Here is a 57,671-nt window from a genome sequence, read left to right as displayed (position 1 = left end):
TCCCTGGAAATGCCTTGGACGTGCCGTGGGTCCTCGTCTGCGAGAACCCAGTAAATCCCCCTGCCAAACCTTGCGCCGCTAGTTTCTCGCGACTACTTTCAAGAAAACTCCCGGCGCTAGTTTCCGCAACCCCGAGGTGTGCCCGATGGACCTGTCCCTCACCGACGAACACGAGGCGATCCGCGCCCTGGCCGCCGACTTCACCGACCGCGAGCTCATCCCGCACGCCGCCGCCTGGGACCGGGTCGAGTCGGTCGACCGCTCCATCGTGAAACGCCTCGGCGACCTGGGCTTCCTCGGCATGACCATCCCCGAGGAGTACGGCGGCTCCGGCGGCGACCACCTCTCCTACTGCCTGGTCATGGAGGAGCTCGGCCGGGGCGACACCGCCGTCCGCGGCATCGTCTCCGTCTCGCTCGGCCTGGTCACCAAGCCCCTGCTCGCCTACGGCACCGAGGACCAGAAGCGCCGCTGGATCCCCCGCCTCACCGCCGGCGACGCCCTCGGCTGCTTCGGCCTCACCGAGCCCGGCAACGGCTCCGATGCCGGCCACCTCAAGACCAGGGCCGTCCGCGACGAGAAGACCGGCGACTGGCTCCTCACCGGCTCGAAGATCTTCATCACCAACGGCACCTGGGCCGACGTCGCCCTCATCTTCGCCCGCACCGGCAACAAAGACGGCCTCCCCGACGACGGCCCCCGCGGCATCACCGCCTTCCTCGTGCCCACCGACACCCCCGGTTTCCAGGCCCGCGAGATCAAGGGCAAGCTCGGCCTGCGCGGCCAGGCCACCGCCGAGCTGGTCCTGGAAGACGTCCGCGTCCCGGACGCGGCCAGGCTCGGCGACATCGGCCAGGGCTTCAAGATCGCCATGTCCACCCTCGACAAGGGCCGCATGTCCGTCGCCGCCGGCTGCGTCGGACTGATCCAGGCCTGCCTCAACGCCTCCGTCGAGTACGCCACCCAGCGCGACCAGTTCGGCAAGCCCATCGCGCACTACCAGCTGGTCCAGGAGATGCTCGCCGACATCTCCGTCGACCTGGACGCCGGCCGCCTGCTGGTCTGGCGCGTCGCCGACCTCATCGAACGCGGCCTGCCCTACGCCACCGCCGCCTCGACCGCGAAGCTCTTCTGCTCCGAGGCCGCCGTCCGCGCCGCCAACAACGCCATCCAGGTCTTCGGCGGCTACGGCTACATCGACGAGTACCCGGTCGGCAAATACCTGCGCGACGCCAGGGTCCTGACCCTTTACGAAGGCACCTCCCAGATCCAGAAGCTGCTGCTGGGCCGCGCCCTGACCGGCGTCAGCGCCTTCTGAGATCATGAGGAATCGGGGTACCCCGAGAAACCCAGCGCCCACCGCACTGACCACACCCACCGCACCTCGGCAGGAAGCGAGCGCCCAGCCATGACCTCCCTATCGCTGGCCAGCATCCTCGCCGAACCGGCCTGGCGCCGCCCCGACACCACCGCGCTCATCGAGGGCGACCGCCGCTACACCTTCGCCGAACTCTGGCAGCAGGTCCTCCAGCAGGCCGGCGCCCTCGTCGAACAAGGCGTGCGGCCCGGCGACAAGGTCGCCCTGATGTGCCCCAACACCGCCGAGTTCCCGCGCGCCTACTACGCGATCCTCGCCGCGGGCGGCGTCGTGGTGCCCGTGCACCTGCTCCTCACCGCCGACGAAGCCGAGACCGTGCTCCGCGACAGCGGCGCCACCGTCGTCATTGCCCACGCGATGTGCGCCGAGACCGCATCGAAGGCCGTGTCGAAGGCCGCCAAGCAGACCGGCGCGAAGCTCCTCACCGTGGGCCCCGGCGGACGTCTGGAGGAGCTGACCGAGCAGGCCACGCCGCTGCCCACGTTCGCCACCCGCAAGCCCGAAGACCCGGCCGTCATCTTCTACACGTCCGGCACCACCGGCACGCCCAAGGGTGCCGTCCTGTCGCACCTCAACCTGGTGATGAACGCGACCACCGACGCCTACGACGCCCGCGACGAGATCCGCCGCGACGACATCGTCCTGGCCTCCCTGCCGCTGTTCCACACCTTCGGCCAGACCGTCAGCATGAACGCCTCCTGGCGTCTCGGGCACACCGTCGTCCTGCTGCCGCGCTTCGACCCCGACGCCGCCATCGCGCTCATGGTCAAGGAACACGTCACCACCTTCCACGGCGTCCCGACGATGTACGTGACCCTCGTCGAGGCGGCGGCGCGCGCCGAGCGGATGCCGACGCTGCGCCGCTGCGTCTCCGGCGGCGCCTCGCTCCCGGTGCCGGTGCTGGAGCGCTTCGAGGCGGCGTTCGGCGCGAAGGTGCTCGAAGGCTACGGTCTGTCGGAGACCTCGCCGGTGGCCTCGGTGAACCAGCTCTCGATCGGCACGCGGGCCGGCACCGTCGGCCATCCGCTGTGGGGCGTGGACGTGGAGATCGCGGACCCCGACGTCCCCGACGTGATCGCGCTGCTGCCGCGCGGGGAGCTCGGCGAGATCGTGATCCGCGGCCACAACGTCTTCACCGGCTACCTCGGACGCCCGGAGGCCACCGCGGCGGCGGTCGTCGACGGCTGGTTCCGGACCGGCGACCTGGGGCGGCGGGACGCGGACGGGTTCATCTCGATCGTCGACCGCACCAAGGACCTGATCATCCGCGGCGGCTTCAACGTCTACCCCCGCGAGGTCGAGGACGCGCTGCTGCGGATGCCGGGGCTGACCGAGGTCGCGGTCATCGGCGTGCCCGATGACGTGCACGGGGAGGAGATCGTGGCGGTCGTCGTGGCGGGGGAGGGGGTTCCGACGGCTGAGGAGATTCTGGCGTACGGGAACGAGCACCTCGGGCGTCACAAGTATCCGCGGCGCGTGGAGTTCGTCGACGCGCTTCCGTTGGGGCCGAGCCACAAGGTGCTCAAGCGGGAGCTGCGCGAGCTGTTCGGCAAGCCTAGGGACTGACCGCGAGGATCAGGTATCCGGCGCACAGGACGAGGTGCGCGCCGCCCTGGACCAGGGTCGCGCGGCCGCGGACGAACGTCAGGGTGCCGACGGCCACGGTCATCGCCAGCAGCACCATGTGGCTGGCGTCCAGGCCGAGGATCAGCGGGGTCGAGAGCCAGACCGTGGACACGGCGATGGCCGGGATCGTCAGCCCGATGCTGGCCATCGCGGAGCCCAGCGCCAGGTTCAGGCTGGTCTGGACCTCGTCCCGGTACGCCGAGCGGACCGCCGAGATCGACTCCGGCAGCAGCACCATCAGCGCGATGACGACGCCGACCACCGAGGCCGGCAGCCCGGCCCGGTCGACGCCGCGCTCGATCGTCGGGGAGACGCCCTTGCCCAGGCCGACGACGGCGACCAGGGCGCAGAGCAGGAGGGCCAGGCTGATCAGGGCTTGGCGGTCGGTCGGGGGCTCGCCCTGGTAGCCGTGTTCGTCGAGGGTGAAGTCGGCGTCCTGGTCGCGCACCCCGGCCTCGCTCCCGGTGTCCACCGGCAGGTAGTCGGGCCGGTGCCGCACCGTGAGCGCGCTGATGAAGAGCCCGTAGACCGCGATCGACGCCAGCGCGGCGAAGGTGAGCTGGGTGTCGTTGAACTCCGGGCCGGGCTGCGAGGTGGTGAAGGTCGGCAGCACCAGGGTCAGGCCGGCGAGCGTGATGATGGCCCCGAAGACGGTCGAGGTCCCGTCCGCGTTGAACAGCGCCAGGCCCCGCTTCAGCGCCCCGAGCAGCAGGCACAGTCCCGCGATGCCGTTGCAGGTGATCATGACCGCCGCGAACACCGTGTCCCGGGCGAGCCCGGCCCCCTTCGCCCCCTTCGCGGTCATCATGGTGATGATCAGCGCCACCTCGATGACCGTCACCGCGACCGCCAGCACCAGCGACCCGAACGGCTCCCCGACCCGGTGCGCGACCACCTCGGCGTGATGCACGGCGGCCAGCACCGCCCCGAACAGGAAGACCGCGACGACGGCCACCACCCACGCCGGCAGATCGCGCCCCCACGTGAACGCCAGCAGCACGATCGCCAGCACCGGGACGACATTGGACCACCCGGCCCACGCGGGCAGGCGTCGCTCGGCTGAGGTGCTCATCGCAGGCCACGATCAGGCAGGGGTGCGGGCGGGGCCAAGTCGGTGGGGCCGAATGGGGGAACGGGGCGGGACCGCAAAATCACGGCCAGCATCGGCGCCCGCCGCCGGCCCGGTCAAGATCCAGCCCGGGACTCGCCGATGAAATTGCGCCGAACGTGGGTGTGGCGGCGGCAAAACTCGCCGCCGCCGCCACGAACCCAGCAACTACCTAAGAAGCCCGCACCCCGTGCAAAGCCGCATAAGCCCCGCCGCGAGCCACCAACTCCTCATGCGTCCCGGTCTCCACCACCCGGCCGCCCTCCATCACCACGATCCGGTCGGCATTGCGCACCGTCGACAGCCGGTGCGCCACGACGAACGTCGTCCGCCCGCTCACCAGCCGCCCCAGTGCCTCCTGGATCAGCCGCTCGGACTGTGTGTCCAGCGCCGATGTGGCCTCGTCCAGAATCAGTACCCTGGGATCCCGCACCAGCGCCCGGGCGATCGCCAGCCGCTGCTTCTGTCCTCCGGACAGCCGCGCGCCCTTCTCTCCGACGCGTGTGTCCAGCCCCTCCGGCAGCCGCTCCACGAACTCCAACGCGTTCGCGTCGCGCAGCGCCGCGCGCAGTTCCTCGTCGTCGACGCCGCCGAGGCCGTACAGCACGTTGTCGCGGATCGTGCCGTCGAACAGTGTCGTCTCCTGCGGCACGATCGACAGGTGCTTGCGGTACGTGCGCAGGTCCAGGCCGGCCATGTCGCGGCCGTCCAGCAGGATGCGGCCCGCGGTGGGCCGGATGAAGCCGATGACCAGGTTCAGTACCGTCGACTTGCCCGCGCCGGACGCGCCGACGAAGGCGACCGTTTCGCCTGGCCTCACCACCAGGTCGAAGTCCGCCACCGACGGGCGGTCGGCGTCCGGGTACTCGAAGCCCATGGCCTCGAAGCGGAACTCGCCGCGGACTGACTCCACGACCTCGCGGCCTTCGTTCTCCTCGATGTCCGGGGCTTGCAGGACTTCGCCGACCGAGCGCACCGAGGCCAGGCCGCGGGTGATGACCGGGGCCAGGTTCATCAGTGCCGTGACCGAGCCCACCAGTGTGGTGAAGAAGGCGCTCAGCATCACCACGTCGCCCGGTGACGTGCCGAGCGCGCCGGTGTACGCCGCGTACGCCGCGCCGGTGAGGCACGCCACGCCCATGAAGTTCAGCGCGATCCAGGCCATCGCGCCGAAGGTGCCGTTGATCAGGTCCAGCCGGAGGCCGGCGGCCAGGACGCGGCGCAGGGTGCCGTCGACGCGGCGGTAGGCGTCGCGCTCGAGTCCGTGGGCCCGCGTGATGGGGATGAGGTGGGTCATCTCCACCACGCGCGACGACAGTTGTTCCACTTCCTCCCGGAAGGACTCGTTGTCCTGTTTCATCGGCTTGCGCAGCGCCATCGCCAGCAGCACCGTCACCGGTACCAGGGCGGCGAACACCGGCAGCCAGATCGGGTCGCGGAAGGCGATGATGACCGTCGCGCCGACCATCGTCACCAGCGCGCCGATGCCGTTGTCCGAGGTCTGCTGCGCGGCCTGCTCGATGGCCTCGACGTCGCGGATCACCTTGGCCTGCAGCACGCCGGCGCTGACGCGTGCGTGATAGCCGATGGTGAGGTGCTGGAGCCGCCACACCAGTGCCGAGCGCAGCCGGACGCCCATGCGCCGGATCGAATGGCTGAAACAGCGGATATACAACAGATGCCCTGGAAGGTTGAACAGGAGCAGTACGAGGAGAATGCCCGAATCGATCCAGAGGCCGGATATCGGTCGGTGCTTCACCACGATGTCGATGACGTCAGCGGTCACCAACGGGAGTAGGAAAGTGGGGCTGTGCTTGACGAAATACGCCAAAACACCCAGGGCCAGGCGGCCCCGGTCCTCCTGGAAGAGGTAGGCGAGCGTGCGGATCGGGTGCTCGCCCCGGTAGTGGTGGTCGAGGGGATCGGCGGATGGCAAAGCCATGAACGCACTCCGCGAATACTTGCGGTCGGACGGGATATACGGATCAAGTCTTTCAGAGCGCGTCGAGCCTTGTCAGCCGTGTATCAGAGCGCGGTCGCCTCGCTCGGCGGTGTCTCATGCCCGCTGACTTTGCCGGGACTTTCTGGTCTGCCTTCCCCCTAGGGGGCTATGGTGGGGCGAACCTTACGGTGAAGCGGAGGCTACAAACATGGTGACGTCGCCCAAGGAAGCGGCCCATCGCGCGCCCAAGAAGTACGTTCCGGTATCCCGGACCGCGATGACGGTGACGCTGGCGACGGCGGCCGCGGGCTCGGTGGCTCTGCTGCCGACCGCTGAGGCCGACCCGAATGCGAACGTCAATGACGTGAAGGCGCAGGTGGACAAGCTCCACCAGCAGGCCGAGCAGGCCGCGGAGGCCTACAACGAGGCCAACATCAGCCTCAGCGACCTGCAGCACAAGGTGGACCAGCTGCAGGCCCGCATCACCGCCGAGCAGGGTTCCCTGGACTCCGCGCGCAGCTCGCTGGGCGGCCTGGCCGCCGCGCAGTACGTCAGCGGCGGCGTGGACAGCACGCTGCAGCTGATGCTCCAGCAGTCGCCGGACAACTACCTGCAGCAGGCCACCATGATGGCCCAGGTGACCGACGGCAAGATGGCCACCATGCGCAGCGCCGCGGAGATCCAGCGGCAGCTGAACCAGGACAAGGCCAGCGCCAGCGACGAGCTCGCGATGCTGGCCAAGACCCGGAACCTGATGGCGCAGCAGAAGTCTGACATCGACGCCAAGGAGCAGCAGGCGACGAACCTGCTGAACCAGCTCACCGCCGCCCAGCGCGTGCAGTACAACCGGCTGGTCAACACCACCTCGGGCAACGTGCCCAAGTCCACCATCAGCAACCTGCCGATCCCCAGCGACGCCCGCGCGGCGATAGCGGTGGCCTTCGCCAAGGCGCAGGTGGGCAAGCCCTACATCTGGGCCGCCGCCGGCCCCAACGCCTACGACTGCTCCGGGCTGACGATGGCCGCCTGGGGCAAGGCCGGCGTGATGATGGACCACGGTTCGCGCGACCAGTACGCCGCGTTCCCGAAGGTCTCCGAGTCCAACATCCAGCCCGGCGACCTGGTGCTGTACTACTCCGACATGCACCACGTGGGCATATACGTCGGCAACGGCACCATCATCCACGCCGCCAACCCCAGCGCCGGCGTGCAGTACGCGCCGATCGGCGAGATGCCGATCGCGGGGATCGTGCGTCCGTAGGGACGCGGGCGGGGCGCGAGTCCCCGCGAGTAAGGACTTTGCGAAACCACGGGCCGGCCTCCATCGGAAGCCGGCCCGTGTCGTCGTCTTCGAGCCCTGATTTCGGGCTCTGACTCGGGCCCTGACTCCGCGAAGCGAACCGCCCCTACTTCTCCGCCTCCCGATGCGCGATCCACTCGTCCCGCAGGATCCCCCAGAGCTGCATGTCGTGCCGCTTCCCGCGGCGCACATGGCTGGACCGGAACGTGCCCTCGGCCGTCATCCCCATCCGCTTGGCCACCGCCCAACTGCGCTCGTTCTCCGGATCGCAGTGCCACTCGGCGCGCGCCATCCCGCGTTCGATCAGCGCGTGGTCCAGCAGGTGCCCGACCGCCGCGGTGATCAGGCCGTGGCCCTGGCCGGCCGGCTCGGTCCAGACGCCGATCTCGCAGGTGCCGCTCTGGTCGTCGAAGTGCGGGAACATGCAGCCGCCGACCAGCGTGCCCCGGTACCAGATGCCGAAGATCCGGCCGGAGTCGGCCGCCTGCCGGTCCGCGTAGCGCTGCAGCATGGCGCGGGCCGATGCCAGGTCGGGGCAGGCGTCCGCGAAGCCGATCCAGCGGTTCAGGTGCTCGCGGGCCCGTTCGATGTGGATGAAGAACTCCGCGGCCTGCCATACCTCCAGCGGGCGCAGTTCGGCGTCTTCGGTGAGCGGTATCGCGAACACGGCACTCCTGGAGGCTGCGGCGGCGGGCGTCCGGCCGGCGGGCCGGCCTCGTAAGGAGCGTACTGGCCTGCCTCCCCTTATGTCCGGCGGGCCGGTCCCCGGCCGATCAAGATTTGGTGACGGTCACCACGTCCCCGGTCGAGGACGCGGAGACGACCGAGATCGTCACCCCGGCGGCGTCGTCGTGGAACGACTGGCCGGGCTGGTACGCGCCCCAGTCCACGGGCTCGTCGCAGGCGGTCGTGGTCGGCGCCTCCGGCGAGGAGTCCTGCACCCGGATCGGCCCGTCGCCGCTGATGGTCGAGGAGTCCACCTGGTAGATGACGACGCCGCTCTTGCACAGCGCCTTGTCCACGCCGTAGGGCCGGCGCGATTCGGCGACGTCCGCCGTCGTCGGCCCGGTCCGCACCACGGCGATCTTCGTCCCGCCGAGCGACTCCACCTCGTCCAGCCGCACCGAGAACTTCCCGGGCGCGTCCAGACACGCCACCTGCGAGTCGGCCAGCCACCCGATCTTCCAGTCCTCCCACCCGAAGTGGTGCGGCGCGTCGCCGTTGATGTTCCCCATGACGTCGAAGCCGCCGACCCAGTGGTGCACGTCGGCGTCGGTGAACGAGTACAGGTCGGGCAGCCCGAAGGTGTGGCTGGTCTCATGCACGAGCACCTTCGGGCCCCAGAAGTACATGTCCTGCCCGAGGGTGACGCCCCACTTCATCTCTTTGCCGTTCACGATCAGGTTCGGCTGCTTCGGGTCGAAGACGTAGGCGGGGGAGAAGGTGATGGCCGTGGCGTTCTTCGGCGGCACGATGTAGATCATGTCGAACTTCGACAGGTCCACGTACTGCGCCGCCAACTCCCCGGCCTGCTTCACGTACAGCGCCTGCTGCGGCCAGCTGATCCCGCGCACGAAGCCGTACGAGGACGAGTCCTGCGGCATGTGCAGCCAGTGGTTGACCGGCGTGATGCTCAGGTCCACGGCACCGGCGGAGAACTGCGTCATCAGGTCGTGCGCCGGGGCCAGGAACTTGTAGTACGCGTCGGTGGGCTCCGTGGCCGGCGCGTCCGGGAAGTCGACGAACAGCATCGCCGCCGTCCTCGTCCCCTGCGGCCGCTGGAACTGGTTGTAGTCGGTGGTCTCGCCCTCGCCGGTCCAGCCGCTGGGGTTGGGCAGCACGCACTGCGCGCTGGTGTCGCGCCGGTCGGCCCGGACCGGTCCGGCGCCGACCAGCGGCACCAACGCGGTCAGCAGCGCCACCGCGCAGGCCAGGCCGGCCAGGCGGGCCGCTCGTCGGGAACCGGGCGGGCGGGGGAGCGTGCGCATTCGGTTCCTTCCGTCTGGCGCCCGTGGCGGGTGTGACAGCTGGTGACGCGCAGCAGAACTGCCCGCAGGGGACGGATGCACACCTCGGTTCCTCCTCCTGCCGAGTGGCGATCCACCAAAGGAGGGAACCTTGGTGCAAGGAAATGCCTCGGCGGCCGGCGGAGGCGAAGCCGCGACGGGGCCCGGCAGGTAAGGGATAGCCTGCCCGCATGCTCAATACGCACCGCCTGCGCATCCTGGCCGAGGTCCACCGGTCCGGGAGCATCGCGGGAGCGGCGCGCGAGCTGAAGCTGTCCCCGTCGGCGGTGTCGCATCAGCTCTCGCAGCTGGAGAAGGAGGCCGGCGTCAGCCTGGTCGAGCGCGGGGCGCAGAGCCTGCGCCTGACCGCCGCCGGCCGCCGCCTCTCGCTGCGCGGCCAGGAGATCCTGGCCCTGCTCGACGCCGCCGAGAAGGACCTGATGGCGCACTCCCGCGCCGACACCGGGCACCTGTGCATCGGGTACTTCGCCTCGGCGGGGCGCCGCCTGGTGCCGCAGGCGCTGTCGCGCTTCGCGCACCGGTACCCGGCGGTGGAGCTGGACCTGGTCGAGGGGCAGCCGCACGAGCTGGCCCCGGCCGTCCAGCAGGGCGAGATCGACGTGCTGGTGATGTTCGAGCACGCGCTGGACCCGTGGTCGCCGCCGGAGGGCGTGGAGGTCCGCGAGCTGTTCAACGACCCGCAGCTCCTGGTGGTCCCGACCGGGCACCCCGCCGGCCGCCGGGGCCGGGTCCGGCTGGACGAGCTGGCCGGCGAGCAGTGGATCACCAGCTTCGGGACCGGCTCCCCGGTGCTGTCGGTGCTGGAGCGGGCGTGCGCGCTGGAGGGCTTCGTCCCCAACATCCGCTGCCGCAGCGACCACTACGAGGTCATCACCGGCCTGGTCCGCGCCGGTCTCGGCATCGCGCTGATCCCCAGCCTGGGCATCAGCGACACCAGCGGCGTGGAGACCACGCGGATCTCCGGCCCGCGGCTGTACCGCAAGATCGGCGTGGCCTCGCGGCCGACGAATCCGAACCCGGTGCTGGCCTCGTTCCTGGCGTATCTGGCCTCCACGGCGGCGAACCTGCGCGCCGCGCACTGAATTCTCCGCGGCCCGTGCAACCTCCGCCCCGCTCCCGCACTTGAGACAGTGACGGCTGATCGGACGACGGGAGCGGAACCAGGGTGGGCCACGACACAACGGAACGTCTCCGAAGCTTCGAGGAATTCGTCGCCGTACGCTCGCAATCCCTGATGCGGACGGCCTACCTGCTGGTCGGCACCCGGGAGTCCGCCGAGGACCTGGTGCAGTCGGCGCTGGAGAAGACCTTTCCGCGCTGGTCGCGGGTCCGGCGGATGGACAGCCCGGAGGCGTACGTCCGGCGGATCGTCGTGAACAACGCGCACGCCGCCTGGCGCTCGGCCCGGCAGCTGCCGACGGTCGCGCTGCCGACCGGGCCCGACGGCGCGGCGGCGTCGGTGCCCGGCTCCGGGGACCACGCCGAGGACGTGACGCTGCGCGACAGCCTGCTGCGCGCGCTCGACGAGCTGCCGCACGGGATGCGGACGATCGTGGTGCTGCGGTACTGGGAGGAGCTGAGCGTGCGGGAGGTCGCCGACGTGCAGCGGTGCTCGGTCGGCAACGTCAAGTCCCAGGCCGCGCGAGGTTTGGAGCGTCTTCGAGAACTGATGGCTTCGGACGTGAGGAGTGAATGATGAGTGAGGGTTTCGCCGGAGGGGGAGCGGGAGCGGGTGGGGACGGGGACCAGGACGCCGATCAGCTCCACGACGTGATGGCGCTGGCCACGGCGCACCTCGGCGCGGTCGTGGTGGACCGCGGGCGGCTGCGGCGCGCGCAGCGTCGGCATCGGCTGGCCGAAGGCGGGGTCGCGGCGGGGGTGCTGTCGGTCGCGCTCGTCGCCGCGATGGTCGCGATGCAGGGAGGAGGCGGCGCGGCCAAGGCGCCGGTGCCGGTGGGCGGTCCCGGCCAGACGAAGGTCTCGCAGAACCCGACGACGGTGGAGTCTTCGGCGGCGAAAGGCATCACGCCGGTGGCGGTGTCCGTCTACGACTCCGGTGACGGGCTTGAAGGCAGCGACGCGGTGAAGGGGTTGCTGAGCGGGACCGGGGCGTGGGAGACCTACCAGTACTGCCAGGATCGCGCGACGTACCAGGGCGTTCCCAAGAGCACAGGCGTGGTCTTCGACCTCGGTGCCGCCACCAGCATCGGCGAGGTGACGGTGAACGTCGGGGTTCCGGGGGCCAGCCTGGAGATGTGGACGGCGGACGGCTCGGACACGGCTGTGCCCGGGATCCGCCCGAACCAGCCGCCGGCCGGGTTCACGAAGGTCGCGGGGGTCGCCGAGGCCGGGACGACGGTGGTTCTCAGCCCTGCTCATCCGGTGACGACGCGGTACGTGCTGGTGTGGTTCACGGGTGCGCTGCCTGTGGTGCCGAACCCGAACCCTGCCATCGCCTGCGCGCACGATGACGGCCGCCGTTACGGCGACTCCATCACTGCGGTGCGGTTCGCCCGGGGGTAGTGGCTGCGGGAGCCGCCAGCCGCGCCACCGCGGCCCCGATGGTTCGCATCCCCTGCACCATCGCGAACTCGTCTCCTGCGGAGCAGCGGGACAGCACGGCGTAGCAAACCTGCCGTGCGCCGCGTACCACCCCGACGTCGCACCGCGTCCCCGCATCGGTGCCGGTCTTGTTCGCGACCCAGAGCCTGCTGAGCGGGAGTTCGCGGACGGTCGCGTCCTCCGGATCGTGAGGAACCGCGGCGGCCACCATGCTCCGGTCCAGGCAGCCGGCCATCCACTCCATCAGCAGCGGACCCCACTCGCGGTCGCCGGCGACGATCCCGACGAGCGACGCCAGCTCGCGCGCCGTGCCGACGGCGAACGTCGGCGGATGCTCCGGCAGCCGGGGCTCGCGAATGCGGTCCAGGATGCGCGTGTGCCGCAAGCCGAGTGCCGCGGTGTCCGCCGCCACCCGCTCCAGCCCGATGCGACGCAGTAGCGCGTTGGTCGCGGTGTTGTCGCTGACCGATGCGGTGAGGCGGGCGAGGTCGAGGAGGGTCCAGTCGCGTGCTGAGAGCTTGAGGAGCAGGCCGGAGCCGGCGCTGTAGTCCTGGTCGAGGAGCGCAATCGGCTCGTCGGGGTCCAGCGTGCCGGCTGCGAAACCCTGCGCCACGGATGCGAGGAGCAAGAGCTTGCCGACGCTCGCCAGCGGCAGCACTTCATCCGCACGATGCTCGCCCCAGCCCGGGACCGAGTATGCGAGCAGGCCCGGCAGTGCCGCTGCTGTCACATGGCCTCTCAAACCGCCACCACCCGCCCCGCACGCGCCGCCGTCAGCACCCCGTCCCGCACCGCCACCGTGCCGCCGACCACTACCAGCCGCACCCCCTCCGGCGGCGTCAGCGGCTCGGCGAACGTCGCGCGGTCCGCGACCCGCGCCGGGTCGAACACCACCAGGTCCGCATGCGCCCCGTCGCGCAGGATTCCGCGCTCGGCGAGGCCGAAGCGGGTGGCGGTCGCGCCGGTCATTTTGCGGATCGCCTCCGGCAGGTCGAAGAGCCCTGCCTCGCGTGTGTAGTGCCCCAGGACGCGGGCGAAGGTGCCGGCCCAGCGCGGGTGGGGGCGGCCTTGGGTGGGGACGCCGTCGGAGCCGATCATCGCGAACGGGGCCGCCAGGACGCGGCGGACGTCGTCCTCGCGCATCGAGTGGCTGATGATCGTCACGTCGCCGTCCTCGCTCAGCAGCAGCTCCGCGACCAGGTCGACGGCGTCCGCGCCGGACGCGTCCGCGAGGGCGGCGATGGTGTGGCCCTGGTACGCGGCGTGCCGCGGGGCGCCGGCCACGACGATGCGGTCCCAGCCGCCGTTGCCGACGGTGTTCTCCCAGCCGGGCACGCCCTCGGCGATCGCCTTCCGCAGCGCGTCACGCTGCCCCGGGTCGCGCAGCCGCTCCAGCAGCCGCGCCTGGCCGCCGTCGTGGGCCCACGGAGGCAGCATCGCCGACAGCTTCGTACTGCCGGCCGTATACGGATAGACGTCGCACGTGACATCCATCCCCGACTCCCGAAGCTGCGCCAGTCGCGCCAGCGTCACCTCTGTCCGGCCCCACGCGTACTTCCCGGCCGTCTTATGGTGCGACACGTGCAGAGCCGCACCGCTGTCGCGCCCTATAGCGATCGCTTCCTCTAAGGCATTCTCGACACCTGACATCTCATCGCGCAGATGCGTTACGTAGGGCTTTCCGTGGCGTGCGGCGACGGTCGCCAACGCGGTGATCTCCGCAGCATCCGCATAAGAGCCCGGCGTATAGATGAGCCCTGTGGAGAGCCCAACAGCTCCGCTCTCCAGAGCTTCATCCAGAGCGTCTGCCATACGCGCGACCTCCATGGCCGTGGCAGGACGTGCCTCATGGCCGACGACAAAGGCGCGCAGAGTCCCGTGCCCTACGAGGGAAGCCAAGTGATTGGAGCGTCCGGAGACGTTGTGGGCGTGACTGAGTGCAGCGAGCCCTGAGTACGTTCCGGGAAAAGCGCTAACGCCGCAGTTCCCAGCGATCTCCATCGTGACGCCCTGGAGTACCGAGGCGAACGCTTGGGAGCTATCCAGTCTGTGTTCAGAAGCGTCAATACAGGCGGTATCGGAGTGCGTATGCGCGTCGATGAATCCCGGCGCGACTACCAAGCCCGAGACATCCATAACCTCGTCGGCCTGAGCGACGCAGCCAGGCGCCAGCACCCTGACGCGGCCCCCGAGAACCCCGACATCAAGCGCCGCCAAAGGCGCACCGGTCCCATCCGCCACCAGACCCCCGCGCAGAACAAGCGAGAACCCGCTCACCGCAGCCCTGCCGGCAGCACCCCACTACGAGCCACCAGCTCCTCGATACTCTCCGCGGCGCGCAACACATGGAACCGCACCACATCCCCCTCCGACACCTCGAACCCGAACACCGGAGGCATCGGCAGACTGTTGTACTGGAACGGCGAGGAGAAGTAGTAAGCCCCCGTATCCGGCACCACCACGATGTCCTCCGTGGCGAGCTTCGGCAGCTTCCGCTCCCGCGCCACCAGATCCCCCGCGAAGCAGCACGGCCCCGCGACGTCTTGCACCTCCAGCGCCGCCGTACTCGCCAACCCGTGCCGGTCGTACGCCAGCACCCGCAGCGGCCACGACTTGGGCGCGAACACAGTGCGCGCCGCTACCTGCGCCCCTGCGTGCGTCAACGCTATAGCGCGCCCGCCAGAGGTCTTCGTGTACTCCACCCGCGAGGCGATGAACCCGTTCTTCGCCATCACCGACCGCCCGTACTCCGTGACCACCTTCAGCTCCCCGCCGAACAGCTCCGGCGCGGCCTCCCGCAACACCGCCACGTGATCGGCGAAGGTGGGACTGTCCTCGTCCCCGCTGAAATCCACCGGCAGCCCGCCACCGATGTCGATGCCCTCGATCTGCCCCTCGCGCCGCGCGTTCACCTCCTGCGCGAACCGCACCGCCTCGGCCACCCCCGCCGCGTTCAGCTCCAGCGGGATGCCCTGCGAGCCCACGTGCACGTGGACCCAGCGCAGCCACGGACGCGCCGCGTACGCCGCCAGCAGCCGCTCGCGGTTGCCCGGGTCGGCCATCGCGATGCCGAACTTCGTGGTCCGGCCGGCCGTCGACATGGCCTCGATCGACCCGATCCCCACCTGCGGATTGATCCGCACCCCGGCCCGCAGCGCCACGGCGCCGTCGGCGACCAGGCGGTCCACGCGCTCCAGTTCCTCGAAGTTGTCGATGTTCAGCGCGATGCCGTCGCGCAGCGCCTCGGCGAGTTCGGCCTGCGTCTTCGCCGGGGAGTCCAGCACGATCCGGGACGCCGGGAACCCCGCGGCGCGCGCCTGCGCCAGCTCCCCGGGGCTGCTCACCTCGCAGCCCAGGCCGTGCCGCAGCAGCAGCGCCAGGACCGGCACCAGCGGGTTCGCCTTGGCCGCGAAGGCGTGCAGGACGTCCAGCTCGCGCGGCCAGGCCGCCAGCAGCTCCGCCGCCGTCCGCGCGATGCCGACGACGTCGACGAACGCCGCCACCGGCGTCCGCTGCGGGTCGAGCAGGCCCTGGGCGACCGCGGCGTGGACGGCGCGGTCGCGGCGGATGCGGCGGGCATGATGGTCAGGCATGGCGGATTCCTCGCAGGGCTCGGGTGGCGCCGGTGGCACGGCGGCTCGCGACCCAGCGTGCGACCTCGGACGCCGCCGGAGCGCGAGCCTCGAAAACCTCGCCGCTCACACTCCAAATCCCGACAACCGCCTTGCCGATCGGCGGTCTGCGGCCACGATGACGCCTCAGCCGCGCGCATCGATCACCGTCGATCACTGTGAACCCAGCACCGCCCCGCACCACCGACCGAGCCGAGGAGATCCCGTGACAAAGGTCGACCACCCGTATGGCACCTGGCCGTCCCCCCTCACGGCCGAGGACGTCGCCGCCACCCCCGGCGCGCCGCAGTGGCCTGCGATCGTCGGCGAGCAGACCTGGTGGTGCGCGCCGGACCCGGCGACGGCCACCGTCGGCCTGGTGCGACGGGACGCCGACGGCACGGTCGGACCGGTCCTGGGCCCGGACTGGCCGGTCGGCAACAAGGCGATCGGCTACGGCGGACGCCCCTACCTCGCCACGCCCGACCTCGCGGTCTTCTCCTGCTCCCGCGACCAGCGGCTGTATCTGGTCGCCGAGCCCCTGACGGCCCCGACGGACCCGACGCCCCTGACCCCCGCCGACCCCGAAGGCGTCACCCGCACCAACTACTCGGACATGATCCTGGGCCCGACCGGCACCGAGATCTGGGCGATTCGGGAGAGGACTCGACTCGACGAACCGGGCGCACTCACCGACCCCGCCCCGCGCACCACCCGCGACGTCGTCGCCATCCCGCTGTCCGGCGCCGGAGCGGAAGACCCGGAGGCCCTCCGCGAAGTCGCCCGCTCCCACCACTTCCTGTCCACGATCCGCCTGAGCCCCGACGGCATGCGGCTGTCCTGGCTCGGCTGGGACCACCCGGCGATGCCGTGGGAGACCACCGACCTGATGGTCGCCTCGATCGTCGACGGCGTCGCGGTCGCGCAGGCCCGCGTCCTCGGCGGCGACGAGGTGTCCGTCGCGCAGGCCGAGTGGGCCGACGCCGACACCCTCTACGCGCTGGCCGACCCCGACGGCTGGTGGAACCTGTTCCGCGTCGACCTGGCCGGGGAGCAGACGGAGGCGACCAACGTCTTCCCCACCGAGACCGAGTGCGGCCACGCGATCTGGCGCGTCGGCTCCACGTCGTTCGCCGTCACCGACGCCGGCGTGGTCCTGCGCCGCAGCCTCGGCGACGAGGCGCTGGTCCGGTGGGACCCGGAGACCGGCGAGACCACCGACCTGGCCGCGGACTGGACCGAGTTCGCGACCTCGGTCAGCGGGGACGGCGCCGCCGCGGTCGCCGTCGTCGCCGCGAGCCCCACCGAACCCTCGACTCCGCTGCGCATCGACGTTGCCCGCCGCCACACTGTCCGCTGCGTCGAGCCCGCCGCCCACCCGCACGAAGCCTGGGTCTCCGTCCCCGAACGCCGCCACGTGCAGGTCGACGGCGGCTGGCAGGTCCCGTACATCTACCACCCGCCGACCAACCCCGGGTACCGCGGCCCCTCCGACACCCCGCCGCCGCTGCTGATCGACGTCCACGGCGGCCCGACCAGCAGCACCGTCGCCACCCGCCATCTCCCCTTCGCGCTGTTCACCTCCCGGGGCTACGCCGTCGCCTCCGTCGACTACGGCGGCTCCACCGGCTACGGCCGCGCCTACCGCGACCGCCTGCGCCACACCTGGGGCATCACCGACGTCGAGGACCCGGTCGCGGTGGCGCGCGCCCTGGCCGCCGCCGGACTGGCCGACCCGCGGCGCACCGGCATCCGCGGCGGCTCGGCCGGCGGCTGGGCCACCCTGGCGGCGCTCGCGCACAGCGACTACTTCGCCTGCGGCGCCGTCTACTTCCCGATCAGCGATCCCGCGACCTGGTACGACGAACAGACCCACGACTTCGAGAGCCGCTACGTCCACTACCTGATCGGCGACCCCGAGAAGGACGCCGAGCGCTTCGCCCGGGTCTCGCCGCTGGCGCACGCCGCCGAGATCACCGCGCCGTTCATCATGCTGCAGGGCGAGGACGACGTGATCTGCCGCCCCGACCAGGCCGACCGGCTGGTCAAGGCCGTCGAGGCGGTCAACCCGGGGCTGTGCCGGGCCTACCACCGATTCCCCGGCGAGGGGCACGGCTTCCGCAAGGACGCGACCATGGCCGTCTGCCTGCAAGCCGAACTCGACCTGTACGCGAGCGTCCTCGGAGCCTGACATGAACGCACCCGATCTGTCCGCCCCCGGTCAGTCCGCCCCTGGCCGGTCCGCCCCCGGCCGGTCCGCACCCCGCCCCACCGACTCCGACCTCGAAAAGCTCGCCGCCGACGCGATCGCCGCCTGCTCCCGCCTGATCCGCTTCGACACCAGCAACTTCGGCGCCGGCGAGAGCCGCGGCGAACGCGCCTGCGCCGAATGGGTCGCCGAGCAGATCACCGACGCCGGCTTCGACCCCGTCGTCCTGGAGTCCGCGCCCCGCCGCGCCAACACCGTGGTCCGCATCCCCGGCACCGACCCGGGCGCGCCGGCCCTGCTGGTGCACGGCCACCTCGACGTCGTCCCCGCCGAGCCCGCCGACTGGCAGTCCCACCCCTTCTCCGGCGAGGTCCGCGACGGCGCCGTCTGGGGCCGCGGCGCCCTGGACATGAAGGACATGGACGCGATGATGCTCGCGTTCGTGCACCACCTGTCCCGCACCGGACAACGCCCGCCGCGCGACATCGTCATGGCCTTCGTCGCCGACGAGGAGGACACCGGCGACTTCGGCGCCGGCTTCCTGAGCCGCGAGCACCGCGACCTGTTCGAGGGCGTGGACACCGCGATCAGCGAGTCCGGCGGCCACTCGGTGCACCTGTCCGACGGCGCGCGCCTGTACCCGATCGCGGCGGGAGAGCGCGGCAGCGCGTGGCTGACCGTCACGACGCGCGGCACCGCCGGCCACGGCTCGCGCCGCAACGACGACAACGCGATCGCCAAGCTGGCCGCGCTGGTCACCCGCTTCGCCGAGTACGAGTGGCCGGTGCGGGTGGTGCCGATCGTCAGGGCCCTGCTGGACGGCCTGTCCGAGCACTTCGGCCGCGAGATCTCCCCGGACGATCTCAGCTCCCTGGGAGCCGCCGCGCCGCTGCTGGCCGACACGCTGCGCAACTCGGTCAACCCCACGATGCTGCGCGCCGGCTACAAGCACAACGTCATCCCGTCGGAGGCCGGCGTGGCCCTCGACGGCCGCCTGCTGCCGGGCACCGAGGCCGAGTTCTTCGCGACCGTCGACGCACTCCTCGGCCCCGACGCCACCCGCACCGGTGATCACAACCCGCCGGTCAGCGCCGACTTCACCGCCCCGGACTTCACCGCGATGGCCGCCGCGCTGCGCGCCTTCGACCCCGAGGCGATCGTGCTGCCGTTCTGCATGACCGGCGGCACCGACGCGAAGGCGTTCGCCAAGATCGGCATCCCGGGCTTCGGCTTCGTCCCGGGACGCACCCCCGAGGGCTTCGACGCCTGGCGGTACGTCCACGGCGTCGACGAGCACGTGCTCACCGACAGCCTGGCCTTTGGCGCCGGCGTGCTCGCCACGTACCTGCTGACGGATCCCAGAGCGCACACATGACCCTGCTGCGTCCGCCGGCTCTGAGACCCGGCGACACCGTCGCAGTGCTCTGTGCTTCCTCGCCGGTGCCGAGCCAGAGACACCTGGAATCGGGCCTGCGCGCCATGGAATCCGTCGGTCTCAGACCGGAGGTCTTCGGCACCGCGCGCGATACCGGCAGCAGGTACGACTACCTGGCCGGCACCGACGCCGAACGCGCCGCCGACCTCACGCGTGCGCTGAGCGACCCGAAGTACGCCGGCGTGTTCCTCGCGTGCGGCGGTTACGGTGCGCAGCGCACGCTGGAGCTGATGGACTGGAGCCGCGTCGACGCCTCGGCGCCGAAGGTGGTCGTCGGGTACTCCGACGTCACGGCGCTGCTGGAGGCTATAGCGGTCAAGGTGGGATGGGTGTCGTTGTTCGGGCCGATGGTGGCCTGTAGCGGGTTCTGGCAGGGGCCTGGAGAGTATGACTTCAAGGAGCTGATGAAGCTCCTCTATACGCCTTCAGCGGTCAGACGGCTCACGTTTCGGGGCTCGCGTGCGCTGGTCCCCGGCGCCGCCGAGGGCCTGACGCTCGGCGGGACCGCGACGCTGATCGCTGCGAACTTCGGGACCGACACCTCGTACCCGGTCCGGGACGGGATCCTGTTCCTGGAGGACGTGGACGAGCTGCCGTTCCGCCTGGACCGGATATTCACGCAGATCCGCCGGGCCACGGCGTACCTGGAAGGCCTACGCGGGATCATCCTCGGCACCTTCACGGAATCCGGGAATCCGGAGCACATCGACCGGCTGCTGGCCGAGCGGTTCGGGGACCTCGGCGTGCCGGTGCTGGCCGGCGTGAACATCGGGCACAACTGCGAGATGCAGACGTATCCGATCGGCGTGACGGCCCGGCTCGATGCCGACGCCGGGACTCTGACGTTTCTGGATCAGGTGCTGGCCGAGCCGCACAGCGTTCGCGGATAGCGCCGCAGGAGACCTTCCGTCGGCACAGCGCCGCAGCAGATTCTCCGCCGGCCGGCCCCGGCGCCGGCTTGTCGTCAAGGCGCCGGGGGCCCAGACTCGAATTCGCCACCCTTACGCCCCCTCATCAGGCGTGACTTCCGGGTTCCGGCGGCGCGTCCATGTCCCGGTCCCCTGGACCAAGCGCCCCGCAGGTTTTAGATTCTTGCTCGGACAGACCATCCACTACAGCGTTTAAGCACAGGGTTTGGATTCACAGCGTCACCCGGCTCCGCCACCTCTCGTTCCGGTAACCCAGGAAGGACACCCGCCGTGGCCGCTGCTCTTCGATGGCGCTTTCGCGCGCCTGGAAAAGGAAATCGCGACGATCCTCTGAGAACCCTGATAGCCGGCCGCGCCGTGCTCCTGATCACGGTCCTGGCCATCCTCTCCGCAGCCACCGGCGCGGTCGCGTTGGCGTCCTCGACAGGGACGTTGAACGCGCCGCCGCCGGTGACCGACCAGGAGCAGGGCATGGTGTCCGGCGCGCTGTTCCAGGATCCGCCGGACATGGCGATGGCCGCCGGTGCGAACGGCGGCCTGACCGTCACCCTCGATACCCACGACACCCAGTTCGACCTGGCCGGGAAGACCGCGAAGGGACAGTCCTACAACGGCTCCTACGTGGCGCCGACGATCAGCTTCAATCCCGGCGCGAACGTCGACGTCCGGGTCGTCAACCATCTTCCGGTGGCCACCAATGTGCACTTCCACGGCCTGCACATCGACCCGATGAGCCATTCGGACGACGACTTCCTGTGCATCGCCCCGGGCGACACGTACACGTACCACCTCGTGATCCCTGCCGACCATCCTCAGGGCACGTACTGGTACCACTCGCACGCCATGGGCACGATGTGCCCCGGCGGCGTCACCGGACCGATCAACGGCGTGGCCGGCAGCAGCGGCATGGCCATGTCCGGCGACGTCGAGAACCAGATCTTCGCCGGCCTGTCCGGCGCCCTGATCGTCGGCGACGACAGAACCCTGCTCCCGGCGGCCTATCAGCACGTCATCGCGCACACCTTCGTGCTCAAAGACGTCCAGATCGACGCCAACGGCGCCATCGTCCAGAACACCGCGACCTCGAAGATCGACTCCAACGCCCCGACCGTCCGCCTGGTCAACGGCCAGCTCCGGCCGATCGTCGGCATGCAGCCCAACGAGACCCAGCTGTGGCGCCTGATCAACGCCGGAGCCGACATCTTCTACCGCCTGCGCCTGGACGGCTACACGTTCACCGTGGTCGGCGAGGACGGCGTCCCGGTGGCCGGCGCCACCACCGTGGACACCCTGCTCCTGCCCCCGGCCAAGCGCTACGACGTCCTCGTGACGGCGAACGGCACCCCCGGCACCGCCTGGCTGCGGACCACCGCGTACAGCAACGGTCCGCAAGGAGACCAGTACCCGGACACCACCCTGGCGCAGCTGGACGTCTACGGCGACGCGGTCAACCGCCTCCCGACCCTCACCGGCGGGGTCAGGACCGCTCCGGCGAGCCTGGCCGACGCCAAGATCGCGCAGCAGCGCACCGTCGACCTCAGCGAGAGCCCCGACGGGCTCAGCTTCTTCATCAACGGAAAACAGTTCGACCCGACCACCTCGGTCTTTCCCGACCCGGCCAAGCTGGGGACCGTCGAGGAGTGGACAATCCTCAACGAGAGCGGCGAGGACCATCCGTTCCACCTGCACACCAGCGCGTTCCAGGAGATGTCGGTGAACGGCACGGCCGTGCCCTACACCCACATGCAGGACGTCGTCCCGGTGCCGCACGCGGTGAGCGGGGTCCCGGGCAAGGTCGTGATCCGCATCCCGATCGAGGACTATCCCGGCCAGTGGATGTTCCACTGCCACATCGGCGCCCACGAGGACAACGGCATGATGAGTTTTCTCAACGTGGTGCGCTGACCGAGCAGCCCTCACCAGCCCCGACCAGCTCGGCCCACCCCGACCCGACCGACCACCCCGACCACCCCGACCCGCCACAGGGCCCGGAACCGGAGCTCGCCCCGCCGGTTCCGGGCCCGTCTCCGTGCTGTGTCAAGATCTCTCCATGAGCGAGACCATGCGCCCGATGACCGTCGCGGACCTGCACCAGATCCTCGCCGACCTGCCGCGTTACTGGGGCGAGCGCGACATGCGCGCGGGCCACCACTTCCCGCTGGTCCACGAGTTCGGCCCGACCTGCATGGTCGCCGACTCCCCGGACGGCATCCGCGGCTACCTCATGGGCTGGGTGAACCAGGACCACGTCGGCTACGTCCACTTCATCGCCACCCGCGACGACACCCGCGGCTCGGGCCTGGGCCGCCGGCTGCACGAGGAGTTCGCCCGGCTGGCCGCGGCCCAGGGCGCCACCAGCCTGAAGGCGATCACCAGTGTGGCGAACGTCAACAGCGTCGCCTTCCACACCGCCATCGGCTTCACCGCGGAGGTCGTCGACGACTACGCCGGACCGGGCGACCCCAAGGTGGTCTTCAAGCGCCAACTGTGAACAGCCGAGCGTCGCGCGCTACATTTGTTGCGCGCCGCTCATCACGGCGCCGCCGGAGCTGAGAGGCGCTGCAACGGATCCTTGAATCCGCCACGCTCGGTCCCGACGACTTTCCCAAGGGCGCCTCCCTCGTGGAGGCGCGCTTTGTGCTTCCCCGGGGTTCCACCACCTCATGCGAAGACGGGAAAGCGAGCATGAAGCACCACAGTGAGGAGATCGACGGCCTGCGGTTCGCCGTCGCCGACCTCGAACTGGCCGAGTACGGCCGCCGGCAGATCACACTGGCCGAGCACGAGATGCCCGGCCTGATGGCGTTGCGCGCCGAGCACGCGGCGGCCCAGCCCCTGCGCGGCGCCCGGATCGCCGGCTCCCTGCACATGACCGTGCAGACCGCGGTCCTCATCGAGACCCTCGTGGCGCTCGGCGCCGAGGTCCGATGGGTGTCCTGCAACATCTTCTCCACCCAGGACGAGGCGGCCGCCGCGGTCGTCGTCGGCCCCGACGGCACCCCCGACAAGCCCACCGGCACCTCCGTGTTCGCCTGGAAGGGCGAGACGCTGGAGGAGTACTGGTGGTGCACCCGCCAGCTCTTCGACTTCGGCGACGGCCGGGGCCCGGACCTGCTGGTGGACGACGGCGGCGACGCCACGCTGCTGGTGCACCTCGGCGCCGAGTACGAGACGGCCGGCCGGGTCCCGGAACCGGAGCCGGGCGACCACGAGGAGCGCCGCCAGATCCTGGCGCTGCTGGCCGAGAGCCTCGACGAGGACGACACCCGCTTCACCCGCATCGCCGCCGTGCTGCGCGGGGTGTCGGAGGAGACCACCAACGGCGTCGCGCGCTTGTACAAGCTGGCTCGCGAGGGCCGGCTGCTGTTCCCGGCGATCAACGTCAACGACTCGGTCACCAAGTCGAAGTTCGACAACAAGTACGGCATCCGCCACTCCCTGCCCGACGGCCTGAACCGCGCCACCGACGTCATGCTCGGCGGCAAGCTGGCCGTGGTGTGCGGCTACGGCGACGTCGGCAAGGGCGCGGCCGAGGCGCTGCGCGGCCAGGGCGCGCGCGTCGTGGTGACGGAGATCGACCCCATCAACGCCCTGCAGGCGGCGATGGACGGCTTCCAGGTGGCGCGCCTGGACCAGGTCGTCGAGGACGCGCACCTGTTCGTCACCGCCACCGGCGGTACCAGCGCGATCCGCGTGGAACACCTGGCGCGCATGCGCCACAACGCGATCGTCGGCAACGTCGGGCACTTCGACACCGAGATCGACCTGGCCGGCCTGGCGGCGCATCCGGGCGTGACCAAGACCGAGGTCAAGCCGCAGGTGCACCAGTGGACGTTCGCGGACGGGCACGCGGTGCTCGTGCTCTCCGAGGGCCGGTTGTTCAACCTCGGCAACGCCACCGGCCACCCGAGCTTCGTGATGTCGGCGTCGTTCGCGAACCAGGTGCTGGCCCAGATCGAGCTGTTCACGAATCAGGACCAGTACACGGAGGACGTGTACCGGCTGCCCAAGCACCTGGACGAGAAGGTGGCGCGGCTGCACCTCGACGCCCTCGGGGTGCAGCTGACCGAGCTGTCGGCGGAGCAGGCCGACTACCTGGGCGTGCCGATTGAGGGCCCTTACAAGGCCGAGCACTATCGGTACTGAGAGTCGCTAGCTCTTAAGTAGCACCTCCACGTTCGGAACCACGATGCCGAACAGGTCTCCGATCGTGGTCAGCGCCGCGGCCTGCAGCATGTCAGCAGGCTGCGGCGCGCCGTCCGGCCCGGCGAGCGACCGGGTCGCCGTCGCGTCGGCGACCACCGTCGGGCGGTAGCCGAGGTTGAAGGCGCCCTGGGCGGTGAAGGTCACGCACATGTGCGTCATGAAGCCGGCGAGTACCAACTCCGGCCCGGCGCCGAGCTCGCGCAGTGTCTTCTCCAGGTCGGTGTGGTGGAAGGCGTTCGGGAACGTCTTCACCACCACCGGCTCGCCGTCGATCGGTGCCACCTCTGTGATGATCGAGCCGATCTCTGCGCGGATGTCATAGGGGGTGCCCTCGCCGCCGTCGTTGACGATGTGCACGACCTGCGCTCCCGCTGCTCGCGCCGCGCGCAGCAGCCGTGCGCCGGCCGCCACCGCGGCGTCGGCGCCGTCGAGCTCCATCACGCCGGTGCGATAGGTGTTCTGGAAATCGACCATGACGAGCGTCGCGTCGGCGAGCTTCGGCAAGGCATTGTCAAGTCCGATGATGGAACGCAGTGTTGGTGACGTAGACATACTTCTCCTCGGAATTGTCAGTCGCTATTCAGTGCACAGATTCAGTGCAGAAATTCGGTGCGCGGAAACGTCAGGCGGTGACGCGGAACCGCCGCCGGTAGGCCGCCGGGGTGGTCCCGATCTGCCGCCGCAACGCGCGGTGCAGCGTCTCCACCGAGCCCAGGCCGCTGCCGGCCGCGACCTCGTCCAGCGCCGCGTCGGTGGTCTCCAGCAGCCTGCGTGCCGCCTCGACGCGTGCGGCCTCGACGTAGGCGGCCGGCGTCGTGCCGGTCTCCTGGCGGAAGACGCGGGCGAAGTGCCGCTCGCTCAGGCACATGCGCGCCGCCAGTGCCGGGGCCGACAGGTCGGCGTCCAGGTGCTCGGCGACGTAGATCCGCAGCTCGTCGATGTCCCGGCGGCCGGCCGGCGGGGCGCTGAGCGGCACCGAGAACTGGCTCTGGCCGCCCTGCCGCCGCAGGTAGACCACCAGCTGCCGGGCCACCCCGAGCGCCACGTCCTCGCCGAGGTCCTCGGCGACGAGCGCGAGCGCGAGGTCCATACACGCGCTGATCCCCGCGCCGGTCCACACTTTTCCGGACCGCACGAAGATCGGGTCGGGGTCCACCCGCACCGCCGGATGCTCCGCCGCCAGCTGCGCGGCGGTGGACCAGTGCGTCGTCGCGGTCTTGCCGTCGAGCAGCCCGGCGGCGGCCAGCACGTGCGCGCCAACGCACACCGAGGCCACCCGGCGCGCCGACGGCGCCACCGCGGCGACCCATGCCACCACGTCCTGGTCGACCCGCGCGACGGGCCCCGCGGCGCCGAGGTTCACGGCGCCCGGGACGATCAGCGTGTCGACGGACCCGCCGACCTCGGCGAACGCCACATCGGTGAGCAACCGGACCCCCGCTGACGTGGCGACCGGCCCGACTCGGCGCCCGGCGAGCTCGACCCGGTAGGCGGACCGTCCGCACTCCCGGTTCGCCAGCGCGAACACCTCGGCCGGTCCCGTGACGTCGAGCAGGTCGACGTCCGGGAACACCGCGATCACGATCCGTCGGGTTCCGGCCATGGCTCCATCCTCACCCGGGACGGCGATGGCGGCAATGACGGGCTTCTGTCAGTTCCGGACACGGGTGGCGGCGGATCCGACTGCGGAGAGTAACTTTATGAATACCCTGCGATACCCGGCCCAGGACAACGGGCCGTCAGGGAAATCAGGCCCTTACCCGCGCGGGTCCGGCTTTGCTAGCATCCGCACCTGATCACCCTTAAGCGCCGGTCCCTCGGCCGCGGTGCTCGGCAAGGAGTGCGCATGTCCCTTTCGTCCGTGCTGGCCACCATTGTCGCCGTCCTCGTCCTGGCGAACATCGTGCTGGTCCTCCGGCTGACGGACCGTTGTGCGGACGATCGCAAAGAGCACGGCGGGGAGGGCGCGAACGGAGCGGCCGCGCCCCCGGTGCCGGCCCTCGGGGAGCCCGGGACCGTGGCGCCGGATCGGCGAACCTGATAGACAAGGCGTAGACGGCCGCCCGGGAGACCTCCCAGTTCCCGGGCGGCTGTCACCATTTCCGCGCCGAATGCCGCACCTGTTGCCGCGCCGACTGCGGCACCGACTGCCGAGCCAACTGCGGCACCGGTTGCCGCGCCGACTACTGCACGGGTTGCCGCGCCGGCCTGTGCGCCGACGCGGCCCGTGCGATCAGCCCTCGGGCTGAGCCAGCCGGTGCTGCCCCTGGGCGGGCTGCGTCGCCGGCGCCACCGCGTCCGACTGGAACGCAGCACCCTGAGCCGGCCGGTCGGGGTGCGCCAGCGACATGATCCAGGTCTGGCCGTCGGCCCCGGTGACCAGGATCTGCGCCTCGCTCCCGACGAACGTGCCGTCCACCGGCGTGGTGACCGGGGCCGGCAGCTTCAGGGCCGGGAGGGCCGGTGCGCCGGGCGCGGTCTTCACCGGCACGAATCCCTGCGCGGTGAACGTGAACGCGGCGACCGCGCCGGTGCCGTCCGTGGACAGCAGCTCGTCGATCCCGCCGGCGCCCGGTGCGGCCTCGATCGCCACCGCCGCGGCGAGCGTCGGGTTCTGCGGCAGCGCCTTCAGTGCGGCGGTGATGGCGGGCTTCGGCGCGGTCGCGGCGGCCGGCACTACCGTGTGATCGGCACCGGGGCCGGACAGCGGCATGACGTCGGCACCCGGAAGGGTCGTGGTACCGGCGCCGGGCAGCGAGCCGGGCGGGGTGGTCGCGGCGGGCGTCGCGGGCGTGGCCGGCGCCGCCGGAGTCCCCGCCGCCGGCACCGTGAGCGTGATCAGCTGCGCGTGCCCGGCGCCGTCGATCCCGATCAGGTCGTCGTGCCCGGCCCTGGTGAACGCCCCGGCGAACAGCCGCGGGAAGGTGTTCCACTTCGCCCCGCTGACAGCACCCTGATCCACGGCCTTGCCGGCGGCGTCGAAGCCGTAGAGGTGTGCGCTGCCGTCCTTCTTCACCGCGAGCAGCTGCACCGCGCCGGCCGGGCCGGTGAAGCGCCCCGCCACGAGCGCGGTGACGTCCGCGAAGCCGTTCGCGACCGGCACCGGCACGCCGAACGTCCCGTCGCCGATCCACGGGTACCGCAGCAGCCGGCCGGTCGCGTCGACCGCGACCAGGTCGGCGTGCCCGGCGGTGGCCGAGGGCAGCACGGCCCGCGGTCCGGTGGCCGCGCCGGTGACGGTCACGATCACCGGTCCCCAGGTCACCGTCTTGCCCTCGCGGTTGGTCACCGCGACCTTGATCTGGTGCTGGCCGGCGGTCAGGGTCGTGGTGTCCAGGTTCAGCTGGTTGCTGGTGGTCATCGGCTCGGCCATGGCCACGCCGTCCAGCGTCAGCGTCTCGGTGGCCAGGTCCGAGGCCGGGGCCGCGCCGATGCCCAGCGGCACCGTGCCGGACAGCAGCGGCGCGTTCGGCGCGGCGACGGCGACGGTCAGCTGGTGGTTGGTGACGTTGATGGTGACCGGGGCCGACAGCTGCGAGATGGCGCCGTCGTCGGCCATCGCCTGGGTGGTGATCACGTGCGGGCCGTCGGTCAGCGTCGTGGTGTCCAGCGGCAGCAGCGCGCCGCCGGGGGCGTTGTCGATGGCCTGCGCGGACTTGCCGTCGATCCAGTACTGCATGCGGACCGCGGGGTGCGTCGGGTCGGCGTCGGCCGAGCGCACCGTGATCGTCCCGGACGCCAGGCCGTTCACGGTGTTCGTGCTCGCGGTCGGGGCCGGCGGGGCCGGGTTGATCGCGGTGTCCGGGGGCTGGTAGCCGCTCAGGTCGTAGCCGCCGGTGACGCCGTTCTTCGGCATCTTCCAGCCGGGGTTGTTCGGGTTGACCGCGCCCAGGCGCCAGAACTGCGCGGCCGCCGGCGGGGTCCAGTCGTGCACGCCGACCAGTTCCTTGATCAGCGGCTCGCCGACCCAGTTCGAGTCCACGACGGTGTACGTGCCGTCGCCGTGGTTGGTCAGCACGATCGCGGTGTGCAGCGGGTTGGAGTCGTCGTGGTCGCCGATCTGGATGATGTCGCCCTCGACGGCCGCGGCCGGCGCCACCGGCACCGCGCCGGCCGCGCTGAACCCGACCTGGTAGTTCCCGCCCGGGTCCACCGGCCAGATCTTCCCGCCGCTGGCCAGCGACACCACGCAGTCCACGAACTCGCGGCACTGGCCGGAGCGGAAGCGGTTGGCGTCCACGCAGGCCTGGCCGCCCCAGCGGCCGACGTAGGCCAGCGCGGTGGTGGCGATCAGGGAGTTGTCGAACTGGCCCGCGCCCGCCGGCGGGTGCGTCGGCACCGGCACCGGGTCCGGCGGCGGGATGTAGGGCGCCGGGTTCGGCGTCGGCGGGGCCGGCTGGATCGGCTGGCCCGGTTGGACCGGCTGGCCCGGCGTGGCCTTGCTGGGCGCCGGCGTCGGCGGCGCCTTCGACGGCACGGGCGGGGCCGGGGTCGGGGTGGTCGGCGGCGGCGCGGTCGGCGTGGGCGGCAGCTGCGTCGGGTCCGAGGTCGGGGGCGGCGCCGACGACGTCGGCGGCGTCGTGCTCGGGGGCGTCGGAGTCGGCGTCGGGGTGGGCGTCGGGGTCGGCGTCGGAGTGGGGGTCGGCGTGGGCGTCGGCGCCGTGCTCGTCGCGGCCGACGTCGGATCCGGCTGGCTGGGCTGGCTCGACGACGTCGACGGAGCAGCCACGGGCGACTGACCACCGGACGGGGCCGTGTCGGCCTGTGCGCTGACGGTGGCCGCCATCGAGGCCGCGCTGACCATGGTGGACACCGCCATCCCGGCTATCAGGCGGCGGCGGACTCGTCGGGCCCTGGCATTCTTCGACATGACCAAAATTTCTACCAGCTGCGGGGCGACATTACGACGTACGAGCGGGGTCCAAGACGTATCGGGACAATGACAGGCGTCCCGGAGCTGAAAAGTCACCGCCTGTCAAGGCCCGATCCCCGCCCTTTTTCCTAAGAACCGGCTCAGAGATATCTCCGCTAGGCTCTCGCAGGTGGTTGACGAACATCAGGCCTCGAACACCGGCGGATTTCCCCGGTCCGCCGTGACCTCGGCGGACGCCGTCGAGAGCATCGACGCCACGCTGATCCCGGGCTGGGTCCCGCCGGAACTGGACACGACGAAGGCCCACACCGCGCGCATCTACGAGTACCTGCTCGGCGGCATGCACTACTTCGACGTGGACCGCGAGGCCGCCGAGACCGCGCTGCGGCATGTGCCGCAGGCCCGCGAGATCCTCCAGGAGAACCGTGCGTTCCTCAACCGCGCGACCCGGTTCCTGGCCGCCTCCGGCATCACCCAGTTTCTCGACCTGGGCAGCGGTCTGCCCGGCACCGACAACATCGGCGACGTGGCCCGCCGGGCGCACCCGCGGGCGCGCATCGTGTTCGTGGACTACGACCCGATGGTCGCCGTCCACGGCCGGGCCCTGGTCGCCGCCGCCGACCCGGCGCACACCGCGGTGGTGGAGGCCGACGTCCGCCGCCCGGCCGAGGTGCTGGCCGACCCGGAACTGCGCCGAGTGCTGGACCTGGAGCAGCCGGTGGCGATCGTGATGAACTCGCTGCTGCACTTCATCGCCCCGGAGGAGGACCCGCACCGCATCGTGGCGGAGTTCCTGGCCGCGGTCCCGTCCGGCAGCGCCCTGGTGGTCTCGCACATCACCGACGGCGGCCGCCCGGTGCAGGCCGAGGCGGCGGTGCGGGCCTGGGACCAGGCGACGTCGAAGATGTACATGCGCGACGAGGCCGAGATCAGGGCCCTGTTCACCGGGACCGAGATCATCGAGCCCGGCGTGGTGCCGCGGCCGCTGTGGCGGCCGGACGGCGAGCTGCGCGAGGACTGGGAGGAGATCTGGGGGCTGGTCGGGGTGGGGATCAAGCGCTGAGGTGTTCGTTGGCTTCAGGGCTCAGCGGTCAACGCTTGGCGCTTGCTGGTCGCGGCTCAGAACGTGGTGGCGGTCTGCGGGTTCAGCTCGACCAGCTGCCGTCCGACCGCGGTGAGCTCGTGCCGCACGCTCTTGCCGTCCCGGGCCGTCGAGACCAGGCCCGCGTTGCGCAGCAGCGTGGCGTGCGTCGAGGCCATCGGCGCCGATATCCCCAGGCGCCGGGCCAGCCCGGTGGTCGAGGCCGGGGACGCCAGGCTCCGCAGCACCGCCGCGCGTCCCGCGCCGAGCAGCGCCGCGAGGTGGTCGTCGGGGGCGGCGTAGGACTCCTCCAGCTCGGCGGTCGGGTAGACCACCACCTGGGTGCCGTCGGCGCCGGGGCCGCAGTGGGCCCGCTGCTGGCCGAACAGGCACGGGGCCAGGATGAGCCCCGGGCCGGGGCCGCCGGGCTCCGTACGGGGCCGCCAGGTGATATCAGAGTGCAGATTCGTGAGCATCGGCAGCGTCCCGTGCTGCTGGATCTGGCGCCGGCGCATCGACACGTCGCGCTGCAGCCGCTCGGAGATCGTCGGCCAGTCCGGCATCAGCGTGGCGCGGTAGAGGGCCAGCAGGCCGTCGACGACGGCGCGCAGCGAGGCGTCCTCCTGGTTGCGCAGGCCGCGGATCAGCCGGTCGGAGTCGTCGGTGCGCACCGGGGTGGTGGCGAGCCGGTAGCCCAGCAGGTGCGGGGGAGTGGCGCGCAGCCGGTCCAGCTCCTGCTCGAAGGTCGGGGTCGCGGCCCCGTCGCCGTCACCGGCGATCGCCAGCGGCAGGAACGCCGGCGCGTCCGGGTGCGCGCGGTTGATCAGCGGCACCAGCCGCCCCGAACCCAGGCTCACCTGCCGCCGGGCCCGCGGCCACCAACGCTGCCGCCACGGCGACTCCCGGCTGCACGGACCGTCGTGCACACCGTGGATCAGATGTCCCAGCGGCGACAGCACGAAGCGCACCCGGCCGAGCTCGCCGGTGCCGTAGTCGATGGTCTCCATCCGCGCGAACCTCCGCCTCCACCTGTCGCTTTCAGTCGTGCACAGCAGTGCGCCCCTGTCAATGGTTTGTGTCTGGCGCGCAATCCAGTGACAGTACCGGGTCGCCGCGGGATGATCTGGACTTCCGGGATGTCGGCTGCGCCGCCCCGGAACCTGGGGGAGCGGTGAGAAGCGGGGGGCGGCGTCCGGGGTCGCGAACGAGGAAGGACGCCGCGCTCACCGCGCAGGAGTCGCGGACAGTCGGCACCGTCAGGCCGCGCACAAGCACTTCATCAAGCACTTCATCCGGATGGCCGCCGTCTTTCAGGCCACCCGCCCGGCCATCCTCAGTTCTGTTGAGCCTTCAGATGCCGAGCGCCCCGGACGAAGTCGCCGTCGATGGCGGTCTTGACCGTGTACCGCAGCGTCTGCGGCGCCGTGGCTTCCAGGGTGTCGGCGGCGTGCCCCGCCGCGCGGGTCTCCAGGACCGCGGCCACCGTCGTCGCGCTCTCGACCCGGCTCAGGGCTTCCTGCTCCCGGCACAGCATGGCGGCGGCGTAGTACACCACGGCCCCGGGGTGGGTGATCGGGTGCTCGAGGCGGTAGGCGATCTGCTCGGCGAGCCGGCCCAGTGGCTCGGACGGATAGCGCTCGGCCAGGTGCCGGCACAGTTTGGCCGCGCTGACCAGGTCCTCGGCACTGACGGTGGTGGTCGGTCGCAGCCGTTCGTCGTCGTCGGCCGGCAGCATGACCGCCAGTTGGTGGGCGAAGTCGTCGCGGTGGATGCGCCGGTCGGCGTAGCCGTAGCGTCCCGCGGTGAGGACCTCGATACCGGTCATCTCGATCTCCCGTTCCTCGCGCTGATGGAGATGCCTCCATCATCGCGCCGCTCCGCGCGCGGCGCCCTGGTGTGGGCGTCCCAGCAATTGCATTGTGCAATGGTTCGGCGCTTCGCGGCGCACCCTGCCGGATCCCCGATACTCCTCGCCACCCCTCGCTAGTCCTCGGTATCCCTCGTAACAAACCCACAACCTTTCGCTTGACGCTCACGCCTGGTTCACCGGCGTGGCGGATCGTCGGAAACCATGTGCACAGATGGCTATTGCGAGCACAACGTCGCACCGCTGCCCGAGTCGGCCGACCCCGCCGCCTCCGGCCTGTCCCGCCGGGGCGTCCTGACGGTCGGCGCCGCGACCGCGGCGCTCACCCTGGGCCCCATGACCTTCGCCCACGCCGCCGACAGCACCGGTAGCACCGGTAGCGCGGGCAGCGCGGCGGGCGGCTCCGTCCCCGCCGACGGCACCCAGGTCACCCAGACCATCACCGGCCACCTCGACACCGGCGTCGCCGACTTCGTCTACCTGCCGGTCGTGATCCCGGCCGGGGTGAAGCAGATCGACGTCAGCTACTCCTACGACCACCCCGCCGTCGCCTCCGGCGACAAGACCAACTCCTGCGACATCGGCGTGTTCGACGAGCGCGGCACCGCGCTCGGCGGCCCCGGGTTCCGCGGCTGGTCCGGTGGCTTCCGCACCGCGTTCTCGATCAACGCCACCGAGGCCACCCCCGGCTACCTGCCCGGCCCGGTCAACAAGGGCACCTGGCACATCGCCCTGGGCCCCTACCAGGTGGCGCAGCAGGGCATGAACTACCAGGTCCAGGTGACCCTGACCTACGGCAAGCCCGGCACCCCGTTCGTCCCGAACTACCCGCCGACCCGCGCCAAGGGCCGCGGCCAGGCCTGGTACCGGGGCGACTGCCACCTGCACACCGTCTACTCCGACGGCAAGCGGCTGCCCAGCGAGGTCGCCGCCGGCGCCCGCGCGGCGAACCTGGACTTCATGGTCTCCACCGACCACAACACCTCCGCCTCGCACGGTGTCTGGGGCCAGTACGCCGGCCCGGACCTGCTGATCATCACCGGCGAGGAGATCACCACCCGCAACGGCCACTGGGTCGCGATGGGCCTGCCGGCCGGCGAGTGGATCGACTGGCGCTACCGCAGCCGCGACGACGCCTTCCCGCGCTTCGCCCGCGAGGTGCGCAAGCACGGCGGCCTGGTCGCCCCGGCCCACATGTACTGCGCCTACGTCGCCTGCCAGTGGAAGTTCGGGTTCGACGACGCCGACGTCACCGAGGTGTGGACCGGCCCCTGGACCTACGACGACGAGCACGCCGTGAGCACCTGGGACCAGAAGCTCGGCGAGGCGGTCCGCTCCGGCAAGCGCTGGCTGCCGGCCGTGGGCAACAGCGACGCGCACAGCGTCCCGCAGGTGATCGGCCTGCCGCACAACGTCGTCTACGCCGACGACCTGCGCACCGACGCACTGATGGACGGCCTGCGCGCCGGCCGCAACTGGATCGCCGAATCCAGCACCGTCACCGTGGACTTCACCGTCACCGGCGCCGGCAAGCAGGCCGGCATCGGCGAGACGCTCAAGGTGCCGACGACGGCCCCGGTGGACGTCCGCCTGGAGGCGCACGGCGTCCCGAACGGCACCGTCCGCCTGATCACCGACGAGGGCCAGATGTTCCAGCAGTCGCTGGACGCCAACGGTGACGGCGTCGTCGTCTGGCGCACCACGGCCTCGCTGGCCGCCTACGTCCGCGCCGAGATCCGCCACCCGATGGCCGACGGCACCCCGGGTCAGGGCAACACGATGGGCGACGCGTTGCTGTTCGGCCCGATGGCCGCGCTGACCAACCCGGTGTTCCTGAAGGCGACCCGCGGTCAGAGCTGATCAGGGCTGATCAGGGTTGATCAGGGCTTCACGGCTGATCACGGCTGATCAAGGCCGACCCGACAGCACGGCGGTGACAGGCCCCGGCCTGTCACCGCACCGTCAAAACCTAGTCAAAACTGCCGTCCCCGGCCCCGTCGAAGGAACCTCCCCGGTGATCACGGCGTCCTAAACGACAAGAGACGTTTAGAACGACAGCGAAGGGACACAGAGCGCGCACACGAAGTGATATCGGGGTGGAGCCCGGGTGAACTGTGTAGCACCGACCGTGAGGGACAACAGGTCGGTGCCCGCGGTGCCGGATCAGGCCCGGCGCGGGCGGGGGCGATTGTGTCAAGCTGTAGGCAGCGATACGGGTTGATGGGACGGTGTGGCCTTGCTGGGGCGTGGACGAGGGACGGACCCGCAGTGGATCACCCAGGAGTTCGCGAAGGCGGAGGACCTGGCTGCGGTGGGTCAGCAGGAGCGGGCTCGCGACCGTTACGCGCGCCTGGCCCGCCGTCTGGCGTCCGCCCCTGAGGACATGCAGCACTACCGCGGCCTCGCCCTGCTCGGCGAGGCCGAGACCATCCTGGCGATGGGCATCTTCACCGACGCCATGGCGCGCTTCCGCGAGGCCTACCCGCTGCTGCCCGAACCCTTCCGCCAGCTGCCGCGCTGGCTGGTCCGGCAGTTCGCCGAGGAGCGGCTGCGCGCCGAGGACGGCGACCTCAAGCCGATCATCGACTTCCTGAAGGCGATCACCTACGGCCTGGAGCCGGGCGACGAGGACACCGCGATCCGCACCGTCATGTGGCTGCAGAAGGCCTGTACCACCGGCCCCACCGCGCAGCGCGAGGCCACGGCGCGCGCCGCGCTGGCCGCCCTGCCCGGCGTGGACTGGCCGGTGCTGGCGCTGACCACCATGATGCGCCGCGACGGCCGGGTCAAGGAGGCCGAGGACCTGCTGGCCGCCGCGGTGCCCGGCGGCAGCGGCGAGCTGTGGTTCCGCTGGGGCATCCAGCTCAGCACCCTGCTCCGCTACGACGACGCGATCTCCGCCTACGACGAGGCCTTCCGCCGCGGCACCGGCCCGGCCTCGCCGTGGTCGCGGGGGGCCTGGCTGCGCCCGGAGGCGCTGCTGTTCCGCGGCCTGGCGCACCAGCAGATGGGCCGCACCGACCAGGCCGAGACCGACCTGCGCACCGCCTCCCAATACGCGCCGCAGGATCCGCGCATCCACTACTCGCTCGGCCGGCTCGCCGTGCAGCTCGGCGCGGACGACCTGGCATGGAACCACTTCAGCAACTCCCTGGCCGTCGAGGCCGCGTTCGCCCCGGCGCGCCTGGGCCTGGCGCTGCTGCGCGAGCAGTCCGGCCGTCCGGCCGAGGCGATCGCGCATTACCAGGCGGCGCTGCGGCATGACGCGCATTCGCACGCCGCACGTATTCGGCTCGGTGCCGTACTGCTGGCCGCCGGCCGCGGCAAGGAGGCCCAGGGCGTGCTGGAGCCGGTGTCCGGGCAGTCGTCCTACTGGGGCGGCATGGCCACCTTCCACTACGGACTGGCCCAGCTGCGCGCCAACAACCCGGCCGCCGCCATCGACACCTGGGACCGCCTGGGCACCACCGAACTGCGGGACTGGACGGCCGTGGCCCGCGACCGGGAAGCGCGCAAGCGCCTGGGCAGCGACCCGACGGCCGCGCGGCTCCAGTGGCAGATCGCTTATCTGGACTCCCCGGACGTCATCGAGCACCGAATAGCTTTGCGGGAAGCCGCGCTGCGGGAAGCCGCGTGGATGCTGATGGCCGGCCGGGAGATCCCGGACAACCGGGAGAAAGCGGCCGTCGCGCTCGACCTGGCCGCCTCGCTGCCGGTCTCCGATCGCGTGGACGGCCTGCGCGGCCGCCAGAACCGGCTGCGCGCCCTGGTCGACCTGGCCGGCGGCGCCACCGCCGACCTGGAGACGTTCCTGGACGTCGACGGCCGGATGCGCGACCGCTGCCACCTGGCCGTCGCCGCCCTGCTCGACGACCGCTTCGACGACGCCGAGACACTGCTCGCCGAACTCCCCGACGACCCCGACTGCGACCCCGCGGTCGCCCGGGCCCGCGCGCTGTACGCCGAGCGCACCGGGCACTGGTACGACGCCGTGCGGTGGTACCAGCGCTTCCTCGGCAACGACGTCGCCGGCGGCTCGGCGGTACCCGAAGTCGAGGCCGGGGCCGACGCGGACTCCTCCGACTCCGACTCCGACTCCTACGTCCTCAAGGACGACGACACCCAGGGCCTGGACATCCAGGAGATCGCGAACGCCGGACCACTGGTCGCCGCCCAGCGGCTGGCCGCGGAAGCCGACCCCGACGAGGACGAGCCGCCGCTGCCCTGCGTGGCCGTGGCCGACGTCGAGTGCGGCAAGGACGCCGTCGGCTCCTGCGCCGGCTGCGGACGCGAAGGCTGCCGGACCCACCTGTTCCGCCCCGCGGGCATCAGCTCCTACCGCTGCGAGCGCTGCGCGGGACCGGCGTTGCAGTCGCTGCTCTACGCGGCCCGCAAGGCCGGCGTCCCCGACGAGGCCGAGCGCACCCTGACCTCCTGGGCCGACGCCCTGGGCAGCAGCGCCCTGACCCGCCCGCTGCGCCGCCAGCTCGCGCTGATGCGCGCCGAGGCCGGCGACCTGGACGGCGCGCTGAGCAAGCTGCCCGCCGACGCCGAGACCGAAGGCGTCGAGCTGCTGATCCGGCGCGCCGCCTCCGCGATCGAGCACGGCGAGCCCTACCAGGCCCTCGGCGACCTGCGGCACGCCCTGCGGATCCAGCCGGACCAGCCGGAAGCGCTGGCGGCGCTGGAGGCGCTGTCGGAGTACTCCGCGCGGCAGCACGCTGAAGAAGGACGTCATGAAGAGGCGTTCACCGGGTATCTGGCGCTGGTGCGCGAGGACCCGACGAACGCCCGGCTGCTGCACGCGCTCGGGCTGTCGGCGTACCGGCTGGCCCGGTCCTCCGGCGCCGACGAGCACTGGATGTGGACCATCGGCTGCCTGGTCACGGCGCTGTACGCGCCGGACTTCTGGGTCCAGGTCGTCGGGGTCGCCGACGTCGAGGCCGACCACGAGCAGATCGTGCGGAACCGGCGCGCGCTGGTGGACGAGCTGAAGAACGACCTGCGGTTCGCGGACCTGTCCGCGTACCGGGGCGGCGACGAGGTGGACGCGTGGTCGGTCCGACTCGGGATGGACGTGTTCGCCTGCGAGGCCGATCCGCAGACCAGCCCGACGCTGGAGACGCTGCTGCGTCAGCAGCCTGAGACGCCGGCGCTGGCGGAGTGGCGCGAGCTGGCGGACGCGATGCACGCGGTGGACCCCGACGCCGCCGAGGACGACGAGTCGGTGCGGGTCGCGGCGCTGTACGGGCCGTTCGGGCCGCAGCACTTCCTGTACGAGGACGGCAAGTACCAGGCGGCGATAGCCGCGCTGGACACGGTCCCCGAGGAGGACCGCGACGAGGCGTGGACGGCGCTGCTGCGCAAGACGCTGGTCATGCGGGGTATGGAGCTGCATCTGGACGAGCAGTGGGCGCCGGCGCTGGAGTGCATAGCCCGGGCGGCGCTGCTGGATCCGGATCGGAAGCCCGATTCGGTGTGGGCGGAGATCGCCGCCGAGTCCGGGCTGAACGCCGCGCACGAGCTGATGCGGCTGGCCGAGGAGGGCGAGCGGCCGGTTTCGGTCGACGCCACGCCGACCGTGAACATGGCGGTGACCGGGGCGGCCTTCATCGCGGACGCGACCAAGACGGTGAACATGGCGGCCGTCGGGTTGACGGGGCGGGGTGCGGGCAGCGTCGGGGGTGTTGGCGGCGCTGGCGGTGCCGGCGCGGCGGGTGCCGGCGGGGCTGCGGGTGGTGTCGGTTCCGGTGGCGGTGCTGGCGCTGGTGGCGAGGCTGCCGGTGGCGGTGGCGGTGCGGTTGTCGGCGACGGGGACGTGCCCGCGCCGGTCAGCGTGCTGCAGAGCGTGGTCGACGTGCTGGAGCGTGCGCTGTCCGTGGCTCCGGACGTGGCCGCGCTGCAGAACGAGCTCGCCGTCGCGCACATGCGGCGGACCGGAGAACTGCGCTTCGAACAGCAGGACCACGTGCTGGCGCTGTCCCACGCGCGGCGCGCTGTCGAGCTGATGCCGGAGGACAAGGACGCGGCGGCGCTGCTGGAGGTGGTGCTCGCCGAGCGGGCCGGTTCGCTGACCCGGCCGGGGCCGGACGGCGACCTGCTGGAAGCCGTGCAGTGGTGGCAGGAGCTCAGTGAGATCGACCCCTCGCGGACCGACTACCACGCCGGGCTGTCGCAGGCGCTGAAGCTGCTGGCGTGCTCGGCGGCGCTCGGCGACCGCCGCACCCTGGCGCTGGACCGGATGACGTGGGCCCTGCTGGCCGACCAGACCTGGACCGGCGACCCCGACATCGAGGCCCCGCGCGAGATAGCGACCCTGCTCATCGCCGACGCGATGCACAACACCCAGCGTCCCTTCCACGATCGCGCGCACCGCCTCCGCACGGCGCTGGCGTACCGCGACACGAAGGAACTCCGGGACCTGATGATCGCGTTGTGGAAGAACGAGGCCACCTTCCAGTACGAGACGCGCCACTACGGCCTGTGCGCGGGGCTGCTGGAGGAGGCGGTCCGCCTCGGCGAGGGCGGCAGCCTCGGCGACCCCGAGGCCACCATGCTGATCCCGCGCGTCCCGCGCCCCGACGACCCCCGCTCCGGAGGCCTGCAACCCTTCCACTGGCACCGCTACCCGCGAGCCCGCGCCCTGCTGAAGCGCACCGTGGACCACTTCCCCGACGAAGACGAACTCCGAGAACTCCACGCCCGAAGCGCCGCCCCCGAAGACCCCGCGAGCACCTGATGCTGCTGAACGAACCGACCCCCCACCAGACGCGCCCGGCCGCGGCCACCGCCGCCGCGGCGCCGGGCACCCGCGACCTGCCGGCCGTCGAGGTCGACGGCCGCGCGGCGCCGCCGCGCGCGAACGCGGAGGCGGACACGGTCGCTTTCACGGCGGTGGATGCGGCCGGGGCGACGAGTGCGGGTAACGGCGCCGCTGGGAGCAGTGCGAGCGGCGCGAGCAATGGTGCGAGCTCGGGCAACGGCACCAGCAACGGTGCGAGCACGAGCAATGGCACCAGCAACGGTGCGAGCTCGGGCAATGGCGCGAGCAGCGGTGCCGTCGCGAGCAACGGTGCGGCCGGGAGTAACGGTGCTGCGGCGAGCAACGGCGTGCACGCGGATCGGGATGCGGATTCGTACGAGGACACGGGTGCGGATGCCGACGCGCGCTCGAACGACGAGGTGAGGACCGAGGTGCCGGGACCGCGATCGAGTGCCGAGGCGCCGACGGTCGGCATGGAAGTGGTCGACTCGGGCTCACTCTCCACGATCGCGCTGGACGTCGAGGCGGTGAAGCGTGCCCTCGCCGAGGGCCTTGAAGCCTCCGACGCGACGGCCACGGTCTCGCTGGACGTGGCGGCCGTCAAGCAGGCGACGAGTGCCGCCGAGGCGCCGACCGTCGCGTTCGGGCCGGTGGATGCCGAGGACGATCTCAGCACCCTCGAACTCGCCATCGACACCACCGACGCCGATGCCGAACCCGATCGTGCAGACACCATCGACGGCTCGCCCGCCGACTCGGATCCGGCAAACTCCGCCGCGCCTGCCGCCGACTCGGGCCCAGCCGACTCGGATCCCGCAGCCTCCGCCGCCGATCCCCATGGCGAAACCCTCAGCGCTGAGCCCCTGGCCACCGAGACCTCCACCGAGCTCGTACTGTCCGCCGACACCGACGACACCACCACCGAGCTCGAACTCGACGCCACCATGCCGACCCACATAGCCACGACCGACCTCACCGCACCCCCGTCGACCCTGGTCGCGGTGCCCGAGACCGCCGACGACGTCATCGCCACCATCCACGCGGCCGCGACCGCCGTGGCCGCGGCGGACCTGCGGGCCCGGCAGGCGGCGTTCGTGAAGGCCGACCCGTGGACCGGGCTCGACCTGCACCAGCCGCCGGTGCCCGCGCCGGTCGACAACGTGCTGGACCTGCTGTCGCCGGTCCTGGAACGCCCGCTGCTGGTCGTGGAGCAGCCCGGTCTGCCCGCCGCCGCCGACGTCGTGGCCCTGCACCGGGCCGAGCTCGCGGTCGACTTCGTCGAGCCGCCGGTGGTCGCCGCCGGAGCCGAGCCGCCGATACCGCCGCGCTACGGCCCCGGGCTGTCGGTGCTGCCGCACATCGAGTTCCCGGTCTGACCGAGCCGATATCGCCGTGCTACTGGCGCGCGTAGCGCCTGTCTGTGCTGCGGCATATCGAGCCCCGGTCTGATCGAGCCCCCGGGTCTGATCGAGCCCTGCTCCACGCGCACTTGCACTCGTGCCCGGACCCGGCCCCGATCTCCGCACCCCACGCCGCTACGTCAGATCCCCGCCGGCGCTCCGGATGTCCGGCAGCACCGGCCGGTCCTCGCTCCCCGGCTGCAGGATCACGGCCGCGAGGCCCCAGTGGTGCTTCATCCGCTCCAGCGGGTCGGCCGGGACGCCCGGCTTCCGGCGGGAGAACCGGCGCGGCGCCGGTGTCTTGTCGCGTGTTCTGATCTTCGCGGTCTCTCGCGCCTCGCCGCCGTTGACCACGACCTTGTCGAAGCGTCCCGCCACCTCGGCGGCCCAGTGGCGGCCCAGCACGCCGACGCGGGCGGCCGGTTCGGCGCGGCGGCCGTCGCGGAACGTCACCTGCACCGTCGCCACGCCCGGGGGCAGCATGCCCCATGCCACCGACCACGGCGCCGGGTCGTCGTCGCGGCTGCGCAGGGCGCCGGCGATCAGCGCGGGGTCCGGCTCGGCGGCGAGGTCGGGGGCTTCGGCGCTCATGTGCGCAGCATAGGCGCCTGCGCTCTTAGCCGGGTACGGCCATGTACGTTCTCTGACATCCGATGTGTCGCTGAACAAAAGAGGTGATGATGGACGTGCCGTCGAACACCGGGCTCAGCCGCCGCAGCCTGCTGGGGCGGGCCGGGACGGTCGCCGCCGGGTCCGTGGCCCTGGCCGGCGGGGTCGCCGGAGCCGCCAACGCCGCCGCCGGGCCCGGAGCCGCCCCGAACCCCGATACCACCGCCGCCCCCGAATTCGGCCCGGTCCGCATCACCCCCACCGACATCCGCTACGACAGCATGCTCCGCGGCGACAACTTCCGCTTCGTCGGCCACCCCGACGAGGTCCGCGTCGTCACCAGCACCGAAGACGTCGTGCACGTCGTCACCGAGGCCGTCCGCGCCGGCAAGCGCGTCGCCGTCCGCAGCGGCGGCCACTGCTTCGAGAACTTCACCGCCGACCCGGCCGTCGAGGTCCTGCTCGACCTGTCCCCGATGAACGCCGTCGGCTACGACCCCGCCATGCGCGCCTTCTCCATCCAGCCCGGCGCCCGCCTCGGCGAGATCTACACCACCCTGTTCAAAGGCTGGGCCGTCACCCTCCCGGCCGGCGGCTGCCCCGACGTCGGCGCCGGCGGCCACTTCACCGGCGGCGGCTACGGCCCCCTGTCCCGCCGCTACGGCTCCGTCGTCGACCACCTCTACGCCGTCGAAGTCGTGGTCGTCGACGAAGACCGCCGGGTCCGCGTGGTCCGGGCCACCCGCGAACCCGACGACCCGCACCGCGACCTGTGGTGGGCGCACGCCGGGGGAGGGGGCGGCAACTTCGGCGTCGTGACCCGCTTCTGGTTCCGCTCCCCGGGCGCCGTGGGCGACAACCCGGCCGAACTCCTCCCGCCGGTCCCCGGCCAGATGTACTTCTTCCTCGCCGAATGGGCCTTCGACGCCTCCATGACCCGCGACGCGTTCACCACCATCCTCCGCAACTTCGGCCAGTGGCACGAGCAGCACAGCGCGCCCGGCGCCCCCGGCACCGGGCTGTACGCCATCCTCGAAATCGGCAACATCCACAACGGCGTCTTCACCCTCGTGGTCCAGGCCGACGGCGGCCTGCCGAACGTCGAAGGCCAGGTCGCCGAACTCCTCGGCGCGCTCACCGCCGGAGCCGCCGCGCAGCCGCTGTTCCACCAGGGCGGCTACCTGCCCTGGCTCCACATGACCACCTGGCCCGGCGACGGCGAAGGCGGCGACAAGCTGAACCGCCGCTACAAGCTCAAGGCCGCCTACCTGAAGAAGTCCTACACCGACGAACACCTCGCCGCGATCTACGCCGGCCTCGCCGGCCAGGCCTGCCCCACGAGCGCCGCCATGCTCCTCATCGGCTACGGCGGCCAGGTCCAGGCGGTGCCGCCGGACGCCACCGCCGTGGCCCAGCGCGACGTCATCATGAAGGCCGTCTTCTCGGCGACCTGGCTGTTCGAGGGCGACGACGCCACGAACGTCCAGTGGATCCGCGAGTACTACCGCAGCATCTACGCGGCCACCGGCGGCGTCCCCGTCCCGGACGACGTCAGCGACGGCTCCTACATCAACTACCCGGACGTCGACCTCGCCGACCCGGCCTGGAACACCTCAGGCGTCCCCTGGCACGAGCTCTACTACAAGGACAACTACCCCAAGTTGCAGCGGATCAAGGCCGCCTGGGACCCGGGCAACGTCTTCCGCCACGCGCTGTCCGTCGAACTGCCCTCTTAAACTGCCCTCTTAAAACAGTGATTGAGGCCCCTGACGCCCGCCTCGCAGGGGCCCCAATCAGCTCTTATCCCCAGTGTTCGGTAGGCCAACTGGGGTTCCGCCGGTCCACGACCTCCGGCAGGCCTCTGTCATGCGGCTTGATCAGGTACGCGACGCCGCCGGAGCTGTACCCCGGCGTGCCGTCAGCCTTCGTGAAGTTGGTCCGCAGCCACACGTTCTCGAACGTCCGGCGCGGGTACACCGTGTACACCCCGGCGTCGGTCTGGGCGGCCGGGTCGTTCACGATCACGTCGCCGGTGTCCGTGAAGCCGATGACGCACCACAAGTGCCCGGCACTCGCGTAGCGGCCGTTCTCCGCGAGCGTGAACGACTGCGACGTCACCACCGGGAACCCGGCCGCGATCAGCACTTCCAGCTCGGTCATCGAGTTCAGCCGCACGACCATCGCGTCCAACCCGTACGACGCCGCGTAGGCGCACGTGAAGGGCCAGTTCCCAGTGCCCTGATACCCGTAGTCGTAGCTGTACCGCGCCGCGTGATCCACCGCCGGGTCGGCATAGCGCGGGTCGACCCACGCCAACTGCTCGGCCGTCGGGCCCTTGCCCCAGAACTCGACCACCATCTCGATCGACGTCGGGCTGCACCACGCCTCACCGCCGCCGCCGTACTCGGTGTACTGCCCGTCGTGCAGGTACTGCGCGTACGGCTTGACCGCCAGCGTGATCCCCGTGGCGGGCCCGGGCGTGCTGGCCGGAACCGTCGTGCGCGACGGCACCGTCGAAGCGGTCGCGCCGATCTGCCAGACCCGCGGCGTGATCGCTGCGCCGGGGCGCCGCAACAAGGTCAGGCGCAGTTGGTAGGCGCTCATCGAGTGCCCGGTTCCGGCGCTCCAGGTGTCGGTGTCGATCTTGCCGCAGACGCTGCTCTGGCCGTTGACCGAGGTCCGGTTGAGCTCGCTGTCGTCGAACGCCCAGATCCCCATCACCCAGGTGTCGAGGTGGCCGTCCTCCATCGTGGCCAGGAGCTCCACCTTCAGGAACGTGCCCTTCGGCGTGTCCGCGTTCCAGTGCGCGGTCAGCTGCGTGGCGCCGAAGTCCAGCCGGCGCAGCGGGGAGGTCCAGATCGCGTACTCGTACTCCGTGGTGGTGTTCAAATAAGGGTCGGTGTACGACGTGGTCCCCGCTGCCTCCCGGATGACGACGCCCAACCGCGGCCCGGGTAAGGGCAGCACGCCGTCGGACTCGCCGCTGCGGAAGTCGGACCACTTGGTCCACCGGTCGAACCGGACCCGTGCCGGTGCCTGGCCCGCGTTCTTCGCGCTCACGCTCATGATCGCGGTTGCGCCCCGGGCTGACGACGCCAACGCCGACCCCGGCACCGGATCCGCCGTCGCGACCCCGGCCGCGGCGCCGCCGGCGGCCCCGCCGGAGAACACCACCCGCCGGCGCACCGGACCGCCCGCGTCCAAGCGGTCCGGTTGGGAGCTCGCCGACATCTGTCCTCCAGGGCTTCAGCAAAAGTGTTGAATGCTGTTGAACATTAGCCCGGAAGTGACCGTGATCGGTAGTAAGTCAACAGAGAGTGACGACCGACTTGGGCTGGATCGTGGGCTATACGAAGTTCTTGTCGATAAGCATCTCCAGCACGTTCACATGGAAGTCCGGAAAGTCCATCGGCACGATCCCGAACCGCGCGCGCTGCGAGGTCCGCGCGTTCAGATACGGATAGATGGAGTTGTCCATCAATGTCTGCTCAAGGTCCTTCGGGAATTCCAGACCGTCCTGGAGAGACGGCGCCAGGCTCAGGAAGTTCACGTACATCGTCGTCGGCGCGGGATTGCTGTACGCGTTGTCGAACTGCTGCGTGATCAGCTGGCCCTTGGTGCCCGTGGAAACGCCGGTGTACGTGTCCTGAACGTTGAACTGGTTCGCGCTGTCGGCCCAGTGGATCAGGTTCCACGACGCCGGGAAGGTGAAGTCGGCCGCCAGCACGATCTTGCCCGCCGCCTCGCCGAGCGTCGGCCAGCCGTACATGTGGAACAGCCCGCGGTACCCGAGCGTGTCCATGTAGTAGGTGAAGCGGCGCTGGAACTCCGCGTCGCTGAGCGCCTGGTTGCCGGCGTTCTCGTTCTTCAGCCGCATCACGATCGTCTCGGTCGGCTGCGCGGCCAGGAACGCCTGGCACTGGTCCAGCACGTCCTGCAGCCGGATGCCCTGGTAGTAGCTGGAGTGGTAGATGCCCATCTCGCTGGCCGTGCCCTGCAGGCCGTTGCAGCGGATGTCGACGAAGCGCACCCCCTCCGACAGCTGCTGCGGGATGCCCCAGTTCTGCGTGTGCGACCACTCGGTGCCGTCCGCCGGGTTGGTGCAGCAGGTGTCGTGCGTTCCGGGGATGGTCAGGCCCAGCAGTGACAGGTTCGGGTCGAGGTAGCTCATCCAGCTGTCGGTGGGCTTGCCGCCCGGCGTGACGGGGGAGTCGGCCCGGGCCGCGGCGGGCAGGCCGAACGAGGCGGCGGCCAGGACGGTGCCGCCGAGCCCCCATTTCAGGACATTGCGACGGGTGGGGTTCACGGGGCGGTTCATGGGGCGCTCCAAGGGATTCGAAGCCGGCTGCGGGTCTGCCCGGGTATATCCGGGCGCTGCGACGGCGTTCACAGTAAGCGCAGTGTCAGGAGGTGGCCATGGTCGTGCGGGGAAAGGTTGAGGGTCGGCCACCGGAACGGTGGCCGACCCCCTGGCGATCGGACGCGGTGATCAGCGCGGCGACTGTCGACTTCGCCGCGAGACGGTCACCTAGTACGTGTCGACGGTGCAGGAGCCGTTGCTGAACATCGGGTTCGTGTCCACGGGCTGGTTGGCGTCCGGGTTCACGATGATGTCGAAGGCGCCGGTGATCGAGCCCTCACAGTCGTCCAGCGCCGGTTCGGGCTGCATCGCGTCGTTCGGGCCCATCCACAGGTCGACGTGGTAGATCCCGTTGTTCCAGTCGCTGGTGCACTCCACGCACCCGTCCTCCATGATGAAGTACTTCTCCAGGTGGGGGACGTAGATGATGGTGCCCGGCGCGAACTCGTTCTGGTCCGTCGCGAACGTCACCGGCTGGCTGTAGGTACCCAGGTCCTCGGTGGCGATGCTGTGGATCTGCGGGTACGCGATCTGCGCGGTGCCGTAGTGGCCGTTGCCGTCGTCGTTGTCGTTGTAGCCGTACGACGTGATGTTGACGTTGATCGTCTGCGGATCGGCGTGGGCCGCGGCCACGGGGCCGGCCGTCGACAGCAGCAGCGCTGCTGCCATCGCGGCCAGTGCGGCCAGGGTTTTGCGGAGCATGGTGGGACTCCTTTCCGGATCAAGTTAGGAAGCTTTCCTAACTCATCGCGGAAAGTAGCGCTGAAACAGGTGGCTGACAATAGCTCGTCCAGACCCGGTCCAGACCCGCTCCAGACCCGACCCGGGCCTGATCCAGACCCGACCCAGGCCCAATCCGGATCAGGCGTCCAGAAGCCGCACATCCCCCGCGTTCACCCGCATGTCCAGCGCATCCGCGCCGACCCGGAACCCGCGCACCGTCAGCCCGTCCCAGGCGTCGCCCGGCAGCGGCTCGAACGCCACGATGTCCGCCGGCGCGTCCGGCCGCATCCCGACCAGGGCCGAGACCACCGCCACCGACGCCGCCGCGGCCCACGCCTGCGGGCGGCACGACGCCGGGTACGGCGTCGGCCGGCCGCCGGGCCGCGCCGGGCTTCCCGCGTACAGCTCCGGCATCCGGTATTCGAATCCCGCGGCGGCTTCCAGCAGGCCGTCGATCAGCGTGCCCGCCGCCTCGGCCGCCCCGGGGACGCCTTCGGCTGCCGCGCGCGCCAGCCCCTGCACGGCCATCGCCGTATCGTGCGTCCAGACCGAGCCGCCGTGGTAACTCAGGGGGCTGTATCCGCCCGCCGAGGTCGCCATCGTGCGCAGGCCGTAGCCCGAGGACATCGCCGGCGACCCCAGCCGCGCCGCGACCAGAGCTGATTCCTCGCGGTTCAGGATCCCGGTGCCCAGCAGGTGCCCCATGTTCGAGGCGACGCTGTCCACCGGCTTGCCGTCCCGGTCCAGCGCGACCGCCGGGAACGGGCCGTCGGCGTCGCTGATCCAGAAGCGGGCGCGGAAGCGCGCGGCGAGCTGCGTCGCCCACGTGCGCCACTCCTCGCCGCCGGGCCGGCCGAAGGCGTCCAGCAGGGCCGCGCCGCTCATCGCCGCCTCGTAGGCGTAGCCCTGGACCTCGCTCAGCGCCAGCGGCGCCGTCGCGATCCGGCCGTCGACGAACTGGATCGAGTCGTGCGAGTCCTTCCAGCCCTGGTTCGCCAGGCCGTGGCCTGATTCGTCGACGTAGCTGAGGAATCCCGCGTCGTCCATCCCGTGGTCGCGCATCCACATCAGCGCCGCGCCCAGCGGGTCCAGCAGCTTCTCGACCTCGTCGGCCGGCATGCCCCAGCGCCAGGCGTCGTGCAGCAGCATGATCCACAGCGGCGTGGCGTCCACGGTGCCGTAGTACGTCGAGGGCAGCAGCAGCGGCCGTTCGGTACCGCCGAAGGCGTCGTGGCCGGACGGCGCGCGGCGGATCTCGTGCAGGATCTTGCCCGGCTGCTCGGCGGTCTCCGGGTCGGTCTTCGTCCCCTGGCGCCGGGCCAGCGTGCGCAGCGTCCCGGCGGCCAGCCGGGTGCCCAGCGGCAGCAGCATGCGCGCGGCGATGAGCGAGTCGCGGCCGAACAGCGTGAGGAACCACGGCGCGCCGGCGCCCAGGAAGTGGTCCTCCGGCGCGGTGGGGTCGCGCAGCTCCAGGCCGCGCAGGTCGGCCAGCGAGCGTTCGACGAAGCGGCCGACGCGGATGTCCCCGCTGTCCACCTGGAGGTCGCCGATCACCGACGCGCCGTCGGTGCCCAGGACCACGGAGGTGCCGGTGGGGGTGACGCTCACGTCGATGACGAAGCGGGCGACGTCGCCGGGCGCCAGATCCACCGGCCAGCGCAGCCGGCCGTTCTCGGAGTCGACGTCCGCGGGCGCCGGTACGGCGGTCGCCAGGACGACGTCGGGGTTGACGTCAGGGTTCTGTGGACGGGGCCCGGTCCAGCGCAGACCGCCGTCAACCGCTTCAGCCGGCAGCAAGCTGGGGGAGTGGCCGGACTTCACGACCGAGATCTCGGCGAGATCGCAGCCCAGGGTGACGGTGAGCGTGGTCTGGACGCTGCGGCGTGAGGCCGAAACGATCTCTATCGTCTCGCGCACCAGAGTCTGGAGCCCGTCGCCCCGATCCTCGTCGACCAGCACCCGCCGCCGCTCGATCCACACCGCCGGGTCCGCGCCGTCCTCGCCGAGGCCGCGCGCCACGAGCACGCTGTGGGTCGCGTCGGCGCCGTCGAGCTCGGTGGCGATGGGAGTGAGGCGGGCGCCCGCCAGTGTGAGATCGGAAACACTCAGGACACGCCGGTCGTCGGCGAAAACCCCCGTCACGCCGCGCCCGGAGAGCGTCCCGCCGGTGCCCGACAGGCCGAAGACGGGAGCCCGCACGGTCGTTTGCAGGTCGTGCAGATAGGGTTGCTGAGCTGGGGTTTCGGCCGGGCCGTCGGTCATTGGGTGTCCCTCGTGTTGCCTGGTGGTTCTCCGGCACTCTATCCATTTGAACGTTCATATGTAAGACTCCACCCCAGAGTCTTTGATCGTTCAACTCCCGGAAGGGAGGAACGCCGTGGCAATGGACCGCGAGCCCTCACCGCCCCGCCCGACCATCAAGGCCGTCGCCAAGCACGCGCAGGTGTCGTACCAAACGGTATCGAACGCGCTGAACGCGCCGGAGCGGCTGCGCCCCGACACGCTGGCCCGCGTGCTCCGCGCGGTCGACGAGCTCGGCTACCGGCCCACCCAGGCCGCGCGCAACCTGCGGCTGCAGACCACGCGGCTGATCGGGTTCCGGTCCACCCGCTCGGGAGGCCGCGGCATCGGCGCCATCGAGGACCGGTTCCTGTACGCGCTGACCTCCGCCGCGCGCGACCGCGGCTACGGCGTGATCCTGTTCGCCGCCGACGGCGACGAGGACGAGATCGCGATGTTCGAGGACCTGGTCAGCCGGGGCGCGGTGGACGGCTTCGTGCTGTTCGGCTCGCACCGCCACGACCCGCGCACCGCTTGGCTCGCCGAGCGCGACGTGCCCTTCGTCAGCTTCGGCCGGCCCTGGGAGCAGACCCCCTTCGAGTACTCCTGGCTCGACGTCGACGGCCACGCCGGCACCCTGGCCGCGACCAGGCACCTGGCCGAGGAGGGCCACCGCCGGATCGCCTTCATCGGCTGGCCGGAAGGCAGCGAGGTCGGCGACGACCGCTACGCCGGCTATCTGGCCGCCGCCGCGGAGCTGGGCCTGCCCACCCGCGGCCTGACCGTGCGCGGCCTGGACGGCATCGGCGCCGGCACCCAGCTCGCGGCCGGCCTGCTGGCCAAGGCCCACCCGCCGACCGCGTTCGTCTGCGTCAGCGACGCGATGGCCGTCGGCGTGATGCACGCCGTGGAGCACCGCGGCCTGGCCGTGGGCCGGGACGTCGCGGTGATCGGCTTCGACGACAGCCCGCTGGCCACCGTGGTCCAGCCGGCTCTGAGCAGCGTCCGCCAGCCCCTGGAGTCCATCGCGCGCCGCTGCGTGGACCTGGTGCTGGAGCGGATCGACGACCCCCGCAGCGCGGTGACCACCTCCGTCGTGGAGCCCACGGTCATAGCGCGCGGCAGCAGCAATCCCTCCCACCTCTCACCCCCTGACGGGGTCTGACCCGCCGCCACCAGCGGGTCGGCGTCCCGAGCCTGATCGAAGGCGAAACGAAAGGAACGACAATGAAGTCAGTTCGCGTCCAGCGGATCATCGGCGTCGCCGGTGCCGCCGCGGTGCTGGTGACCGCCGCCGCGTGCGGCAGCAGCGGGCCGAGCAAGAGCTCCGGCTCGTCCTCCGGCGGCACCGGCGGCAGCGGCACCGGTGGCGCCACCTCCGGCGTCACCCTGCAGGTGCTGATCGGGTCCTCCGGCGACGCCGAGACCAACGCGGTGGTGGCCGCGGGCAACGCCTGGGCCGCCAAGACCGGCAACAAGGTCGTCGTGACCCCGGCCAAGGACCTCACCCAGCAACTCACGCAGTCGCTGGCCGGCGGGACCCCGCCGGACATCTTCTACGTCGACGCCTCCAAGTTCCAGAGCCTGGTCAAGGGCAACGCGCTGGCCGACGTCGGCGAGAAGATCACCGACTCCGCGGACATGTACCCGAACCTGCAGAAGGCGTTCACCCAGAACGGCCAGTACTACTGCGTCCCGAAGGACTTCTCCACGCTGGCGCTGGAGATCAACACGGACCTGTGGACCAAGGCCGGCCTGACGGACGCCGACTACCCCAAGACCTGGGACCAGCTGGAGACCGTCGCCAAGAAGCTGACCGGCAACGGCGTCACCGGCCTGGTGATGAGCGACACCCTGGACCGCATCGGCGCCTTCATGCGCCAGGCCGGCGGCTCGGTGGTCTCCGCCGACGGCAAGACCGTCACCGCCGACTCGCCGCAGAACCTGGCCGCCCTGCAGTACCTGCAGAAGCTGGGCAAGGAGGGCGCGCTGAAGTTCCCCAAGCAGGTCGACACCGGCTGGGGCGGCGAGGCGCTGGGCAAGGGCAAGGCCGCGATGACGATCGAGGGCAACTGGATCGTCGGCGGGATGCAGAAGGACTACCCGAACGTCCACTACAAGGTCGTTCCGCTGCCGGCCGGTCCGGCGGGCAACGCCACGCTGTCCTTCACCAACTGCTGGGGCGTGGCCCAGAAGAGCTCGCACCAGGCCGCCGCGGTCGACTTCATCGACTACCTGACGACCGTGGACCAGCAGATGACCTTCGCCAAGGCCTTCGGCGTCATGCCCTCGCGGCAGGCCGCCAAGACCCAGTTCACCACCCAGTTCCCGGACCAGGCGGCCTTCGTGACCGGGGCGGACAACGCCTTCGGCCCGGTCGGCTTCCCCGGCTTCGACGCGGTGCAGAAGGACTTCGACTCCAAGATCCAGGGCCTGTCCGACGGCTCCTCGGACCCCAAGAGCATGCTGTCCAGCCTGCAGAAGAACGCCACCGACGCGCTGAGCAACAACTAGGCGCGGCGCCGGTTCCCCGCGGGCCGGCCTCAAAGCGTCGTCCATAGTCCGGATCGAAAGGCCCCCAGGAAGATGAGCAGAACCAGATCGCAGGAGGACCGGCGTCAAGCCCTCGCCGGATGGCTCTTCGTCTCGCCGGCGTTGCTCGGCCTGATCGTCTTCCTGGTGGTGCCGATCGTGCTGGCGCTCTACGTCAGCTTCACGAACTGGGACGGCCTGTCCAACCCGCTTGGCGGCGACGTCAAGTGGGTTGGACTGCACAACTACCAACAACTGCTCACGCACGACGGCCTGACCCGGACCACGTTCGCCGGGGCGCTGCGCAACAACTTCTGGTTCGTGCTGTTCGTGGTGCCGACCCAGACCGCGCTGGCGCTGTGGCTGGCCGTCCTGGTCAACAACAAGTACCTGCGCGGGCGCAGCTTCTTCCGGACCGCGTTCTACTTCCCGTCGATCACCTCCAGCATCGCGATCACCCTGGTCTTCCTGTTCCTGTTCCAGGGCGGCGGCGCGGTGAACGGGATCCTGAACTGGTTCGGCGTCAAGGGCCCGAACTGGCTGGCCGACCCGCGCGGGGTCGTGCACGTCTGGCTCAGCGGCGTCGGGGTGACCAAGCCACCGGGCTGGACCCAGCACTCGGTGATGGGCCAGTCGCTGTGGGACTGGTTCAGCGGACCATCGATCGCGATGATGGTGATCATCATCCTGGTGATCTGGACGACCGCCGGCACCTTCATGCTGATGTTCCTCGCGGCCCTGCAGAACGTGAACGAGGACCTGTACGAGGCCGGCGAGCTCGACGGCGCCGGCTCCTGGCAGCGCTTCCGCTACATCACCCTGCCGAGCCTGCGGCCCACGCTGCTGCTGGTGCTCACCCTCGGCCTGATCGGCACCTGGCAGGTGTTCGACCAGATCTACCTGACCGGCAACAACCCGGCGACCCGGACGCCGGCGTACATGTCCTTCGACCAGAGCTTCCAGAACAACCACTTCGGCATCGGATCGGCGATCGCGTTCCTGCTGTTCGCCCTGATCATGGGTCTGACCCTGCTGCAGCGGCGACTCATCCCCGAGGAGATCGACTGATGGCCGCCGTCCGCGAGCGCCGCTCCCCGTCCCGCCGCGTCCTGATGTACGTGGCGCTCGGAGCCTTCGCGCTGCTGTTCCTCGGGCCGTTCGTGATCCAGATCGCGACCTCGTTCAAGACCGACCCGGACGCCACCAACCACCCGCTGAACATCGTCCCGCACCCGGCGACCCTGGAGGCGTGGAAGCGCATCTTCGGCTACAGCTCCGACCAGCCGGTGCCCTTCGGAACCTGGCTGCGCAACAGCATCATCGTCGCCACCTCGATCACCCTGCTGCGGGTCTTCCTGGACAGCCTGGCCGGCTACGCGCTGGCCCGGCTGAAGTTCCCGGGCCGGCGCGCCGTGTTCATGCTGATCCTGGGCACCCTGGCGGTGCCGAACGTGGTGCTGCTGATCCCGCGCTTCCTGGTGCTGAAGGAACTGAGCCTCTACAACTCCTACGCGGGCATGATCCTGCCGATCGCGATGGACGCCGCCGGCATCTTCCTGATGCGCGGGTTCTTCATGCAGGTGCCGCAGTCGATCGAGGAGGCGGCGCGCATCGACGGCGCGGGCGCGTTCCGCACGTACTGGGACATCGCGCTGCCGCTGGTGAAGCCGGGACTGATCACGCTGACGATCCTGTCGTTCCAGGGCTCGTGGAACGAGTTCAGCTTCTTCCTGGTGGCCACATCCGACCCGAAGTACGACACGCTGACCACCGGCCTGGCGAAGTTCAGCGGCGGGTCGCTGGGAGCGGGAAACCAGTTCCCTGTCACGCTGGGGGCGGCGCTGCTGTCGACGATCCCGGTGGCGATCTTGTTCTTCATCTTCCAGCGGCAGATCGTCCGCAGCCAGATGAGTTCCGGGGTGAAGGGATAGATCCCGCCGGAGATCAAATCGGGGAAGGTACGGAAAGTGTCCTAGGCCGCTGGACGACAGTCCTGCGAACAGAACCGGCGGGATTCGAACCCGCGTCACCCACTTGACAGGTGGAAGTAACCCTCTCCTGCGCACCCGGCGGGAGTAAGACTATTGAGTTGATCGCCCCCGGCCGCCCGGCCTGGGAACGACTCCAACGGTAGCGGGCCGGTCCGGCGCGGGCGAGCGGTTAACGCCCTCGGCGACGCCCCCGGTAACGTTTTCGGCAAAAGGTGTGCATCACCTCCCTCAGGCGTAATCGGTTGAAATCGCCGCCGAGGCTGGAACAATGGGACGCCGAGCATCCAGCGGCGTTCCCGAGCGACTTCAAGGAGGCCGACAGTGGCAGCGGCAAGCGGGCAGCCCCTCTCCGGCACCGACCGAACCACCTTCGAGGTGGCCTTCGACCTCAAGGCCGAAGCCCCGAACTGGCCCCCGGTCTCCGTGGAACGCCTCTGGGGCGAGAAGACCACGGTCGAGTACGAGATGCGCCTGCTCAACGTCCCCTTCTTCGCCCGCGGCGTCGCCTACGGCGACCTGGTCCACGTCCGCCCCGACCAGAACCGCCACGAGTTGGTCTTCGAGAGGCTCAACGGCGAGTCCGGCCACTCGACCCTCCGCATCACCCTCCTGGACAAGCGAGCCCGCCGCGAGGTCCAGGACCGCCTGCGCGAGGTGGGCTGCTCATGGGAGACGGCGGCGCAGTTCTCGGCACTGCTGGCCGTGGACGTGCCGGCGGACGGCGACTACCGCGCGCTGCGGGACTGGCTCAAGGCTCGGGCTGCGGAGGGGGCGATCGAGTTTCAGGAGAGTGCGATTTCTGCGCTGCATCTTGAGCAGTTGCCGAACTTTCCTTAAAGCCACGGTCGGCCGCCGCGCCCCAAAGCGCGACGGCCGACCGTGTCCTCAAAACGCCCGAATCAGCTCACGAAACCTTCGTGATCGCCACCGCCTGCCCCGCGTCCCCGAACGCCTGTCCGGCCAGTTGCCAGGTGCCGTTCACGTACTCGAGCGCCAGGCCGCTGTTGCGGTTGACCAGCTTGTACTGCCCCACGCCGGACAGCGAGGTGTTCGTCGCCGCTGCGATGTCCGCCGCGGGTGATGCCGTGCTCAGTGTCTGCGGGGTGTCGTTGCCGATCGGCTGCAGGTACCATTGGTCGCTGCCGCCGGGGGCGCCGCTGCCGCCGTTGGCGGTGGGGTTGAAGTTCGCCTGCTGGGCTCCGGTCGCCACTGGGGCGCCGATCGCGCGGGTCTGCTGGACCGTGCTGCCGGTGGATTGCAGGTAGGCGCCGGTGCTCGTGTTCACCAGCTTGTAGAACCCGGTGCGGTAGCCCGTGGACCACTGGTCCAGCACCGGCACCAGGTGCCACGCCGAGCCGCTGCCGCCCCCGCCCCCGCTGCCCCCGCCGCTGCTGTCCGTCAGCGCCGTGCCGCCGACGGACAGGCCGTAGGAGGCGCCGGCGGCGAAGCTGAGCGGGGTGCCGGTGGCGTCGAGCGGGGTGGCCTGCGCCGAGTAGTGCGTCTGGCCCGCGGTGTGCGGGGTCATGCTGACGTCCCACATGCCGCCGGTCAGGGCGGACACCATGCGGTAGGAGCGGCTGCTGACGTTCTGGTTGGTCAGGCTGCCGTAGTCGATGCTCGTCAGGTACGAGTTCGACGCGCCCGACGGCTCGGTGCCGACGATCGACAGGCTGTCCGGGTTCCCCATGTCAGGGGTCTGGTACACGTTGGCGTCGTAGCCGACGCCCTGGTAGGTCAGCGAGAACGGGTTGAACGTGAACGCCGTCTCCTGCACCACGTTCGGCGTGATGTACAGCCGGTTCGTGCTCGTGTCCAGGAACACCGCGCCGCCGAGCGTCGTGTTCTCGGTCGCGCCGGTGGCGTCCGTGACCGCGACGTTGACCTTCGAGCTCGCCGTGGACACCGTCACCGAGCTGTTCAGCGCCGGGTCCTGGTACGTGACCGAGGTGACGGTGGTCCCGGCGGCGTCGGTGATCGCGCCGGTCGAGGTGTTGGCCGTGTAGGCGTTGCCCGACCTGTCGTCGAACGTGAACGTGTTCCCGTGCTGGTTCGCGTAGTACGCGCGGTAGTCCACCGACGTCCCGTCCGCGCCGGTCCCGGCGAAGTCGACCTGGTCCGTCGCCGGGTCGTAGGACGGATCCAGGTGCAGCGCACTGCCCGCCACGCCCTCGTACCCGCCGACGCCCGGCTGCGTCCACGTCCCGCCGTCCCACTTGTTCCACGTCCCCGGCGCCATCCTGCCGCTGATCGGCGCCCGCGCCACGGCCGGCCAGTAGGCGAAGGTCGTGTAGTTCGGCTTGAACTTGATCTGGGTGTTGTAGACCACGTAGAAGTACCCGGTCGCGTAGTCCACGAACAGCCGGCAGCCGGCCACGCCGTAGTTCCACGTCTTGCCGGGCTGCGAGGAGGCGTCCTCGGCGTCGTTGCCCAGATACGGCGAGGTGATGATCTCCCCGCCGTAGTTCCAGGTCTTGCCCTGGTCGCCGGAGGACGCCGTCAGGATCCGGTTGCCGTGGATGCCGGTGCCGATCCGCTGGTTCTGCGTCTGGCTGCTGCTGCCCCACGGGTTGAAGTCGTACTCGTCGTTCACGACGCCGTACCACGTCCCGCTGCCCGGATCGACCCACACGCCGACCACGTCGCAGTGGTCGTCCTCGTACGGCGAGGGCGCGGCGTTCTGGGCGGCCTTGTCGATCTGGTAGCACAACGCGCCGGGCTTGTTCCAGTAGGTGTCGGCCGTGGTCTCGGTGGTGCCGGAGCCCGCCTGGTTGTTCAGCGCGCCGAGGTCGGTGTTGGTGAACGTGTTGGTGTCCGAGCCGGTGTCGGTGCTGGCGTAGGTGGCGTACGAGCTCAGCCAGTGGAACTGGCCGTCGGCGTCGGTGAACGCCGAGCCCGCGATGTCGCCGGTCAGCCCGGAGTTCAGGGTCCCGGTGTGGTCCAGGGTGTAGGTCGGGTACAGCTGGGTGGCGGCTTGCGCGGGGGTCGCGGCCAACGCCGTGATCCCGAGAGCGGCCACGCTGAGCAGGGCACTGAGAGCTCTGGCCCGGCTGCGGCGACTGACGTGCCGATGCATGCGTTCACGTTCCTTTCCGTCGTAGTAAGCGCTTACCTGACAGTGGGACAAGGAGGAACTGTGGAACTGTGGTGCGGTCGGCCCCGGAATCAGGGCTCTTGGCTGCCGAGCGGCTCCACCGGAGCGGGCCACGGCCCGGCCCCGGCCCGCTCGGCGACGCGGACGGCCTCGGGCGGCAACTCGGTCAGCCCCACGGCGTTGTCCTCCATGACGCTGCCCGTGCCGGAGAACGCGGGGGTGATCGTGTTGTCCGTCCAGTTGCCGGCCGCGCGGTTCTCGACCCCGTACTCGGCCCAGTTCGACACCCACTTGTACCCGACCCGCGTGACGACGTTCCTGGTGACGAGGATGTGCGAACTCTGCTCGTCCAGGTAGATCCCGTTGCCGTCGTTCGCGGTGGTGCCGTACTCGGACCGGTCGATGAAGTTGGCCTCGACGACCGTCCCGGGCTGCGGGCCCTGCGTGTAGATCGCACCGCCGTCGTACTGGCGCTCGGCCACGCGCAGCACGTCGACGATCCGGTTGCCGCTGATCCGGTTCTCCCCGAGCCACGGATTCTGCGCCTCGGGCTGGTTCCAGCCCCAGCCGAGGCTGATGCCGGAGTAGGGAAGATGTTCCAGGGTATTGCGATCAACGGTCAGGTTCCGGGTGTACCCGCCCCAGACGGCCACCGAATCCGTGAACTCCGCACCGGTGTGGCGGAAGGTGTTGAAGGACGCTGAGTTGCCCTCGTCGGCCAGTTCGACAGCCGGATGCGGATCGATGTCGCCGACATACAGACCGCCGGAAGACAGATCGCTGAACGAGCACCCGGTGACCGTAGAGTTCTTGGTCCCCGCCTCCAGCACCGCCCCAGCCCCTCCGAGGTGCACGAACTCGCAGCCGGCGACCGTGATCTGGCGGCCACCCCGCACCGTCAGCGCCGCGACCGGCTTCGTGTAGTGGGATCCTGCCTCGCCGAGCGGCCCCGACGCGCCGGTCAGCGTGAATCCCGCCTGCGCTCCGACATAGCCGGCAGTTCGCTCCCACGCGGTGTGCGCGAGACTCAGGCCTCTGAAAACGAGATTGTGCGCGCCGTCCAGCACCACCAACTGCTCGGCGACCGGAACCACGACCTGCGCGCTCTCCATATCCTCGCCCTCGCGAGGCAGATAGGTGACCGTGCGCGCAGCGGAGTCCCAGACGAAGTGCCCGGGCTCGGTCAGCAGTTCAAGCGCGTTGGTCGCGAACATCGACCAGGCGTGGATCTCGGTCCCGACCGCCGTGTTGTCCCAGTGCGGCCCCACGCGCCCCGTCCCCGGCAACGCGTTCGTCCAGCAGGGTTCTGTGAAGCGGATCACGTCGTCCGAGACACCCACGACCGGGCAGTGATAACTACGCCACCGCACCCGGAACACCAGCTCGACGTCCGAAGGGCGCGCGAACCCGGCCACCCCGAGCGCCGCAGCCCCGGTCATCCCCTCCGGGCCGATCTTGCAGTCGTCGTGCTCCAACCAGTCGCTCCGCACCCAAGCGGTTCGCAGACCATTGACATAAAGCTGGCGCGGCGCACGAACCGTCTCCGGGACCGTGGCGGCCCAACGGCCGTCCCCGGCCGGTCGCCATCCGGTGAGCGTGACACCGCCCGAGAACTCCACACGTTCGCCGGGCGACGCGGTCCACGTCACCGTATGCCCGTTCCGCCCGGAGTCCAGCTCGGTGAAGACCAGCGGCGCAGCCCTCGTATACGTTCCACCGCTCAGCCGCACCTCCAGATCCTGTCCCTGCCCGGCCGCGAGCAGTCGCC

Annotated in this window: 42 protein-coding genes and 1 tRNA gene (1 of these 43 only partly in view); 23 read left to right on the top strand and 20 right to left on the bottom strand. The window is 70.7% G+C overall.

Features of this window, described 5'->3' with window-relative positions:
• The first annotated feature begins 145 nt into the window (after positions 1–145).
• Together ABH920_RS15915 and ABH920_RS15910 are read left to right on the top strand one after the other, a co-directional pair.
• Positions 146–1,318, top strand: a complete 1,173-nt coding sequence (locus tag ABH920_RS15915) for an acyl-CoA dehydrogenase family protein (protein WP_370349748.1) — start codon at positions 146–148, stop codon at positions 1,316–1,318.
• 90 nt (positions 1,319–1,408) lie between these two features.
• The gene (locus ABH920_RS15910; RefSeq protein WP_370349747.1) at positions 1,409–2,944 is read left to right on the top strand and encodes a long-chain fatty acid--CoA ligase; all 1,536 of its coding nucleotides are present in this window, start codon (positions 1,409–1,411) and stop codon (positions 2,942–2,944) included.
• On the opposite strand, the gene ABH920_RS15905 is transcribed toward ABH920_RS15910, so the two are convergent.
• Positions 2,934–4,076 (bottom strand): calcium:proton antiporter, encoded by a 1,143-nt coding sequence (locus ABH920_RS15905; protein ID WP_370349746.1) that lies wholly within the window; start codon positions 4,074–4,076, stop codon positions 2,934–2,936. The genes ABH920_RS15910 and ABH920_RS15905 overlap by 11 nt on opposite strands.
• Before the next feature lie 208 nt (positions 4,077–4,284).
• Entirely contained in the window at positions 4,285–6,054 is a 1,770-nt protein-coding gene (locus ABH920_RS15900; RefSeq protein WP_370349745.1) for an ABC transporter ATP-binding protein, read from the bottom strand.
• Positions 6,055–6,262: 208 nt separating this feature from the next.
• Here ABH920_RS15900 and ABH920_RS15895 point away from each other — a divergent pair, with 208 nt between their 5' ends.
• Positions 6,263–7,315 (top strand): NlpC/P60 family protein, encoded by a 1,053-nt coding sequence (locus ABH920_RS15895; protein ID WP_370349744.1) that lies wholly within the window; start codon positions 6,263–6,265, stop codon positions 7,313–7,315.
• Positions 7,316–7,460: 145 nt separating this feature from the next.
• Here the strand turns inward: ABH920_RS15895 and ABH920_RS15890 are convergent, their stop codons facing one another.
• Together ABH920_RS15890 and ABH920_RS15885 are read right to left on the bottom strand one after the other, a co-directional pair.
• Positions 7,461–8,021 (bottom strand): GNAT family N-acetyltransferase, encoded by a 561-nt coding sequence (locus ABH920_RS15890; protein ID WP_370349742.1) that lies wholly within the window; start codon positions 8,019–8,021, stop codon positions 7,461–7,463.
• Between the two features lie 106 nt (positions 8,022–8,127).
• On the bottom strand, positions 8,128–9,342 hold the full coding sequence (locus tag ABH920_RS15885) for a peptidase M6 (RefSeq protein ID WP_370349741.1): 1,215 nt from the start codon (positions 9,340–9,342) through the stop codon (positions 8,128–8,130).
• 209 nt (positions 9,343–9,551) lie between these two features.
• Between ABH920_RS15885 and ABH920_RS15880 the strand changes: the two genes are divergently transcribed.
• From ABH920_RS15880 to ABH920_RS15870, 3 genes are all read left to right on the top strand, one after another.
• On the top strand, positions 9,552–10,463 hold the full coding sequence (locus ABH920_RS15880) for a LysR family transcriptional regulator (protein ID WP_370349740.1): 912 nt from the start codon (positions 9,552–9,554) through the stop codon (positions 10,461–10,463).
• Positions 10,464–10,546: 83 nt separating this feature from the next.
• Positions 10,547–11,077, top strand: a complete 531-nt coding sequence (locus tag ABH920_RS15875) for a SigE family RNA polymerase sigma factor (protein WP_370349739.1) — start codon at positions 10,547–10,549, stop codon at positions 11,075–11,077.
• Complete coding sequence (locus tag ABH920_RS15870) at positions 11,077–11,904, top strand: hypothetical protein (RefSeq protein ID WP_370349738.1); 828 nt, start codon at positions 11,077–11,079, stop codon at positions 11,902–11,904. The genes ABH920_RS15875 and ABH920_RS15870 overlap by 1 nt, the downstream gene beginning before the upstream one ends.
• Here the strand turns inward: ABH920_RS15870 and ABH920_RS15865 are convergent.
• The 3 genes from ABH920_RS15865 to ABH920_RS15855 all read right to left on the bottom strand — a co-directional run bounded on the left by ABH920_RS15865 (position 11,876) and on the right by ABH920_RS15855 (position 15,536).
• Complete coding sequence (locus ABH920_RS15865; RefSeq protein ID WP_370349737.1) at positions 11,876–12,673, bottom strand: serine hydrolase; 798 nt, start codon at positions 12,671–12,673, stop codon at positions 11,876–11,878. The genes ABH920_RS15870 and ABH920_RS15865 overlap by 29 nt on opposite strands.
• A gap of 8 nt (positions 12,674–12,681) precedes the next feature.
• Positions 12,682–14,079, bottom strand: coding sequence for an amidohydrolase family protein (locus tag ABH920_RS15860; protein WP_370349736.1), 1,398 nt, complete (start codon positions 14,077–14,079; stop codon positions 12,682–12,684).
• A 137-nt stretch (positions 14,080–14,216) separates the two neighbouring features.
• Complete coding sequence (locus ABH920_RS15855) at positions 14,217–15,536, bottom strand: diaminopimelate decarboxylase (RefSeq protein ID WP_370349735.1); 1,320 nt, start codon at positions 15,534–15,536, stop codon at positions 14,217–14,219.
• Between the two features lie 244 nt (positions 15,537–15,780).
• On the opposite strand from ABH920_RS15855, the gene ABH920_RS15850 reads away from it, so the two are divergent.
• The 6 genes from ABH920_RS15850 (at position 15,781) to ahcY (ending at position 24,273) form a co-directional block, all read left to right on the top strand.
• Complete coding sequence (locus ABH920_RS15850; RefSeq protein WP_370349734.1) at positions 15,781–17,745, top strand: alpha/beta hydrolase family protein; 1,965 nt, start codon at positions 15,781–15,783, stop codon at positions 17,743–17,745.
• Position 17,746: 1 nt separating this feature from the next.
• Positions 17,747–19,138: a M20/M25/M40 family metallo-hydrolase gene (locus tag ABH920_RS15845; protein WP_370349733.1), complete on the top strand. Its 1,392-nt coding sequence runs from the start codon at positions 17,747–17,749 to the stop codon at positions 19,136–19,138.
• The gene (locus tag ABH920_RS15840; RefSeq protein ID WP_370349732.1) at positions 19,135–20,088 is read left to right on the top strand and encodes an LD-carboxypeptidase; all 954 of its coding nucleotides are present in this window, start codon (positions 19,135–19,137) and stop codon (positions 20,086–20,088) included. The genes ABH920_RS15845 and ABH920_RS15840 overlap by 4 nt, the downstream gene beginning before the upstream one ends.
• 396 nt (positions 20,089–20,484) lie before the next feature.
• Positions 20,485–22,032 carry a multicopper oxidase family protein gene (locus ABH920_RS15835; protein WP_370349731.1) on the top strand — a complete coding sequence of 516 codons (1,548 nt, stop codon included), beginning with the start codon at positions 20,485–20,487 and terminating at the stop codon, positions 22,030–22,032.
• 145 nt (positions 22,033–22,177) lie between these two features.
• A complete protein-coding gene (locus tag ABH920_RS15830; protein ID WP_370349730.1) occupies positions 22,178–22,618 on the top strand; it encodes an N-acetyltransferase family protein in 441 nt (146 codons plus the stop codon).
• 194 nt (positions 22,619–22,812) lie between these two features.
• Positions 22,813–24,273, top strand: coding sequence for an adenosylhomocysteinase (gene ahcY / locus ABH920_RS15825; protein WP_370349729.1), 1,461 nt, complete (start codon positions 22,813–22,815; stop codon positions 24,271–24,273).
• A 6-nt stretch (positions 24,274–24,279) separates the two neighbouring features.
• Here the strand turns inward: ahcY and ABH920_RS15820 are convergent, their stop codons facing one another.
• Positions 24,280–24,885, bottom strand: a complete 606-nt coding sequence (locus ABH920_RS15820; RefSeq protein ID WP_370349728.1) for an isochorismatase family protein — start codon at positions 24,883–24,885, stop codon at positions 24,280–24,282.
• A 70-nt stretch (positions 24,886–24,955) separates the two neighbouring features.
• Complete coding sequence (locus ABH920_RS15815) at positions 24,956–25,936, bottom strand: GlxA family transcriptional regulator (protein ID WP_370349727.1); 981 nt, start codon at positions 25,934–25,936, stop codon at positions 24,956–24,958.
• A 243-nt stretch (positions 25,937–26,179) separates the two neighbouring features.
• Here ABH920_RS15815 and ABH920_RS15810 point away from each other — a divergent pair, with 243 nt between their 5' ends.
• Complete coding sequence (locus ABH920_RS15810) at positions 26,180–26,374, top strand: hypothetical protein (protein WP_370349726.1); 195 nt, start codon at positions 26,180–26,182, stop codon at positions 26,372–26,374.
• A gap of 192 nt (positions 26,375–26,566) precedes the next feature.
• On the opposite strand, the gene ABH920_RS15805 is transcribed toward ABH920_RS15810, so the two are convergent.
• A complete protein-coding gene (locus tag ABH920_RS15805) occupies positions 26,567–29,203 on the bottom strand; it encodes a hypothetical protein (RefSeq protein ID WP_370349725.1) in 2,637 nt (878 codons plus the stop codon).
• Between the two features lie 172 nt (positions 29,204–29,375).
• On the opposite strand from ABH920_RS15805, the gene ABH920_RS15800 reads away from it, so the two are divergent.
• Positions 29,376–30,269 carry an SAM-dependent methyltransferase gene (locus ABH920_RS15800; protein ID WP_370349724.1) on the top strand — a complete coding sequence of 298 codons (894 nt, stop codon included), beginning with the start codon at positions 29,376–29,378 and terminating at the stop codon, positions 30,267–30,269.
• Positions 30,270–30,325: 56 nt separating this feature from the next.
• Here the strand turns inward: ABH920_RS15800 and ABH920_RS15795 are convergent, their stop codons facing one another.
• Entirely contained in the window at positions 30,326–31,294 is a 969-nt protein-coding gene (locus tag ABH920_RS15795) for a winged helix-turn-helix domain-containing protein (protein WP_370349723.1), read from the bottom strand.
• Positions 31,295–31,620: 326 nt separating this feature from the next.
• A complete protein-coding gene (locus ABH920_RS15790) occupies positions 31,621–32,112 on the bottom strand; it encodes a hypothetical protein (protein WP_370349722.1) in 492 nt (163 codons plus the stop codon).
• Positions 32,113–32,358: 246 nt separating this feature from the next.
• On the opposite strand from ABH920_RS15790, the gene ABH920_RS15785 reads away from it, so the two are divergent.
• From ABH920_RS15785 to ABH920_RS15775, 3 genes are all read left to right on the top strand, one after another.
• Positions 32,359–34,014 carry a CehA/McbA family metallohydrolase gene (locus tag ABH920_RS15785; protein ID WP_370349721.1) on the top strand — a complete coding sequence of 552 codons (1,656 nt, stop codon included), beginning with the start codon at positions 32,359–32,361 and terminating at the stop codon, positions 34,012–34,014.
• A gap of 376 nt (positions 34,015–34,390) precedes the next feature.
• Entirely contained in the window at positions 34,391–38,893 is a 4,503-nt protein-coding gene (locus ABH920_RS15780) for a tetratricopeptide repeat protein (protein ID WP_370349720.1), read from the top strand.
• Positions 38,893–40,293, top strand: a complete 1,401-nt coding sequence (locus ABH920_RS15775; protein WP_370349719.1) for a hypothetical protein — start codon at positions 38,893–38,895, stop codon at positions 40,291–40,293. Before ABH920_RS15780 ends, ABH920_RS15775 begins: the two co-directional genes overlap by 1 nt.
• A gap of 159 nt (positions 40,294–40,452) precedes the next feature.
• Here the strand turns inward: ABH920_RS15775 and ABH920_RS15770 are convergent, their stop codons facing one another.
• Positions 40,453–40,908: a hypothetical protein gene (locus ABH920_RS15770; protein ID WP_370349718.1), complete on the bottom strand. Its 456-nt coding sequence runs from the start codon at positions 40,906–40,908 to the stop codon at positions 40,453–40,455.
• An 89-nt stretch (positions 40,909–40,997) separates the two neighbouring features.
• On the opposite strand from ABH920_RS15770, the gene ABH920_RS15765 reads away from it, so the two are divergent.
• Positions 40,998–42,662: an FAD-binding protein gene (locus ABH920_RS15765; RefSeq protein WP_370349717.1), complete on the top strand. Its 1,665-nt coding sequence runs from the start codon at positions 40,998–41,000 to the stop codon at positions 42,660–42,662.
• 64 nt (positions 42,663–42,726) lie between these two features.
• Here ABH920_RS15765 and ABH920_RS15760 read toward each other — a convergent pair whose 3' ends face one another.
• From ABH920_RS15760 to ABH920_RS15745, 4 genes are all read right to left on the bottom strand, one after another.
• Positions 42,727–44,157, bottom strand: a complete 1,431-nt coding sequence (locus ABH920_RS15760; RefSeq protein WP_370349716.1) for a C39 family peptidase — start codon at positions 44,155–44,157, stop codon at positions 42,727–42,729.
• A gap of 115 nt (positions 44,158–44,272) precedes the next feature.
• Positions 44,273–45,244, bottom strand: coding sequence for a phosphatidylinositol-specific phospholipase C (locus tag ABH920_RS15755; RefSeq protein ID WP_370349714.1), 972 nt, complete (start codon positions 45,242–45,244; stop codon positions 44,273–44,275).
• 210 nt (positions 45,245–45,454) lie between these two features.
• The gene (locus ABH920_RS15750) at positions 45,455–45,988 is read right to left on the bottom strand and encodes a hypothetical protein (RefSeq protein ID WP_370349713.1); all 534 of its coding nucleotides are present in this window, start codon (positions 45,986–45,988) and stop codon (positions 45,455–45,457) included.
• Positions 45,989–46,147: 159 nt separating this feature from the next.
• Positions 46,148–48,271, bottom strand: a complete 2,124-nt coding sequence (locus ABH920_RS15745) for a glycogen debranching N-terminal domain-containing protein (RefSeq protein ID WP_370349712.1) — start codon at positions 48,269–48,271, stop codon at positions 46,148–46,150.
• 121 nt (positions 48,272–48,392) lie between these two features.
• On the opposite strand from ABH920_RS15745, the gene ABH920_RS15740 reads away from it, so the two are divergent.
• From ABH920_RS15740 to ABH920_RS15725, 4 genes are all read left to right on the top strand, one after another.
• Entirely contained in the window at positions 48,393–49,454 is a 1,062-nt protein-coding gene (locus tag ABH920_RS15740) for a LacI family DNA-binding transcriptional regulator (protein ID WP_370349890.1), read from the top strand.
• Between the two features lie 62 nt (positions 49,455–49,516).
• Positions 49,517–50,803, top strand: a complete 1,287-nt coding sequence (locus ABH920_RS15735) for an ABC transporter substrate-binding protein (protein WP_370349711.1) — start codon at positions 49,517–49,519, stop codon at positions 50,801–50,803.
• Between the two features lie 72 nt (positions 50,804–50,875).
• Positions 50,876–51,889 carry a carbohydrate ABC transporter permease gene (locus ABH920_RS15730; RefSeq protein WP_370349710.1) on the top strand — a complete coding sequence of 338 codons (1,014 nt, stop codon included), beginning with the start codon at positions 50,876–50,878 and terminating at the stop codon, positions 51,887–51,889.
• Positions 51,889–52,752: a carbohydrate ABC transporter permease gene (locus tag ABH920_RS15725; RefSeq protein WP_370349709.1), complete on the top strand. Its 864-nt coding sequence runs from the start codon at positions 51,889–51,891 to the stop codon at positions 52,750–52,752. The genes ABH920_RS15730 and ABH920_RS15725 overlap by 1 nt, the downstream gene beginning before the upstream one ends.
• A 69-nt stretch (positions 52,753–52,821) precedes the next feature.
• Here ABH920_RS15725 and ABH920_RS15720 read toward each other — a convergent pair.
• Positions 52,822–52,880, bottom strand: a tRNA-Asp gene (locus tag ABH920_RS15720).
• A 253-nt stretch (positions 52,881–53,133) separates the two neighbouring features.
• On the opposite strand from ABH920_RS15720, the gene ABH920_RS15715 reads away from it, so the two are divergent.
• Entirely contained in the window at positions 53,134–53,649 is a 516-nt protein-coding gene (locus ABH920_RS15715) for a DUF4265 domain-containing protein (RefSeq protein WP_370349708.1), read from the top strand.
• Between the two features lie 67 nt (positions 53,650–53,716).
• Here ABH920_RS15715 and ABH920_RS15710 read toward each other — a convergent pair whose 3' ends face one another.
• Together ABH920_RS15710 and ABH920_RS15705 are read right to left on the bottom strand one after the other, a co-directional pair.
• Positions 53,717–55,828 carry a hypothetical protein gene (locus ABH920_RS15710; RefSeq protein ID WP_370349707.1) on the bottom strand — a complete coding sequence of 704 codons (2,112 nt, stop codon included), beginning with the start codon at positions 55,826–55,828 and terminating at the stop codon, positions 53,717–53,719.
• Between the two features lie 146 nt (positions 55,829–55,974).
• A protein-coding gene (locus ABH920_RS15705) for a right-handed parallel beta-helix repeat-containing protein (protein WP_370349706.1) crosses the window boundary here: on the bottom strand, positions 55,975–57,671 show its 3' portion. Its footprint extends 46 nt past the window's final position; only the last 1,697 of its 1,743 coding nucleotides appear in the window; its start codon lies beyond the right edge, outside the window — the gene reads right to left on this strand; the stop codon is at positions 55,975–55,977.

Source organism: Catenulispora sp. EB89, assembly GCF_041261445.1.
Taxonomy (GTDB): Bacteria; Actinomycetota; Actinomycetes; order Streptomycetales; family Catenulisporaceae; genus Catenulispora.
Note: the sequence above shows the minus strand (reverse complement) of the source record. Positions and strands in the feature narration are given on the sequence as shown.

What these genes read in the sequence shown, in the direction of transcription:
- ABH920_RS15915 (WP_370349748.1), top strand. Translation starts at nt 146, where the DNA reads ATGGACCTGTCCCTCACCGACGAACACGAGGCGATCCGCGCCCTGGCC.
- ABH920_RS15910 (WP_370349747.1), top strand. Translation starts at nt 1,409, where the DNA reads ATGACCTCCCTATCGCTGGCCAGCATCCTCGCCGAACCGGCCTGGCGC.
- ABH920_RS15905 (WP_370349746.1), bottom strand. Translation starts at nt 4,076, where the DNA reads ATGAGCACCTCAGCCGAGCGACGCCTGCCCGCGTGGGCCGGGTGGTCC.
- ABH920_RS15900 (WP_370349745.1), bottom strand. Translation starts at nt 6,054, where the DNA reads ATGGCTTTGCCATCCGCCGATCCCCTCGACCACCACTACCGGGGCGAG.
- ABH920_RS15895 (WP_370349744.1), top strand. Translation starts at nt 6,263, where the DNA reads ATGGTGACGTCGCCCAAGGAAGCGGCCCATCGCGCGCCCAAGAAGTAC.
- ABH920_RS15885 (WP_370349741.1), bottom strand. Translation starts at nt 9,342, where the DNA reads ATGCGCACGCTCCCCCGCCCGCCCGGTTCCCGACGAGCGGCCCGCCTG.
- ABH920_RS15880 (WP_370349740.1), top strand. Translation starts at nt 9,552, where the DNA reads ATGCTCAATACGCACCGCCTGCGCATCCTGGCCGAGGTCCACCGGTCC.
- ABH920_RS15870 (WP_370349738.1), top strand. Translation starts at nt 11,077, where the DNA reads ATGAGTGAGGGTTTCGCCGGAGGGGGAGCGGGAGCGGGTGGGGACGGG.
- ABH920_RS15860 (WP_370349736.1), bottom strand. Translation starts at nt 14,079, where the DNA reads ATGGATGTCTCGGGCTTGGTAGTCGCGCCGGGATTCATCGACGCGCAT.
- ABH920_RS15855 (WP_370349735.1), bottom strand. Translation starts at nt 15,536, where the DNA reads ATGCCTGACCATCATGCCCGCCGCATCCGCCGCGACCGCGCCGTCCAC.
- ABH920_RS15845 (WP_370349733.1), top strand. Translation starts at nt 17,747, where the DNA reads ATGAACGCACCCGATCTGTCCGCCCCCGGTCAGTCCGCCCCTGGCCGG.
- ABH920_RS15840 (WP_370349732.1), top strand. Translation starts at nt 19,135, where the DNA reads ATGACCCTGCTGCGTCCGCCGGCTCTGAGACCCGGCGACACCGTCGCA.
- ABH920_RS15830 (WP_370349730.1), top strand. Translation starts at nt 22,178, where the DNA reads ATGAGCGAGACCATGCGCCCGATGACCGTCGCGGACCTGCACCAGATC.
- ahcY (WP_370349729.1), top strand. Translation starts at nt 22,813, where the DNA reads ATGAAGCACCACAGTGAGGAGATCGACGGCCTGCGGTTCGCCGTCGCC.
- ABH920_RS15820 (WP_370349728.1), bottom strand. Translation starts at nt 24,885, where the DNA reads ATGTCTACGTCACCAACACTGCGTTCCATCATCGGACTTGACAATGCC.
- ABH920_RS15815 (WP_370349727.1), bottom strand. Translation starts at nt 25,936, where the DNA reads ATGGCCGGAACCCGACGGATCGTGATCGCGGTGTTCCCGGACGTCGAC.
- ABH920_RS15810 (WP_370349726.1), top strand. Translation starts at nt 26,180, where the DNA reads ATGTCCCTTTCGTCCGTGCTGGCCACCATTGTCGCCGTCCTCGTCCTG.
- ABH920_RS15805 (WP_370349725.1), bottom strand. Translation starts at nt 29,203, where the DNA reads ATGTCGAAGAATGCCAGGGCCCGACGAGTCCGCCGCCGCCTGATAGCC.
- ABH920_RS15795 (WP_370349723.1), bottom strand. Translation starts at nt 31,294, where the DNA reads ATGGAGACCATCGACTACGGCACCGGCGAGCTCGGCCGGGTGCGCTTC.
- ABH920_RS15790 (WP_370349722.1), bottom strand. Translation starts at nt 32,112, where the DNA reads ATGACCGGTATCGAGGTCCTCACCGCGGGACGCTACGGCTACGCCGAC.
- ABH920_RS15785 (WP_370349721.1), top strand. Translation starts at nt 32,359, where the DNA reads ATGTGCACAGATGGCTATTGCGAGCACAACGTCGCACCGCTGCCCGAG.
- ABH920_RS15775 (WP_370349719.1), top strand. Translation starts at nt 38,893, where the DNA reads ATGCTGCTGAACGAACCGACCCCCCACCAGACGCGCCCGGCCGCGGCC.
- ABH920_RS15770 (WP_370349718.1), bottom strand. Translation starts at nt 40,908, where the DNA reads ATGAGCGCCGAAGCCCCCGACCTCGCCGCCGAGCCGGACCCCGCGCTG.
- ABH920_RS15765 (WP_370349717.1), top strand. Translation starts at nt 40,998, where the DNA reads ATGGACGTGCCGTCGAACACCGGGCTCAGCCGCCGCAGCCTGCTGGGG.
- ABH920_RS15760 (WP_370349716.1), bottom strand. Translation starts at nt 44,157, where the DNA reads ATGTCGGCGAGCTCCCAACCGGACCGCTTGGACGCGGGCGGTCCGGTG.
- ABH920_RS15755 (WP_370349714.1), bottom strand. Translation starts at nt 45,244, where the DNA reads ATGAACCGCCCCGTGAACCCCACCCGTCGCAATGTCCTGAAATGGGGG.
- ABH920_RS15750 (WP_370349713.1), bottom strand. Translation starts at nt 45,988, where the DNA reads ATGCTCCGCAAAACCCTGGCCGCACTGGCCGCGATGGCAGCAGCGCTG.
- ABH920_RS15745 (WP_370349712.1), bottom strand. Translation starts at nt 48,271, where the DNA reads ATGACCGACGGCCCGGCCGAAACCCCAGCTCAGCAACCCTATCTGCAC.
- ABH920_RS15740 (WP_370349890.1), top strand. Translation starts at nt 48,393, where the DNA reads ATGGACCGCGAGCCCTCACCGCCCCGCCCGACCATCAAGGCCGTCGCC.
- ABH920_RS15735 (WP_370349711.1), top strand. Translation starts at nt 49,517, where the DNA reads ATGAAGTCAGTTCGCGTCCAGCGGATCATCGGCGTCGCCGGTGCCGCC.
- ABH920_RS15730 (WP_370349710.1), top strand. Translation starts at nt 50,876, where the DNA reads ATGAGCAGAACCAGATCGCAGGAGGACCGGCGTCAAGCCCTCGCCGGA.
- ABH920_RS15725 (WP_370349709.1), top strand. Translation starts at nt 51,889, where the DNA reads ATGGCCGCCGTCCGCGAGCGCCGCTCCCCGTCCCGCCGCGTCCTGATG.